Below are 55457 nucleotides of genomic sequence, written 5' to 3'. Positions count from 1 at the left end.
GCAGGCCCGAGATTTCCTCGCCGTTCAGCAAAACCTTGCCGTCGCTTGGCGTATAAAAACCCGAGATCATGTTGAAGGTTGTGGTTTTGCCCGCACCGTTCGGTCCGATCAGACCATGAATGTGGCCCTTTTCAACCTTGAAGTTCAGGCCGTCGACGGCCGTCAGGCCGCCAAACCGCATGGTGAGGTTCTGCACTTCGAGAAGGGAGGTCATTTGGCTTCCTTTCGACGGGTAAATTTCTGCACGATGCTCTCCAACCCGTTCGGCATGAACAGGATCGAAAGGATCAGGATCAGACCGTAAATCAGCGGCCGCGTCTGTTCGAGGCCAAGCTCGCGCAGCACGATTTCGTTCAGGATGGTCAGGACGATACATCCCAGGATCGGGCCGTAGAATGTGCCGGTGCCGCCAACAATGGCCCAGGTCAGAACGAAGACCATCACCTCGACATCAAAGCTGTTGGGGTTGATCGTGCCGATGTAATGCGCAAGAAGTGCGCCGGCGATCCCTGCAAACCCGCTGGCGATCACAAAGGCCAGCGTGCGGTAGCTGCGCAGGTTCACGCCGGATGCCTGTGCAAGTTTGTCCTGCCAATGAACGGCGTGAAAGGTAAGGCCGACCGGCGATTTCTCGATCCGCCACAGGATCCACAGGCACAGCGCGACCACGACAGCGGAGAAGTAGAAGTAGCTGACCGGCTCGAAGAAATCGAACTGGTAGATGCCAATGGAAAAGTCCGGCATGGGATCAATACCCTTGATCCCTTTGGCACCGCCGAACGGATCACGAAAGCGTTTCCACAAGAGGCGGATGATTTCACCCGCTGCGAAACTGCCGATCAAAAAGTAGAAGCCTTTCATGCGGAACAGCGGATAGCTGAGCAGAAAGGCGATGAATGCCGCCGAAGCGCCGCCCACCAGAATGCCCAACGGCACCCAAAGGCCCAATTCCTTTGTCACCAGCGCCGAGGCATAAGCACCAACGCCCATGATGACGACATGGCCAAGCGACCATTCACCGGTCAGCGTCAGCAACCGGTAAGAGGCCACGACAAGAATATTGATCGTCAGAAATACCAGCACTTCCTGCTGCGAAAAGCTGACCAGATTGGGCAGGATGATCAATGCGACGGCTACGACGGCCCAGATAAGGAAATTACGCACGATCTGCACTCCCGAACAGGCCGGTGGGTTTGACGATCAGCACGATCAGCATCAGGGAAAGCCCGGTGATATCCGCCAAAACGCCGTCATAGAAGGTTGTCACGAAGGTGTGCACGAAAGCATAGACGACCGAAGCCACTACCGCCCCTTCCAGAGATCCGACACCGCCCACGATGATGACGATGAACGCCGTGACGATGATCGTGTGCCCCATATGCGGGTTTACCGACACCAGCGGCGCGGTCAGCGCCCCGGCCAGCCCGGCAAATCCCGCCCCGATGAACATTGCAATCATCGCTGTTTGCGTGACCGAAATACCCTGCAATGCGGCAGCTTCGGGATCTTGGGCCGAGGCACGCAGCGCCCAGCCAAAGCGGGTGCGTTTCAGGAAATACCACAGCGCCGAAAGCATGACGACGGCGGCAATGATCACATACAGGCGCGCGACAGGGATACTGATCTTGTCAGCGAAAACGATGACATCCTGGGTGAGGGGCGGAACATATTCCATCCGCACACCGAAACCCAGCACTGCGAGGGCTTGCAGGATCAGCAGAAAGCCGATCGAGGCCACAAGTCCGCCCAACGGATTGTCGCGCAAGGGCCGAAACAGCGCGCGCTCCATGATGAGACCGAGAATACCGACAAATATCAGACCTGCCACCACGGCCACAAAAAAGGGAACCATTCTATCGGCATAAAGGGCGACAACAACGTAAGAGCCGGCCATGAAAAGCTCGCCATGCGCAAAGTTGATCACGCCCATGACACCAAAGATCAGGACCAGCCCGACGGCCACAAGCGAGATATAGGACGCAGCATAGGCGGCGTTCAGGCCGGTCTGGGCCAGAAGTTCAAACATCACGAATACTCATTTTTTGCAGGGTTCCCGCAGCGCGATCAGCACCGACGCTGCGGGTATCCGGGAAAGAGGCTCAGCTGCGCTGATTCCACATCTGATCATAGGCAGACATATGCTTGATCAGCAGATCGCCGTGCTGGTCGTACCAGTCGGGGATCGATTTGAACCCCTTGATGACCGCTTTGCCATCTTCGATCACGACAACCGGCCAGTCACCGACCAGCGCGTTGTTGATGCCGAACATCTCTGCGCCCCACCAGTCGGCGTCGCCGAAGGCGTGCTTGCCCTTGCCGCCTTCTTTCATGGCGGCCAGCACGGAGTCGGGTTCTACCGACCCGGCCTTTTCCGCCGCGTCTTTCCACAGCTCCATGATTGCCGCATATTCCCAGCTTACAGCGCCCCACTGACCGGGGAACCGCTTGTTGTATTCAGCATAGAACCCGTTGGCATCCTTGAAGTTGATGTTGTCGGCATTCAGGGCCGGATCGTCGAAATCCGGGAACTGGAAGATGAACCCTTCCATGAACTCCTTGGACGTCTTGGCAATCATCTGGTCGTAGAAATCCGCCGTTGCCGAAATGATCTGGCCTTTATAGCCCTGCTGGAACAGTTGTTCGCAGATCGGATGCACATAGTCGGAATAGCAGGTGTCAAGGCAGACAATGTCGGGGCTGGTTGACAGCAGTCGCGTGACGATCGGCGCAAAATCAGTGGTCGCCGGATCAAAGAGAAGTGGCTCATCCTGCATCTCGATGCCTGCGGCCTCGAATGCGGCAAGATAGGTTGCTACCGAAGGTAGGCCAAGCGCATCGTCCTGCGCGCACATCACGGCCGTTTTCAGTTCCGGCTTGTTTTCTGCCAGCCATTGCACACCCGTCACCAGATAGATCGGATGGACCTCGGTCGGGGCAAGAAGCGTTTCGGTATCGGGCGAGAGATCAGACGGAAGCAGCGTCGAGAAAAGCATGCCGGTCCGGTCCGCGACGGGCTGAACGCCCGGCCATGTGTCACCGCCCAGCATCATCACGAACTTCACGCCGTCTTCGCGGATGAGTTTGGTGGCGCCTGTGCGGGCTTTAGCCGGGTCGTATTCGTTGTCATAGGCGACAAATTCGATGTTGTGGCTGCTATCGCCGATTTTGATGCCACCTGCGGCGTTGACTTTCTCGGCCCAGATTTCACACCCGCTCAGGCCTGGCGCGCCCCATGCAGCGGTCGCCCCAGTCAAAGGCGCAAGAAAGCCGATCTTGACCGTTTCGCCGGCAGCGAGCGCCATGGACGGCAGGCCCGCGCTGAACGCTGTTGCAGCGGTAGACTTAAGAAAGGTGCGGCGCGAAAAGCCGTTTTTCAATCCCTTGGGAAACATCAATCTCTCCTGTTGGTTGCCGCAATCAGATGCGGTTTGCAAAGAAACCAATTTCAGGCCAATTTCCGGATGCTCCCCGGCCCACTCTTGACGGTGGTACGCCCAATTTTCTTCATGGTTCTCGCAAAAAAGCTAACAGGATAGCATTTTTCACACAAGAATATTATTTTAACAATTAACGGATTGGCTTTCTGAAAGTTGTGGGTGGCTCTAAAGTGGTATAATATTATTGAAGGAATCCGACACTCAAGTGAACCAAAATAGACTGTTTTGAACCGATTACTTGCTGGTATGCGACGTCACGCGCCGATACCTTCTGCACCCAAGCCGCCCGACCGGCCTGCTATGTGAAGTCTTCTGGCGGTGCCCCGCCCAGTACCAGGAATCGAAATTTTGTCCCGCGCCAGATGCTGGGGCCGCACCGGAAACAGAACCAATGAACGACAACCCTCCGACGATAACCTCGCAAATCATCGCCAGCCATTCGGTCGGTGCGACGGTGCAGGTCGTGCTCGACCGATTGTTCGCCCAGATCAAAAACGAGGAATATCCGTTGGGCACGCGGCTACCCTCGGAAAGGGCGCTGGCCGCAGAGCTTGGCGTTGCGCGCAATACGGTGCGCGAAGCGCTGGATGTTCTTGAGGCCCGCGACGTCATCAATCGCCGTCCCGGCAGCGGCAGTTTCGTGACCTACCAATCCGAGGCAGAGACCGAGAGTCCGGAAATTGCGGTGGCCTTTGAAACAAGCCCGCTGGATCATCTGGTCGTCCGCGGCATTCTGGAGCCCGAGATGGTGCGCCTTGCGGTCATCAACATGACACCGCGTGACATCAGTGATCTGGAACGGTTGATGTCCGAAATCGAAGGCGTGCGCACGGATGTGCTGGAATTCATCAAATGCGAAGAGAACTTCTACCGCAAGATCGCGACCGGAACGCGCAATCCGCTATTGGCGTCGTGCTACAATCTGGCGATCGAATCTTGCCGGACGTCATTCCGCACTACACTTTTGCGTCGCCACCTGACACCAAAACGGATTCTGGATTATCAGCAGCGCTACAATGTCCTGTTCAACGCCATCGCTTCGCGCGATGTGGAGCGTGCTGTCGAACTGATCAAATTACATTTGATCGAAGAGCAGAAGCTGCTGTTGCAGAATCTGTGATCAGACCGACGGCGTTTCGCAGATAAAGCCGGGACGCGGGGCATCGGTGACCAGACGTTGATCCCAAAGCTGCCCCAAATCCGACATTTCCTGCTTCAGCGTTTCGCCGTGACGCGCCAACCAGTCGGGAATGGAGCCGAAGGCAACGACACATGCCTTGCCATCGCGGATTGTGACCACCGGCCAATCCCCGACAAGAGCGTTGTCTATGCCGAACATGTCCTCCCCCCACCAATGCGCTGGACCGAATGCGTGCGAGACGTGGCCAAGCTGTTTCATCGCGGCCAGCACCGAGACCGAATTGACGCTGTTGCATTTTTCGACAGCCGAATGCCAGATGTCGAGAATGGCGGCATATTCCCAACTGACCGCGCTCCAACTGTCGGGAAAGCGGCGGTTATATTCCTCGAAAAACACATGCGGCTGATTGAAGAAAAATGTCTTCTCGCGCAGCAAGGGGTCATCGAAATCGGGAAACTGGAAGATCGTACCTTCCATGAAGTCGACGGACGTGCGCGCCACTAGCCGTTCATAATGATCCAGCGTGCAGGACATGATCTGGCCTTTGAACCCATGTGCATGGGCGTATTCGGTCATCGCGTGAACCATCGGCGTATAGCTTGTGCACCAGCAAAGGATGTCCGGGTCGGCGTCCAGCATCGGCTGCACGATTGATCTGACATCCGTCGATTCCGCCGAATACTGCACTTCCTTCGTCAGCGTCATGCCGGCACACCCGAAAGCCGCGCGATAGGTCGCCAGAGAGGGAAGGCCAAGCGCATCTTGCTGGCTGCAAAGTGCGACGGTCTTCAGTTCCGGCCGGTTGGCGGAGAGCCATTCAACCCCGGTGACGTTGTAGATCGGGTGCAGCTCGCTGGGGGCAATCAAGAAAGGCGTGTCCGGTGAAAGGTCGCTGGGCAGCAATGTCGATGTCAGGATCTTCCGTCCGCTCAGATAATCCAGAATCGGGGTGACCGTATCGCCGCCGAGCATCAACAGCAGCTTTACGTTCTCTTCTTCGACCAGATGGCGCGCGCCATTTTGTGCGCGGTCGGCATTGTAACCGCAGTCATACGCCCGGAGTTCGACCGGATAGCGCCGCCCGCTGATCATCACGCCTCCGGATCGGTTCAACGAGTCGACCCATATCTGGCAACCGTTCAGGCCAGGCAGGCCCCAAGATTCAACCGGACCGCTCAACGGGGCGAGAAATCCGATCTTCACAGGCTCGTTCATGCCCACCGACAAACGGGGAAAGGCCGAAGAAACCGCAAGTTGATGAGCAAAACTGGTAGGCATCATGTTTCCGGGTTAGCAGGAAAAACGGGCGATTTCATCATCTTTCGGCCCAAATTGGAATAATGTTGACATTTTGGTATAATGAATTGCACCATTTGCGGAACCAAAAGAACCACAAATTACTATTTGGTCCATACCACAGGAGAATGACATATGACTGCCAAGCGTGTTGCCATCATCGGAGCCGGCCCTTCGGGCATGGCCCAGATGCGAGCCTTCCAGTCTGCACATCAGAACGGCGAAGAGATCCCTGAAATCGTTTGCTTCGAAAAGCAGAGCAACTGGGGTGGCCTTTGGAACTACACATGGCGTACCGGGCTGGACGAGCACGGAGAGCCTGTACACTGCTCCATGTACCGTTACCTTTGGTCAAACGGACCGAAAGAAGGTCTTGAGTTTGCAGACTATTCCTTTGAAGAACACTTCGGCAAGCAAATCGCGTCCTATCCTCCTCGCGCGGTTCTTTTCGACTATATTGTGGGTCGGGTTGAAAAGGCGGGCATCCGCGACTGGATCCGCTTCAACTCACCGATCCGCTGGGTGCGCTACAACGAAGCCGAAGAGAATTTCACCATCACGGTGCATGACCAGATCAAGGACACAACCTACGAAGAGGATTTTGACTACGTCATCTGCGCCTCGGGTCACTTCTCAACACCGAACGTCCCGGAATATGACGGATTCGAATCATTCAACGGGCGAATCCTTCATGCTCACGATTTCCGCGACGCGCGCGAATTCGAAGGCAAGGACATCCTTGTTGTCGGAGCATCGTATTCGGCAGAGGATATCGGGTCGCAATGCTGGAAATACGGTGCAAAATCAGTTACTTCGTCGTATCGCACCGCGCCGATGGGCTTTGAATGGCCTGACAATTGGGACGAAGTTCCGGCCCTTGAGCGCGTTGACGAGAAGACCGCATATTTCAAGGACGGCACGTCGCGCGATGTCGATGCGATCATCCTCTGCACCGGCTACAAGCACTTCTTCAACTATCTCCCAGACGATCTGCGCCTGAAAACGGCCAACCGGCTGGCGTCGTCCGATCTCTACAAGGGCGTGGTTTTCGTAAAGAACACGAAGATGTTCTACATCGGCATGCAGGACCAATGGTTCACCTTCAACATGTTCGACGCACAGGCATGGTGGGTCCGCGATGCGATCATGGGCAAACTGGAAGTGCCGACTGACATGAAAACCCTCACGGACGACGTGAAGGAACGCATGGAGCGCGAAGAAGCCAGCGATGACGTGAAATATGCAATCCAGTATCAAGGCGATTACATCAAGGAACTGATTGCCGAAACGGACTATCCCAGTTTTGATGTGGATGGTGCCTGCGCCGCGTTCTTTGCGTGGAAGCAGCACAAGATGGATAACATCATGGCGTTTCGGGATAACTCCTACCGGTCTGTCATCACAAATACGATGGCCCCGGTTCACCACACGCCCTGGAAAGATGCACTGGACGATTCGCTCGAAGTCTACTTGCAGAACTGATCTCTCTGAGATTGTGTCCGGTCGATTGTCTCGGCTGGACATCTTGGACCTTCCAGCAAGGCGACGTATATCTGTTGGCTATTCGTCAATACGCCTCTGGTGAATGTCCCAACGTCCTGCGCAGCGGCAACTGCGTTTTGCGTATCCCGATGAGCAGGGACTGTTCAACCAGAGTGCGATGTGGCGATCACCCGGCTCAACGCGCCGAGATCCCGATCGAAAAGCTCCGTCTTGCCCCCGCAGGTGGGGGCGGGCAGGACCGAACCCGTCGCACAAGATCAAGGGCCGCCCGGTCAAGTCGTGCGTTCCCAGATGCGCCCGCCAGCGCGACATTTGTAATGCCCCCATTGTTCGCGACGCTGAACGATACACGCGTGGTTCCGCGTCCACGCACGTTTGGGCGACCGGACCGAGACACACAAGACATGATGACTCCAGGATAGTTGCTCGCTGCCGCATTGCCACTGGCGTTGGGCTTTTTCCCGCCCGACCCGCTGGATCTGGACGTCGCAGTGCGTGTCCCGGTTGCGGCACCTGCACGGGCGTTTCTCTGGGAATTGCCGCGTGGCTGTTCGGTTTGCTTGGGCTTGGTGGCCTTTTCGGCTTTGGCCTGTCGTTGCGCCATTTCTTCGACTTCGCGACTACGGGCCATGGGGCGCAGGGACCGCGCTACTGCCGTTGCGCTTGTCGCTTCGGCTTTGATCATCTCTTGTGATGTGGGCGCAGATGACGGCGGCGGTGCTGCGGTTTGGCGCGTGGCTTGAATGGTGCTACTGGGCGCGAGAGGCGCAACGGGAGCCGTCAAGGGAGACGGGGGCGCTGGTTGCACGGCTTTGGTGATCGCATCCGGATTGGGCAACGTCGTTTCCGAAGGCGCGGCCTTGGTCACCTTCAGGCGTTCGCTAAGGGATGGTTTTGCTTGGTCAGGCCGTAGCGGGCGCGCGGCGCTGTCAGGCTGAATCGCCTTCTCGACGCTTTCGTTTGTCATCGTCCCCGCAGCCATATCCGCAAAGGACGATCCCAGTTGTACATCCGCGCTGCCGGGCGCGCCCTCTGTTCTGACCGGATCATTGGTCATCAAAGCCAGTGCCAAAGCGGCATGGGCGCTTGCTGCCAACAGCACACATGCCAGTTTCACGGTGCGGGAGGTCGAAATCATTCCAGCCCCCTCTCGGTCACGATGACGACAGATTCTGCGCCAGCACTGCGCAGGTCTCGACCCAAGGCCACCAACGCGCTGGCGGGCAGGGCTTGATCGGGGACGACCCGAACCCGCTTGCGGGCGTCCTCGTCCAGTTCTGCGAAATATGACGCCGCGTCGCTGACGTCCATGCCGCGCACGGACAAACGGCCATCCGGATGTACCACAAGCGCATCTGCCGGAGCATGCCGGTCAAGGTCTTTCGTGCGGACCAGCTTCAGGTTCTTGTCCAGCGATGGCGCAAGCGTTCCGGCAACAAGAAAGAAGATCAACATCAGGAAAACGATGTTGATAAGCGCAGTGGTCGGTTCGCGTTCGGAATTGGATTTCAGGCGCCGCATCAGGATCTCTCCAGAACGGTGACTTTCGCGCCCGGAACGGCCCGAAGAGCAACCAGAAGGTCGGTCAGGCGTTGCGCCGTCACGGACGGCACCATCGAGACCAACACCACAGGGGCGGCATCTTCGCCGAACCCGTCGGCCAAGCTGGCGAAAGCAATATCACGCCCGTTGAGGTCAAGGCTGTCGGTGCCCAAGCGCAGGAAGAAGGGACGGATGTCAGACCCAGTTGCGGTGCCCGCTGCACCCCCGGCGGCCAGCTCGACTTCGGAAAACCGGGTGAATGTTGAACTGAGCATGAAAAACAGCAGCAGCAAGAAGATGACATCGATCAGCGATGTCATCGACAAACGTCTGCGGCGGGTATGTCTACGCATGAATGGCGGCACCAGCGGCCACATCTTGCAGTTCGGCGGTGCGGCCCGTGGGGGCAAGGATGGTGCGCAGGGCTTTGCCCGCCAGCACTCTTTCAGCGTCCATCCGGGCCTCGAACCAGCTTAGGATCAAAGCTGTGGGCATGGCGACAGCCAACCCGACTGCGGTGGTCAGCAGCGCCACCCATATGCCGCCCGCCAGAATGGAGGGGTCGACCTGCGCGCCCGCGTCCTGAAGCGCCTGAAACGCCGAAATCATGCCAAGGACCGTGCCAAACAGTCCCAAAAGCGGCGCAAGCTGCGCCACAGAGTCTAGCAGGCGGAAGCCGCGCTCCAGCTTGGCAAAGCGAATCTCGGCTTCGGCTTCCAGGCGTTCGCCATCGCGTTGCCCGGACATGGCCATGTCCACAACCGGGCACAGATAGCTGCGCGACCGGTTCAGGTAACTGCGCGCACCTGCACGGTCGCCTGCGTCCCACGCGGCCACCGCATCGCGAAGCGCCTTGTGACGCCCGACCCCTGCGGTGGTAAATTGCCAGAACTTGTACAGAACCACTGTCGTTACGACGATGGACAATGCACAAAGCAAGAGCACAACAGGCCCGCCCAGATCGGCGATCCGCTGAATGGCCTCGACCAGCGATTGCATCATCCGACCACCTCGATCTCAATCCGGGACTTCAGATCCAGCTGCTTCGTGCAGAGGTCCTTGCGCGCCACATCCGTTTCGCAGGTCTGCGCACCGTTTATCAAAACCCGCGCCAGTTGGTCACACGCAAGCTGTGGCACAACGAATTGGCGCACCCGTGGACGACTTGCAGGCAGGGCACCGAAATCGAATAGCGTCAGGCGATCAACACGGCCGTCGATGTCAAAAAGCACCGCCTCGAACACAGCGGATTTGATATCGTCGTCATGGCCATTCAGTATGACAAAACTCATGCGGCAATTGTCTTGCTCGGGCTCGACCGAGTTCAGCTCGATGGTCAGCTTGCCTGCCGCGTCTTCCTGCGCCGCGAGCGGCGACGCGCAAAGGCAGGCAAGGGCGAGAGTTGATGCGCGCAAAGCCATGGCACCCTCCAGTCAGAATTTTCATGCGATGCTGGCTGGCGCTTGTTTCGGCTGCGCACTGGCTGGACAGTCTGATCGTTTATCAGCCGAGTTAGATGGGTCAAGCTAAAAGTTGATAGAAACAGTCGGAAAGGCGGTCCGATCATGCGCCTTATGGCCATCAATTAGCAGACCGGATCAGTCTTGGGGTGAAATCTCTGGCTTTCAGGCCAAGGCACCAACCTTTTGCGCCCGTTCGAAGCCAAGCTTGATGAAAACGTGGCTGGCAATCCGAGGCAAGAAGAAGCGAGATCGGTGGTGGCAATTGACGCCACATATTACCATAACTCCTATTATCGGTACATTTTTATCGCTGGGGAGCGCGCTACCCTGAAGTGCGACTCCTATTAGAAAACAATGAGTTATCTAATAGGAGATCATGGCATGGGAATGGTTTACACGCAACTATCACTGCGAGAACGCCGCAAGATCGAGACCTGGTGGCACGCAAAGGTGCCTGTCAGAGAGATGGCGCGTGTTCTCAAGCGCCCCAGATCGACAGGGCGCGGCACGATCAGGGTTTCGATGGCGTTTACGCCTTCGGCGTCCCTTGGACGGGGTCGGGGCATGGCGCATAGCTCAGTTCAGGGGTCCATCGACGTGACATCCATCATGTGCTCATCCTTTCAGAAAATGCGGGTTTGATTGCGGCGGTCAAAACCTCAGGCCAGCTTGCCCGCAATCTCGACCACACGCCGCGCTTGATGGCCGATGGCGGTTTTGGCCTCGTCCGAGAAATCCTCGCCCGCATTGTGGCTGTAGCCATAGGGGTTGCCGCCGGTCTTGTAGATCACCTCGTCGGTATAGCCGGGTGCCACGACGATCCCGCCCCAATGCATGACCGTGGCATAAAAAGACATCAGCGTCGTTTCCTGCCCGCCATGCGCGTTCTGCGCGGATGTCATCGCCGAGACCGGCTTGTTCGCCAAACCGCCCTTGCTCCAGATGCCGCCCAGCGTGTCGATGAAGGCGCGCATCTGACTGGCCATGACGCCAAATCGGGTGGGGGCGGAGATGAGATAGGCATTCGCCCATTCCATGTCTTCGACGGTTGCCTGAGGGATATCTGCTGTCTTTTCGGCCTGTGCTTTCCAAGCGTCCTGCCCGGCGACAACGTCTTTGGGTGCGGTTTCCGGCGCTTTCAGCAGGCGCACCTCCGCGCCTGCGGCCTTTGCTGCTTCGGCCGCGATGGAGGCCATCTGATGATTGGTGCCGTAGGTGGAATAGTAGATTATGGCAAGTTTGACAGACATTATCGTTCTCCTCTTGGGTCAAGGTGGCGACGGGTTGGGTGTTGGAGACAAACGCCAGTGCGCCCCTTGATGTTCCGCAGCGCGTCAGCTCCGCCTTCAAACTAGCTGGGCATCTATCCTGTGCCTCCGGGGTCTTCGTGTTTGCCTACGTCCGATATGGAGTGTCGATTTGTTGCGGTGAAGGACGATACTGTTGCAGCCAGTATTGCATGTAATGCCACCAAACCTCATGGGCGCACGGTTCACTACCGCCGCCCGGCCGCGCGTGAAGAAAAGGCGACAGATCCAGACCACCGACGTTGCCAACGCAAACTGCCGCCAGCCAAAAAACCGAGCGGCCCATCCAGTCGCCAAACGGAATGCCGATTTGCGTGCTCATCATGTCCGCCGCCGGTCATGGTTGCCTCTCGCGCTGACGCTCCCGCTGTTGGCTGTTGCTTCTTATTGCCGCTGAATCAGGAGCGCCCACAAAAGGCGCCTGATTCCTGCTACGCTTGTCGGAGATTCGGTGTACCGTAGCAGCGTGAGGAGATATGACCATGACCGACGACGCCAAAAAACCCACCACGACCGATGCGGGCATTCCGGTCGCTAGTGACGAACATTCGCTCACCATCGGTGCCGATGGCCCGATCGTTTTGCACGACCACTACCTGATCGAGCAGATGGCGCAGTTCAACCGCGAGCGTATCCCCGAACGCCAGCCACATGCCAAGGGGGCAGGCGCGTTCGGCCATTTCGAAGTGACGCAGGATGTCAGCAAATATACCAAGGCCGCCTTGTTTCAGCCTGGCACGAAGACCGATACGTTGATCCGGTTTTCAACCGTCGCCGGCGAACAGGGCAGCCCCGACACCTGGCGAGATCCGCGCGGCTTTTCGCTGAAATTCTACACCAGCGAGGGCAATTACGACATGGTCGGCAACAACACGCCGATCTTTTTCCTGCGCGATCCGATGAAATTCCAGCACTTCATCCGTTCGCAGAAGCGCCGCGCCGACTCGGGCCTGCGCGACCACGACATGCAGTGGGATTTCTGGACGCTCTCGCCGGAATCGGCGCATCAGGTCACCTGGCTGATGGGCGATCGCGGCATTCCCAAGACCTGGCGGCACATGGACGGCTTTTCCAGCCATACCTACATGTGGGTGAATGCCGAGGGCGAGAAGTTCTGGGTGAAATACCACTTCAAGACCGACCAGGGCAACGATTTCTTGACCCAGGAAGAGGCCGACCGCCTGGCCGGCACCGACGGCGATTACCATCGCCGCGACCTGTTCAATTCGATCCGCGACGGGGATTATCCCAGCTGGACCCTGAAGATGCAGATCATGCCTTTCGAGGATGCGCGGACCTATCGCTTCAACCCGTTCGACCTGACCAAGGTCTGGCCCCATGCCGATTACCCGCTGATCGAGGTGGGCAAGCTGGTGCTGGACCGCAACCCGACCGATTTCCACACCGAAATCGAGCAGGCGGCGTTCGAGCCCAGCAACCTGGTGCGCGGCATCGGCCTGAGCCCCGACAAGATGCTGCTGGGGCGCGGCTTTTCCTATTCGGACGCGCATCGCGCGCGGTTGGGCGCGAATTACAAGCAGATCCCGGTCAACCGGCCCAAATCGCCCGTCCACAGCTATAGCAAGGATGGCGCGATGCGGGTCGAGAACGTCTCGGATCCGGTTTATGCGCCCAATTCCTACGGCGGACCGGCCGCTGATCCCTCGCTCACCGACGATGCCGGACTGTGGTATGCCGATGGCGACATGGTTCGCCAAGCCTATACCCTGCGCGAGGATGACGACGATTGGGGGCAGGCCGGCACCCTGGTGCGCGATGTGCTGGATGATGCAGCCCGCGACCGGCTGGTCAGCAATATCGTCGGCCACCTCAAGGGCGGCGTATCCGAAAAGGTGCTGAAACGCGCGTTCGATTATTGGCGCAATGTCGACGAGACGCTGGGCGAAAGGATCGAAAAAGGGGTCGCAGAAGGCTGAGGGCGGCGCTACCACCCTACGGGACGGAACAATTCCCCGCAGGCGATGTCCCGTAGGGCTTGTCGCGAAATTCGGAAAATGGTTCGGCTCAATGCGCCTGCATCGGCCTGGTGCCGACCGCCCGTCTTTCATCGCCGCGACAAGACCGGGCCTCGGTTTCGGCACCTTTCAAATTGCAGCCAGTTCGTCCGTCTGATCCTGGCCGTTAATCGTGGCTATGGGTATGACCATCGTCATGCGCGTGATGGTGCGGGGCCATCGGGCCGGGATCGACTGGTATGTGGCCGCCGCCCGCATAGGTCTTGTGCATCTCGCGTACCCAATCGCATAGTTTTTCCACCGTATCGGGATGTTTCCGCGACAGCGCAAGGACCGGCCCACCGTCACGGGCCTTTTCGGCGTCGGCGACCATCTGTTCGACATCCACATCCACATGCGGCCCCAGATCGATCTTGTTGATGACCAGCAGATCGGCACCGCTGATCCCCGGACCACCCTTGCGTGCAACGTCACCGCCACCGGCCACGTCCAGCACGAAGAGCTGCGCATCCACCAGCGCGGGCGAGAATGTCGCGGTCAGGTTATCACCGCCGCTTTCCACGAGAACGATGTCGAGCGACGCGAAATCGCGTTCCATATCCTCGACTGCCATCAGGTTCATCGTCACATCGTCGCGGATCGCGGTATGCGGACACGAACCGGTCTCAACGGCGCGGATGCGCTCTTCGGGCAGCACGCCTTCGGATTTCAGGAACCGGGCGTCCTCGTCGGTATAGATGTCGTTGGTGATGACCCCGAGGGCGAAGTCGTCACGCAGATGTCGGCAGATCGTCGCGATCACCGAGCTTTTGCCGGTGCCCACGGGACCGGCAACGCCAAGGCGCAGGGCACGGGTTTGCGGGGCTGTTGGGGTCTCGTCATGCATGGGTTGGTCTCCTTCAGGTGGCCCAGGGGGGGGCGAGTTCATTCACACCGCGGATCAGCAGGCGACGCAACGACAGGCTGTCGGGTGCGACCGCGCCGATGGCGACGCCCGGCCCGGCCAGCGGTGTCAGCGCGGCGGTCTCGTCATACGGCAATGCCGCAGGCACTGCGTCGGTCCAGTCGGGATCGACCGCGATCACCGAGCCGACCGCGCGGTTCTGTCCCAGCACGGCCGCGCCGCCCCAACCATCGCTCGCGGGCCCGAAATCAATCTGCTGGTCGTAAAGGGCAGCCCCGCCCCGCGTGATGCGCAGCCGACTTGCGAAATCGCCGGCTGCTTCGCCATGCCGGCCCAAAAGCATCTCCTCGCGCAGGAACATCCGGGCATCGGGGGCAAGGGCGATCCGCACATCGTGACGGTGGTTGCAGCGATGCGCCGCGATGATCGGCTCGGCCAGCCAGACGAAGGTTGCGCCCGCCTCCACGGTCACGCTGATTGCCATATGCGACCCCGCGCCCCCCAGTCCTGGCAGCACCAGCATGGCCGAGACCTCTTGCAGCACCAGTGTGCTGCCGGCCCCAACCAGAATGTCGAGCGCATAATCGTCCCCGCCCAGTGGTCCCGCCGTTCCTGCCGCGAGCGCGACGCGGGCAACGTCGGGCCGCCGCCGGGCCAGCGGTTCGGGCCCCTTGGGATTGCTCTTGCGAAGGACCAAAGACCCGTCGGATCGCAGCGTGCCGATACGGCTGCTGCCTTTCGGGCCAAGCTCGCTGGACAGCACCGCGCGCGCGGACATCGCACCGATGGGGCCGTGGGCCGGGTTATGACGCGAAGAGTCGTACATCCCGCCTCCTGTGATGCTCGGCGGCAATGTCGGACAGGGGTGCGCCGGGCGACGGCAGATCACCGGGCGCGCCTTCCGCAGCCACCGCAGCCTGCCCCGCCAGCGCATCCAGCCGTGTTGTCATCCGGGCAAGGATGGCATGCACATCGAACGGATCGACGCGCATCAGCTTGGCCGCCGACGCCGCCGCGCCGGAATTGTTCTCATGCAGGATCGCGAGCGCGGCATCGCGCGGGCCAAGACCCAGAACCGCCGCCGCGACACCCATCACGATGGGCTGATGCGGCGCGTCTCCCAGAGCAGCAAAAAGCGGATGCGGATGGATACTGCTCATGGCGCGGCGCAATTGCCGCCCCAGATCGCGCGAGACCTTGCGCAATTCGGGCGATGGCGTACGCGCGTCAAGCTCCACCGCCAGTGTTTCCAGATCGCTGAGATCATCGGCGGCCGCCCGCGCGCAAGCCGCCGCCGCAAAAGCGGACGCAATCAACCCGGCCGTTTCAGCGCGGCCAATCAGGAATTTCTCAAGCCCCGCCATATCGGCGACGCGCCCCGCCGTGACGGCGGGTTCCAGCCCGCCGGAATGAGCATAGCCGCCTGCTGGCAGACGACCATCCGCCAGCAAGAGCAGGGCTGCTTGCCTTTCCATACCGGCGATTTCCATCTCAGAACAGGAAGTAACGCTGTGCCATCGGCACTTCGCTGGCCGGTTCGTGATCGGCGATCTCGCCGTCGATTTTCACCGAATAGGTGTCGGGATCGACCTCGATCTTCGGCAGGGCGGTGTTTTCCGGCATGTCCTCCTTGCCGCGTCCGCGCGTGCTTTGAATGGCGACGAATTTGCGGTTGGTGTTGATCCGGTCGGCGATGCCGTCGTCGATTGCGGCCTGCGACACGAATGCCAGCGAGGTCGCGCCAGAGGCGGGGCTGTTCACGTTATACCCGGTCCGCTCCATCACCGGCTGCGGTGTCGGGATAGACGCGTTTGGATCGCCCAATGCCGCCGTCGCTACCATGCCGCCGGTAAACACCGTATGCGGGCGCACCCCGAACAGCGCCGGCTGCCACATCACGATATCGGCTTTTTTGCCGACCTCGATGGAGCCGATTTCGCGTTCCATCCCATGCGCCACGGCGGGGCAGATCGTATATTTGGCCACATAGCGCCGCGCGCGGTGATTGTCGGCACGGTCGTCGCCGGCGGCGGAGCCGCGCAGCTTCTTCATCTGGTGCGCGGTCTGCCATGTGCGCATGACCGTTTCACCGATCCGGCCCATCGCCTGCGCGTCCGATGACATGATCGAAATCGCACCCATGTCCTGAAGAATATCCTCGGCGGCGATGGTGCCCGCGCGCACCCGGCTTTCGGCAAAGGCCAGATCGTTGGGCACCTGCGGGTTCAGATGATGGGCCACCATCACCATGTCCAGATGCTCTGCCACGGTGTTTTTCGTGAAGGGCCGCGTCGGGTTGGTCGAGGCGGGCAGCACGTTGCGTTCACCCGCGATGGAGATGATATCGGGCGCGTGTCCGCCCCCTGCCCCTTCGGTATGGAAGGCGTGGAAGGTGCGGCCTGCGACGGCCTTCAGCAGATCCTCCTTGAACCCCGCCTCGTTCAGCGTGTCCGAGTGGATCGCCACCTGAACGCCGGATTCTTCGGCCACGGACAGGCAGGCGTCGATGGCGGCGGGGGTTGCGCCCCAATCCTCATGCACTTTGAAGCCGCCGACGCCGCCGCGCAGCTGCTCCCACATCGCCTCTTTGGACATGGTGTTGCCGCGGCCCAGGAACAGCACGTTGACCGGCCAGGGGTCGAAGCCTTCCAGCATCCGCTCCATCCACCACGCACCGGGCGTGGCCAGCGTGGCCTTGGAGCCTTCGGTCGGGCCGGTGCCGCCGCCGGTGACGGTGGTGACGCCCGATGCCAGCGCCAGTTGCAGCATCTGGGGCCCGACGAAATGCACATGGGTGTCGATGGCACCCGCCGTGGCGATCAGCCCGTTACCGGCCATCACTTCGGTCGAGGGGCCGATGACCAGCGCCGGGTCGATGCCGTCCATCGTGTCGGGGTTGCCGGATTTGCCGATGCCCACGATGCGCCCGTCGCGAATGCCGATATCGGCCTTGATGATCCCCCAATGGTCCAGAATGACCGCACCGGTAATCACAAGATCGGGCGTGCCTTCGGCGCGGGTATGCGAGGATTGGCCCATGGATTCGCGGATCGACTTGCCGCCGCCGAAAACGGATTCGTCGCCGCCGCCGGATCGGTCCTCTTCAACCTCGATGGTCAGGCATGTGTCGGCCAGTCGGATGCGGTCGCCTGTGGTCGGCCCGTAAGAGGCCACATATTCGCGGCGATCAACCTTTTGCATTGTCGAGTTCCCCCTTGCACAAACCGCGCAGACCCAGAACGATGCGCTTGCCCCCAATGGGTACCAGATTCACCTCGGCCACGGCACCGGGTTCAAATCGCTCGGCCCCGCCGGACAGCACCGCCAGGCGTTTGCCCCAGGCGGCCTCGCGGTCAAATTCAAGTGCCGCGTTCACCTCGGCGAAATGATAATGCGATCCGATCTGGATCGGCCTGTCAGAGGTGTTGGCGACCCGGATCGTCGTTACCTCCAGCCCCTCGTTGATCACGACATCGCCCTCGCCATACAGGATCTCGCCGGGCACCAGCGGATCGCGCGCCTCATCCAGCACATCCTCGGACTGCCGCCGGGGTGCCTGACGCGTGCCGCCACCAGGGCGGCGCGGTGTGCTGGGCGCGCTGACACCCGAGGATTTCGTCTGCTCCGGCGCGTCGGAACTGGTCTGGTCGTAGTCACGCCCCGGATCGTCGGACACATGTTTCGCCCGGACGGCATCCTTGTTGTCAGACACAAGCTGGGCGAAGGGATTGAGTTTGAGGGTCATCGGATCGGCTCCATCACTGTGACAAGTTTGGTGCCGTCGGGGAACGTCGCCTCGACCTGGATCTGCGCGATCATTTCCGGCACGCCTTCCATCACATCCTCGCGGCTCAGGACGTTGCGCCCTGACTCCATGAGGTCCGTGACCGTGTTTCCGTCGCGTGCCCCTTCCAGAAGATAGGAGGTCAGCAGCGCGGTCGCCTCGGGCAGGTTCAGCTTCAGGCCTCGCTCCTTGCGTTCCAGCGCAAGCTTGCCGGCCGTGTAGACCATAAGCCGTTCCTGCTCATGCATGCTCAGTAACATCGACGCCCTCCCGATTTTTCATCCACAGCCTCGTCATGCTGGCCGAAGACGTGCGTGATGTCACCTGAAAATAATGCTCAGACAATTCCAACACCGTCGCAAATCGGCCGCCCGGTAACAGACCTCTTGTTGCCTTTACTTAACTTAAGTTAACCTTCGTTCAAATTATTCGAAGGAGAATTGCCGTGCCGTATTTCGGAAAATATGAAACACCGGACGCGCTGTTGCGCGACGATACGGTGAGCCGCGAAGAAAAGATCACGATGCTCGAACAATGGCGGGACGACAAGAAAAGCTACATGCGCGCCACCGATGAGGGTATGGAAGGTGAGGATCGGGCGGAAATGCTCAAGCAGATCAAGAAGGCGCTTGCCGAACTTCAGTAAGCCCCACCGGGTGGGGACAACCTGTCAGTTCCCTACCGCGCAGCGCAGACGCAAATAGCGCGCCGAAGGCTCCGACCAGCAGGAACAACGACGCGACACTGGTCGTAAGAAGGATGTTGTCCAGCAGGACGGAATATCCCGATTGTACGGATCGCGAACATCAATCGACGCGGAAGCGTTCCGGTCCGGCACCATGGGCGCAGAGGGGCCGCAGCCAAGCAGTGCCTGGCCCTGTTCCAAGAAGTGGCGGAAAAGTCACAGCCGCCCCGAGCAGGCTTGAAAATGCGCTGGACGCACACCAGATGTAGAGCATGACGAAGTTCAGCTTCCATATGAGGTTCCCGCCGAATGCGGGAAAACTACTGAACCGCCGGTAACCCCGGGCGGGCCAGCCATTGTGCTGTCTGCGCCTCGGGGTTTCGTGATCTCTCTTCGACACATGAACAGGACGATGGCTTCCGAAAGCGGGGGTTGGACCTTTGCGTTCCACATCCAAGGCGCGGCTGCCGTCGTCGCGGCAACAGTAGTTTTGAATTGGAGGATGGCATGTCCGCATATATCACCCGTGAAATGGTCCGGCAGGCAGCGCATGAATGGCCGTACGAAAATGCCACCGGCGCACTGGGCCGGCTGGTCCGCACGATGAAAAGATCGTGGAAACGGCGCGAAACGGAGAACCAACTCCACGCCCTGTCCGATCGGGAGTTGCGGGATATCGGCCTCTATCGCGGGGACATCCCGCGCGTCGTGCGCCAGATCGACGATGGTGCTCCGATCTGAATTCACCCCTTGCGTGCCACACATAGAGCGCAGGGGTGCGGCAACGCCGTTCCGGCCTGACCGGAAACCCACCAGCCGCCCCACGCAGACCCGCGTAAGGTGATCGAGCCTCGATACAGCCCCGGCCAAGGCCGGGGCTTTTGCATGACCAACTGACACATCCTGGATTCGCGCTATACAGGTGGCAGGTTCCGACTCTCTTGATGGGACAACAAAATCGGGATGGACACCATGGCCCAGAACATACGCGAAACGCTGGCTTCGGTAAGGTCGCTTCTTGGCGGAACGGCAGCGTTCGTGGCGGGCAACAGTCTGCTCGGTGTGGTGCTCCCGCTCCGCATGGAAGCTGCTGACTATCCTGTCGCGCTGATCGGTGCGATCATGGCCGCTTACTATCTGGGGCTGGCTCTTGGCGGGTTCCGGTCGAAAATTGTCATCCTGCGGATCGGCCATATTCGCGCGTTTTCGGTCTTTGCCGCGGTAACGGCCGCAACCTGTCTGGCCTATGACACCTTCTTTGGCCCGACCGCCTGGGTGATCCTGCGGGTCATCAACGGGTTTTGCATTGCCGGGATGACGACCTCGGTCGAGAGTTGGCTGAACGAGCGCAGCAGTAACGAGGCCCGCGGGCGTGTTCTCGGGTTTTACATGCTGGCTTTCTATCTTGCGATGGCACTGGGTCAGTCATTGGTGAACGTCGCCCCGGTTGGTGATGGCGACCTGTTGGATCTGTCTGCGGTGCTGATCGGTCTGTCCCTCATTCCCATTGCGATGACGCGTTTGGGCAAACCGGATCTTCGCGATATCCGGGTTCTGGGGGTGAGACAGATTTTCGCGGCCTCCAAGGTCGGCGTGGTCGGTGCCGGCGTTGCCGGTATCCTGATCGGATCGTTCTACGGGCTGGCCATCGTCTTTGCGCGCCAGATCGGCCTCAGCGTATCCGAAGCGGCCATGTTCATGTCGGTCGTGGTCTTGGGGGGCCTCACCTTCCAGGTTCCCATCGGGATGCTGGCGGACAGGTTTGACCGGCGCATCGTCATGTCCGGCATCCTGATCGCCGTGGGCGCATCATGGGGCCTTCTGTCGATCTCGATCGCGAACGGGGTCTCGTTGATCGTGCTGATGGTCATGGCACTGGCCTTTGGCGGTGCGATCAGCAGCGTTTATCCGCTTTGCGTCGCCCAGACCTTCGACCGGCTGGATCGCAAATATTATGTGGCGGCGTCGGGACGCTTGCTGATGGTCTATTCTACCGGCGCGACCATCGGCCCACTGCTTACCTCGGGACTGATGGCAGCTTTTGGACCTTCATCGTTCTTTGTCTTCGAATCCGTGGTCGCAATAGCCTACGCGCTTTTCGTCTTGTCCAGTGTTCGGTCGGTGCCCCAATTGCCAGAGGCTGAGCGCGAGAAATTCGTGCCGCTTCCTGACAGCTCTCCCACGGCATTGGTGCTTGACCCGCGCATCGAGCCAGATCCCGAAACTCCTGCGTCCGAGCCTGACGGGCAAAGCTGAAGCGATTGCGGATCAGAAACCGAGGATCGCCGAGGCGCTGGTAAAATAGATCAGCAAGCCCGTGGCGTTCGAGATCATGGTAACGAGCGGGCCGCTTGCCGTTGCCGGATCAAGGTGCAAGCGGCCGAGCAGAAAAGGCAGGGATATGCCCACCATGCTACGGGAACAGGGGCTGGAACTGCCACGAACCTGCGCCGGGTTATTGCCCCCGAATTAGCCGGGTTTTGATTTCAGGCCGTTCCAGCACGGCGCGCATTAGCGCCTCAGCCTTGTCGTCGGACATGCGGAGACTCATCGGTGGACGTGTCAAACCGCAGTCGACGCCCCGCAGGCGGAGGGCCGCCTTCATGCCCGGCAGCACACTGGTGTCCAGAAGCGCTTCGACAAGGATCTGGGAAGCATCTTGCAATTCTCAAGCGCGCACCCGATCACCAGCACGCATCGCGGCATCCAGCGCAACGTAAAGTTTACCGAGGATATTGTAGGTCGTGCCGGTCCCGCCATCCGCGCCGAGGATGCCGCCGGTAAGGTAGATTTCGTCGAAACCGAAGAAATAGCTGCTGTCGGGTCGGCGACGGCGCAACATCGAGAACTTGAACAGGTCGGTTGAGGTGAACTTGACCCCCGCGACATTGGGCAAATCAAGAATACGCTCGAGCGAGTCCAAGGGGAGTGGCTAGCTCAGTATTTTCAGGCGGCGGCTTATCAAGCTCGGGCGCAAGTCGAATTGGCACTCATCGACGGCACAGTTTATTCTGACACTCAGAATGACGGATTCGATCGACATTTTCATATCTTACAAACGTGAGGAGCGGGAGACTGCGGCTTCTCTGGCGGAGCGTCTCGAAGATATTGGTTATCGGGTCTACTACGATGTGCGGCTCGAGGTTGGAGGTGATTTTGCCAACGAACTGGACAGCAAACTGCGCATTGCACGACTCGCCGTCGTTCTGTGGTCAACTGCCGCAGCAGGTTCGGAATGGGTCCGCAACGAAGCCCGTTTTGCAAAAGATTTAGGCATATACCATCCGGTTATCCTGGGAACACCAGACCTGCCGCTTGATCTGCGGGGGGCTCACGCCATTGTCTTGGTCGATGGGTACAGGCCAAAGCCGATCATCGACAGTGTTTTCGAGCGTTTGGGCGATCCCAGCGGCATGGGCAGGTCCGCTCTGGCACGAGATTTCCTGAGCTTACGACGACAGATGGCCAATGAGCGCGGTACATCCGGCAGCGATAAGATCGTGGACACCATGCAAGACATGGCCGCAATGATGTTTCCTGAAGAGGTGGTGCCGTCGCGCCCCATAAAGGAGTCAGAGATCCTAAATTTGGCTGACCGAGGGGACGCTGATAATGCGAAGCTGGCCAAGTTTGGCGAGTACACATACCTTCGCCGGATTGTCCTGAGCCGTACGACGGTGTCAGATATCTCACCGCTTCAGCAGATGTCAGCCTTGCTGGAATTGTTTCTGGACGAGACCCCAGTTGCCGCGATTGCGGCATTGAAGGACAAGAGCCATCTTGTAGGCTTACATCTGGGCGGTACGCGCGTAACAGATATTTCACCGCTCTCCCGTTGCAGAAGTCTCGAATGGCTTAATCTCCGAGATACGTCTGTTACCGATCTTCTTCCGCTAATCGGAATGCGCAAGCTGGGAGGCTTGATGCTGCCTGACAAGACCGAGATCGGTTCTATGATCTATTCTGAGGCAGCAGAAAACATCGCGGAAGTTCAAGCGTTTCTCAGGGATGTCCGTTAGCGTTCGGCTGTGACCGCCTGCATCGCAACCTTGTCCGGGCTACGGTCAATGATCTTATAGGCGATGCCGCGCAGGTCCGGTCCGATCGGCGGCCAGGGCTGACAGCACGGCCCCCGAATGAATTGTCAGCATGACGTTTTCCGGCATCCCGATTTCGCGGGTCAGCGCCACGTCGCAGGTGCGGCGTGGCTTATTCCGGCTTTCGGGGTACCCGTGACAGCCGCAAGCAGCATAGCTCGGTCAACGCGCGACCCGCTTGCGCCGCGGGGCCGACGTGTCCGCCTGACCCTCTCGGTGGAAGATGTAGATGCCAGAGCCCAGAATGATTGCGATCCCAAGCCAGGTGAACATATCGGGGAAGTCACCGAACACCAAGAAGCCAAGCGTCGTCGCGGTAACGATCTCAAGATACTGGAACGGCGCAAGCGCTGTCGCGTCCGCCGTGCGATATGCCTCGGCGATCAGAACAAAACTGGTCGCGGCGACAGCGCCGGCGCAAAGGATCAGAACCCAGGCCCATAGCTGGCCAGCGGGCGGCACCATGTTTCCGACGACCTGCATCGACAGCCCGCCAACCAGAACCAGCATCCCTATCGCGGCATAGATTGTTGCACCGCACTGGACCGTCAACGCCGAGCGTGTGACCGAGGCCCGCTTCAATACGATCATGTTGAGCGCATAGGCAAAGGCCGACAGCAGTGGCAAAGCGGTGGCCCAGCCAAAGGTTGATAGTCCGGGACGGATCACGATCAGCGCACCCATCAACCCGACGCCGACGGCAATCAGGCGGCGCGGCCCGGCCCGCTCACGCAGCAGCAACCCGGCAAGAACGGTGAGGATCAGCGGCTCGACAAAGAAGATGGCGATGGCTGTGGCGATCGGCATCACGGAGAACGAGGCGATCAGGCTTGATAGCGAAATCACCAGCAATCCGCCCGACAACGCAACGATCGGCGAGAACATGGCACCGCGCAGGCGTTTGCGCAGCAAAAACGCGACCGGGATCAGAAAAACGGCCTGCGCCAGAATCCGCCACATCGCCACTGCAACCGGATGCATCGTGCCGGTCAGCAATTTTGCAAACGTATCCCCGACCGGCAACAACAGCATCGCCACGATCATTAGCAGCGTGCCGACAGTTGCATCCGACATCGGCAGCGAACCAATTTTGCGCAGAACGAAATTCTGGATCATCACGACACCTCATCACAACAGAACCGCATCTGAGGGACGCGGGCATATTCCGGGCGTTCAGGAGGAAAAGGACTAAAGGCACCCACCGCGACGCCATCGCGGTCCACCTTTCATGTCGAGATAGAAACATCCCGGCGTCCGGTCAATCCGGTCAGTGGCATGTCAGGTATGCGCCAAAGGCATATCCGCGTAACGCTTCTTGCCTGTCGGGGTCGCCTGCCAGGTTCCTCTCCTATCGGCCAGGACCACCGGGAGGCCAAGACCATTCCATTTCCGGGCCTTGCGCTTGCCGTTGTGCCCCTTGGTTCAGGGCAGTATTCAATGTTACGATGCGCGTGTCCACGAATCTCTGCATGAATGACGCAAGCGACCGCCCGGATACATCGCGGCAAGCGGACTAGCCCGGTTGGTCATCGATCCGTGGCAGGAACCACGCCAACAGTCCGGCAAGCGGCAGGATCGAGCAGAACCGGTACACCGCCTCAACTCCGTAGCTGTCCGCCAGCCCGCCCAGGAACGCGGCGGCCACGCCTCCCAGTCCGAAGTTCAGCCCATAGAACAAGCCTCCGATCAGTCCGATCCGGTCAGGCAGCAGATCTATCGCGTAGATCAGAATCGACGCGAAGGCGCTGGCCATGATGAGGTTTATCATCACCGTCAGAACGCCGGTCCAGAACAAGTCCACATATGGCAGCATCAAGGTCAGCGGCAGCGGCCCCAACATCGAGAACCAGATGATCCGATACCGCCCGATCCGGTCGCCGACCATGCCGCCGATCAGCACGCCGACCGCCGCAGCCATCAGAAACACGAACAGCATCATCTGCGAGGCCGGAATCGACAGATCGAACCGTTCGATCAGGTAGAACGTGTAGAATGACCGGAAACTCTCGTTATAGGCATTCTTGGTGAACATCAGCAGCGTCAGCACCACAAGTCCGATGCCTATTGTCAGGGGCGCATGGCGGGCCGCCACCTGATTGGCCTTGCTGCGCGCCCGCAAGGCCGCGAATTCCGCACTGATCTGGCGTTGCTTGCTTCCGATCCATGTCAACAGCATCATCGCCATCAGCGCGATGACCGCGAACCAGGCCAGGCTGGGCTGTCCCCAGGGCACCACGATCAAGGCGGCGAATACCGGCCCAAGCGCCCCGCCGGCCTGTCCACCCACCTGGAACATCCCCTGCGCCAAACCCTGACGGCCGCCTGCGGCGTATCGCGCCATCCGCGTTGCTTCGGGGTGAAAGATCGACGACCCGATCCCGATCAGCGCCACCGACACCAGAATCATCGCGTAGCTCAGCGCAAAGGCGAGGCAGACCAGCCCCGAAAGTGTGAACATCATGCCGACCACCGGCGAATACGGCGCGGGGTGTTTGTCCGTGATCATGCCGACCACCGGCTGCAGCATGGCCCCGGCAATCTGAAAGGTCAGTGTGATCATGCCGATCTGGACGAAATCCAGCGCATAGGCCTCTTTGAGGATCGGATAGGCCGCCGGGATCAGCGATTGCATCAGATCGTTCAGCAGATGTGTCACACCCAGAACCGCAAGAACGGTCAGATGGGTACCGGATCGGGTGACGATGGTCATGGGGTTGTCTTACCGGCTATAGTGTCTTGGATAGGTTCGGGCCCAATTGCGCATAGAGTATGGGTAGCTGCAAGCGCCACATTGGCGCTTAAGCGGGGCGGTCGGCACGATTGTCATGGAACAAATGCCTTTGCGCCCTGAAACATGCGCAGCTTCTGGGGACAGAAGCTGCGTTACACCTTCAACAATGCCTCCAGCGCGCTGCGCGAACGCGTTACCTCGGCAAGGGTATAGCGATCAAGGGTGGCGAAAAACGCCTCTTGCGCTTCGGCCAAAGGATCGCGCAACCCGCAGGCAGGCAGGATGAGGCAAGATTTGTTGGGTCCGAAACATTCCACGACCGGATCATCGCGCTTCATCGCCCGAATGACCGCGCCGACACTGATCTGGTCTGCTGGCCGCGCCAGGGTCAGCCCGCCATTGCGTCCCCTTTCCGACGCGACAAAGCCTTCGCGGGACAGTTGGGTGGCGACCTTGGACAGATGGTGATCCGACAGGTCGTACAGCGCGGCAATCTCTGACGTAGGCACGCGCGCCGGTGCGCGCACCGCCAGGGTCATCAGCACCCGCAGGGCGTAATCGGTAAATTTATCCAGCTGCATGACATATATTTAGCATTTACAATGCGCATTTAAAAGCGTTATATATTGCGCACCAGAAATACCGATTAAGGATCAAGTTGATGACATTGTCCGAACTATTCCTTTGGCCGGGAACCAAGGCCTGCGAACGTCTCGGTGTCGACCCGGAGGGAGAAGCCGCGCTCATCCGCTGGATGGTCAACACGCTTGTCTACCTCGTGGCAAGCCTGCTTGTCGTCTGGGTGATCGTGGCGTGACCATGCCGCCGCGTATTCCCGTCACAGAAGACCAGATCGACCGGGTCGTATCCGAGTTCTATGCCCGCGTCCGAGCGCATCCGGCCTTGGGTCCGGTGTTCGGGGCGCATATCGACGACTGGCCGACCCACGAAGAAAAGATCGGTCGGTTTTGGCGCAACGCCCTTCTGCTTCAGCGCTGCTATGACGGCAACCCGATGCAGGTGCACAGGGCCGCCGGCAACGTAAAAGCGCAGCATTTTCCGGTCTGGCTGTCATTGTTCGACGCCGTTCTCGATCAGGAGTTGCCGCAACCGCTGGCGCAGGCCTGGTCCGCGCTTGCGCACCGGATCGGGCGCGGGCTGAGTTATGGTCTGCCGTCTGAACAAGGCGCGCCCAAGCTGCCTTATCTGGGTGAGGCCTGGGTCAAGAAAAGTCCGCTACCGGCAACGGGCGATCGTTGATGGCTGCCGTGGCGCTATCAAAGCCGACCGCACCGACGGTCCTTCTTACAGGTTGACACCCATGCCGGCACGAACAATGACAAGAATGCGCCGCTGGACCGGCCCCGCAATTCTGTCCTACGGGTTCCGCCCCTTCTTTCTTGGGGCATCCGTTTGGGCCGTTTGCGCGATGGTGCTTTGGGTTTTTATGCTGTCTGGACGGCTTAACCTGCCAACGCGGTTCGATCCGGTATCGTGGCACGCGCATGAATTTCTTTTCGGAACACTGGGCGCTATCATCGCCGGCTTTCTTTTGACAGCGGTGCCGAACTGGACCGGTCGCCTACCAGTCACCGGCTGGCGTCTTGGGGTGCTTGCCTTGGTCTGGCTCGCCGGACGCGTGGCGGTGGCGGTCTCAGGCTTTCTGCCCCTGAGCTTTGCCGCCGTGGTCGATCTGGCGTTTCCATCTCTGCTGGGTGCCGTGATCCTGCGCGAAATTATCGCAGGTCGGAACTGGCGCAATCTTGCGGTACTGGCCGTTCTAAGCATTTTCGTGTTGGCCGATGCGCTCTTTTTTCTGGACGTGACCAACGGGCGTGTTGCGGCGCAGGGCATCGGCCTGCGTCTTGGCACCGCCGCGATCGTCATGTTCATCGCGTTGATTGGCGGTCGGATCATCCCCAGCTTCACCCGCAACTGGCTGGTCAAAGCCAACGACGCGGCGCGCCCTGCCCCACCGATGCAACGATTTGACCGGATCGCGCTTGTGCTCACGGCCGGGACGTTGGTGATGTGGACGCTTTGGCCGGTGGCGAAACCGACCGGCATCGCGTTGTTGGGTATTGGTTTTCTGCACGCACTGCGTTTGGCGCGCTGGCAGGGTTTGCGCACCGTATCGGAACCTCTGTTGCTGGTCCTGCACGCGGGATACGGGTTTGTGCCGCTTGGCGCGGTTGCGATTGGTTGCGCGACGCTGTGGCCGGGCAGTATTGCGTCGGATGCGGCACAGCACCTGTGGATGGCGGGTGCCGCCGGGCTGATGACGCTTGCCGTGATGACGCGCGCGACCTTGGGACATACCGGGCAGACGCTGACAGCCGGTCGGGGCACGGTTGCGCTTTATGGTTTGATGGGCCTGTCCGTTCTGGCCCGCGTCGGCGCGTCGATCTGGCCCGATCTGCCATTCCTGACCAGTGCGGCTGTGCTCTGGATCTGCGCCTATGGAGGTTTCGCCGTATTGTACGGACCATCGCTGCTGCGGCCGACACCGGGTAAGAGCTGATGGGCTGGGCAAATTATCTCGCGGCTTTTGCAACCTTCTTCATCTTGCACAGCTTGCCATTGCGGCCTGCGATCAAGGGGCGGCTTGTAAACATACTCGGCAGACGAGGGTTCAGCACCGCGTATTCCATGATCTCGCTTGTCGCGCTGGCCTGGCTGATCGTGGCAGCGGCGCAGACGCCTTTTGTCGAGCTATGGACTCGCGCCAATTGGCAGGCATGGGCGCCCTTGATCGCGATGGCGGCGGTCTGCATTCTGGTCTGTTTCGGGGCGGCCCGGCCCAACCCGTTTTCATTTGGCGGGGCGCGTAACAACACCTTCGATCCGGCGCATCCCGGACTTATCCGCTGGCTGCGCCATCCGTTGCTGGCCGCGTTGGCGCTGTGGGCGCTGGCGCATCTCGTGCCCAACGGCGATTTGGCCCATGTGATCCTTTTTGGCGTGTTCGGCGCGTTCGCATTGCTGGGAATGAAGCTGGTAGACCGGCGCCGAAAGCGCGAGATGGGGCCGGATCAATGGGCAGAATTGCGCGAGCGTGTCACCAGAAGCCCCATGATCCCCAGCCCGGCCTCCTGGCGCGGAACTGTCATTCGGGGGATCCTGTCCGCAGGCCTATACGCGATGTTGATCGCCGCACATCCGGTCGTATTGGGGGTGTCGCCGCTGCCTTAGCCCGGCAATAAGACAACCGGCACTCACTCGCATCGCTCGGTTGTCCGCAGAGCGCGCCTGCTGCATCCCTTCCGGCGGGGAACACGTTTCAGACCGGCCCATGCAATGAAAAAGGCCGCGCCCCAAGGCGCGACCAGTCGGGGAGCTGTCTTTGCAGCGGTCAGAGGTCTTCGCGGCCCACGGCGCTGCCCTGCGCTTCAGCTTCGGTCAGGCGCTCGAATTGACCCTGGCCCAGATAAACCCAGCTCTTGCCTTCCGAACTTGCAAGATACGCGTCAGAATATCCGCTTTCGATTTCCTGTTGCGGATGCGCGTGAAGCACCAATACCTTCATCAGCACCACATACAGAACCAGCCCAAGCGGAAAGCCGATGACAAAGGCATATTGCGAAAAATATGCAGCGATCCCGCCAGCGACGATCCAGGCGATCAATCCGGCCGGATTGAACCCGCCCGCATAGCGGAACTGTCCGTCAAGCTTGAACAGATCCGGCACATTGATCCGGCGTTTGCGCAACAGATAGTAATCCGCGACCATGATGCCGCCGATGGCTGACAGGAATGCGCCATAATAACCAAGAAAGACAAACAGATTGTTCAGGATCTGCCAAGGAAAACACAATGTGCCCACGATCCCGGCAAGGACAACCGACATCCTGTAGTTGATGACTCTGGGTGCAAGGTTGATGAAGGTCAGCGCCGACGGGATCAGGTTGGCAGAGTTGTTCGTCGACCATTGTGCCAGCACCACAAGCGCCAGCAACAGTACCAGCGACAGCCCCTGCCCTTCGCCCTGAATCACCTCGATCGGGTTCCAGTTACCAGTGGCAATGAACGACACCGCACCCAGCCCGGCAATGAAGGCTTGCGTGACCGGAAGCGCCAGAAGCTGTGCAAGAAACACGTTACGATTGCGCTTGAAGAAGGCTCGCTCGCCAGACGGCACCTTGACGAAACGTGTGAGGTTCGGAACGTCGATAGCCATTGTCGACCAGAAGCTCATATTGGCGATGAACAGGACCAACAAGGACATTTCGCCCGTGGCCTGAAAGGTCCAGATATTGATACCCTGCGTTTCGGCCACGCCTTCAAGCGTGAAATACATCCAGATGGAAATGCCGATGATCGCGGGTGCCGCCAAAGAGGCCAGCCGCTCCACCGACTTGATCCCCGACGCCGTGTTGATGATCTGGACAAGCGCGAAAACAACATACCATAGCGCCCAGCTGTCAAAGCCCAGGAAATACTGCCCGATCCCGTTCAACGCCAGCGCGCCAAGGTAGGTCTGAATGCCAAACCACATTGCCGCCACCACGCCGCGCGACATGGCGGGAAGATGCGTACCATGCACACCGAATGGCGCGCGCAGATAGACAGCGAAGGTCAGGCCGTGCTCGGTGCCAATATCCGCCGTCAGCATCATGAAGGCGCCGATTGCCAGATTGGCCAGCGCGATGGTGATGATGACGGTGGACAGGGGCACACCGCCGCCGACGCCCGCCGCGCCCAGCGAATAGGTTGCGATGATGACGGCAATGCCCACCCAGATCCAGGCATAGCCCAGCATCCCGATGGGTCTTTGGCCTTGTAACGTTGGAAGTATGGATTCCTCTACAAGCGCACTGCGTTCGTGTTCTGCATCTCGTACCCGGTCTACGACGGTCATGTGTGATCCCCTGTTGTCGGTTTCTATTTGGTTTTCGACGAAAAACCCCGGTGCGCGATGCACCGGGGCTGTGTTCAGTTCTGGCGCTGCATCTTCTCGCGCAGCTTGTTTGTTGCCTCGATGTCGACGGTCTCTTCCTCCAGATCGATCACCACGCCGTAAGCGTCATGGGCATGTTTCACCGTGCAGAACCCGTCAAGCACATCCTCCAGCACCTTCTTGGCCGGACGGTTGAGCGGATTGCCAAAACCACCCCCGTTGGGGCTGTAATAGGCCATCACGTCATCCGCCTTGACCTCCAGCCCGGAAAACTTGGAGTGCATTTCGGTCACGTCATCCGGCGATGCATAGTTGTAAAGCAGGCACTTGCCTACCGCGCCCTCATGGCCGCCAAAGATGCCCCAAGGTGCTTCGGTGTGGCGTTCGCTTTCATGTGTGATGAAGCCCGGCGTCAGGACGCGCTGCGATTTGACCACGCCGATACCGCCCCGGAACTCCCCTGCGCCCGGCGGCACGTCATCGCGCAGCTCGTATCGGTCGCAGATCATCGGGATATGCATCGCCAGATCTTCCAGCGGGTTGTTGCGGGTATTGGCCATCAGGTTGTCGATGGCATCCGGCCCGTCCGACCGGGGCCGCCCGCCATAGGCACCTTCGTTCACTTCGAGGAATACCCAGTAGTCCCCTGACGGCCGCACGCCCGAATAGGCCGCGAAAGAGATCGAGGCCGAAGACCCCGCAATGACCGTTTCCGGCAAGACCGGCGCAAGCGCGCGGATGATCAGGTCGATCATGCGGTTGCACTGAGTAAACCGCGCCTCGGCCGAAGCCGGGAATTTCGGATTGAAGATCGACCCCAGCGGCGCGGTGACCTTGATCGGGCGGAACGATCCTTCATTCGAGGGCACGCGCATCTCGGAGGTGGCGGTATCAAGCAGCAGCTTGCGGAACGCCGCAAAGGCCGCGACTTTGGTTGAACCCTCGAATGGCACGTTATAGGCGGTCGGCGTCTGGTCAGCCGATCCCGACAGATCCACCTCGACCGCATCGCCACGCACCTTGACCGTTACCTTGACCTTCAGTGGCTGGCCCCGGTTGCGCCCGTCATCGTCCAGAAAGCCCTCGGCTTCATAATCGCCGTCTGGGATTTCCGACAGGCGTTGGCGGGTCATACGTTCGGAATAATCCATCAGCTGATTGGCCGCGCCAAAGACGACATCCTCGCCGTATTTCTCGATCAGTTCGACGAACCGCTTCGCCCCCAGACGGGCCGAGGCGACCTGTGCCTCGATATCGCTGATAAGCTGCTGTGCGGCCCGGCTGTTCATGCGGATATAGTTCCACATCCCGGTATTGGCCTTGCCCTTGCGATAAAGCTTTACACCCGCCAGCAACATCCCTTCGGCAAACACGTCCGGCACGTCGATGATCAGACCGGGCGTCGCTGCGCCGATATCGACATGGTGCGCGGTGTTGCCTGCAAACCCGACCAGACGGCCCTTGTAAAACACCGGCACAACGATGGCGAGGTCAGGCGTATGCGATGCGCCGTGATAGGGGTGGTTGTGGACGACCACATCGCCCTCGAACCACTCGCCATCTTCAAGCGTTTCCTCGATCCCGCGCAGGTATCCGGGGATCGATCCGATATGCATCGGCGTCGATTCACTTTCACACAAGGTGTTGTAATCCGTATCGAACAACCCCGCGCCCAGGTCCTGGCTTTCACGGATGATCGAGGAAAAGGACATGCGATAAAGCACATGGCCCATTTCCTCTGCAATGGTCTCGAACGCGCCGCGGATGACCTGAAGAGAAATCGGGTCCACCTCGGTTGTTGCGGGTTTGGTCATGACGTTCATGTCTGTCTCTCCCTTTCTCAAGCCGCGCCGACAAGGCGGATGCGGGTGTTGCCATGCGCCAGCGTTTCGGCGGCGTATCCCGGCGGAACGAGCGTGGTCGAATTGTGCTGGATGAGGATCGCCGGGCCGTTCACGACGTCACCGGCATATAGTTTGGACCGGTCATAGCGCGGTGTTTCCAGCGTCTGACCGTTGTCGAACGTGGTGGTGCGCACGAACATCAAGGCGCGGTCCACACTCGATCCATCCGTTTTTTGCACATTCGGGATCTCGATCTTGCGGGCAGAGGCCGATCCGATGGCGCGCAGGGTGATCAGTTCCACCTCCGCATCGCGGTAGCTGTAGCCATAATCAAGCTGGTGCTGGTCGTGGAAGCTGTCGGTGATGGTGCGATAGGTCTCTGCTGTCACCGGCCCGTCAGGCATGGAGGCGCGCAGTTCGAAGCCCTGTCCATGATACCGGCATTCGGCAATGACCTCGATCTTTTGCGCCTCTTGCGGAATGTCGTCCGCGGCAAGCTCTGCCGCCACCTTTTCACGCAACGACGCCACCGCTTCGTTGATCCGCGCATATTCCGCGTCTTTGGCCGCGTTCAATTCGATGACCAGCGCTTCGGTGTGTTCGTATTGCAGATCGGTCTTGAGCAGACCCACCGCAGCGGTGATCCCCGGCGCGACCGGCACGATCACGTCCTTGGCAGATGTCGCTTCGGCCAGGGCCACGCCGTGCAGCGGACCGGCACCGCCGAAAGGCATGATCGAGAACTCGCGGGGATCGACCCCACGCGCAACCGAATTGGACCGGATCGCCAGCGCCATGTTGTTGTTGATGATCTTGATGATCCCAAGCGCAGCATCGGTAACGCTCATGCCAAGCGGCTTGGCGATATATTCCTCCACCGCCTTGCAGGACAGGTCTGCGTCCAGTTGCAGGTCGCCCCCCAGCGCCATGTCGGGGTCCAGTCGGCCCAGCACGATCTGCGCGTCGGTCACGGTCGGTTCCGTCCCGCCACGCCCGTAGCAGGCCGGTCCCGGCTCTGACCCGGCAGAACGCGGCCCCACATTGAAGCCACCCGCCTCGTCGATATAAGCGATAGAGCCGCCCCCAGCCCCGATGGTGACAAGGTCAATCATCGGTGTCAGCACCGGATGGCCTGAGACATAGGTGTCACGCGGGTTCATGATCTTGATCTGATGTTCGGGGATGGTGCTGATATCCGCAGAGGTGCCACCAATATCGACGGTGATGATATTGCCGGTCCCGACCATTTCCCCTTCGGATGCGCCGCCGATGACACCGCCCGCCGGGCCGGACATCAGAATACGCACCGGACGCTTGGCGCAGGCCTCGACAGTGGACACACCGCCGTTCGACTGGATGATCCGCAACTTGGATCCCACACCCGCCTCGCGCAGCTTGGCCTCCAGATCACGCAGGTAGAACGCCGTCTTTGGCCCGACATAGGAATTCATTGCAGCGGTCGAAAACCGTTCGTATTCGCGCATCACATTGGCCACTTCGGAAGACAACGTGACATAGGCCTCGGGGATTTCTTCCAGCACGATATCGCGCGCGCGGCGCTCGTGGGCATTGTTGAGGAAGGCGAACATGAAGCCAATCACGACGGAGTCGATGCCGCGCTTCTTGAACAGTTTGCAAGCATCGCGCACGGCATCCTCGTCAAGCGGGGTCAGCACTTCGCCGGTCGGCGGCACGATGCGTTCGGCCACCGAAATCCGGTTGCGGCGTTTGACCAGCGGCTGGCTTTGCCATGGCACGTCGAAATGCAAAGAGAAGTTATGCGGCCGCTTGTGCCGACCGATATGCAGGATATCACGGAACCCTTCCGAGGTGATCATCCCGCATTCCGAGCCGTTATGCTCAATCGTGATATTGGTTGCGGTCGTCGTACCATGGACAATGGTTTCAACCTCGGACGGCTCGATCCCGGCCATCTTGCAGATGCTCTGCACACCCTCGACCACGCCGATGGACTGGTTTTTCAAGGTCGTGGGAACCTTGTGGTAAAATACTCCTGCGCCGGTTTCGAGCACAAGATCGGTGTTCGTGCCCCCGACATCTACGCCAATTCGAGCCATTTCATCCTCCTGTTTGTTTGTTCATCTTGTTGCATTCATTTCAGCCAAATGTGTCCGGCAACCACAGTGCGATTTGCGGAAAAACCAGCATCAGGGCAATCATCGCTATCAGTGCGAACAAAAAAGGCAGCGCACCGATGATGACGTCATTCATTGACCCGCGCCCGCGTACCCCCTGGATCACATACAGGTTGACCCCGATGGGCGGCGTGATCAGCGCGGTTTCCAGCATCAGCATCATCAGGATGCCGAACCAGATCAGGTCAAAGCCAAGCCCCGCAACGATCGGCGCGAGAAGCGGCGTCGCGATCAGAAGCAGCGAGAACGCCTCCATGAAACAGCCCAGAAACATGAAGGCCACGACGATCACGATCATCGTCTGCATCGGGCTGAGGCCCAGACCGTTGATGAAAGCGCTCAGCAGATCGGTCAGTCCGACCACCGCGAGCACGAAATTCAGAAAGATCGCGGCAAAGACGATCAACATCACCATCGCCGTGGTGCGCATCGTGGATTCCAGCGCAAGCCGCAGCATCGTGATATTGAGCGTTCCGGTCCAAGCCGCCAGCCCGAGGGACGCGACCACGCCCAAGGATGCAGCCTCTGTCGGGGTGGCGATCCCGGCATAGATAGAGCCGACGACGACCAGAAAGATCCCAAGCGGAGGCAACAGGTCGGGCAGGCAGGCGATGCGCGCACGCCAGCTGGATTTTTCCGGCCGTCCGCCCCAAGCGGGCCGGATGATGCAGGCCACGGCGACGGTGAGCATGAACAACAGCGCCAGCAGAAATCCGGGCAGAAATCCGGCAAGGTAGAGCTTTGGCACCGAAGTGTCGGTCAACAGCGCATAGACGATCATGTTGATGGAGGGCGGGATGAGGATGCCCAGCGTGCCGCCTGCGGCCAGCGTGCCCATGAACAGGCGCGGGTTGTAGCCTTTCTTTTCGATCTGCGGCATCGCCACCGTGCCGACCGTGGCAGCCGTCGCGATTGACGAACCGGAGGTCGCGGCAAACAGGGTGCTGGCGCCGATATTCGAATGCATCAGCCCGCCGGGCAGCCATGAAATCCAATGTGTCAGCGCGTTATACATCCGCTCGGCAATGCCTGCCCGCAGCAGGACTTCGCCCATCAGGATGAACAACGGCACCGCGATCAGGATGAATTCGATGCTGTTGGTCCAGAAGATGTCACCCGCCGCCAGATAGAGCGGCATGGGCGAATAAAGCCAGGCCAGCACGAAGGCAAGAATGCCCACCACAGCGGCAATCGGCACGCTTAGCGCGATCAGCCCGAAGAGTATTCCTGAAGCGGAACCAAGCATGCGTTATCCTCCTGCCGAAAGCGGGCGCGTGTCCGGCTCAGTTTCTGGGTATTGGGGCACAACGCCTTTTGTTTCATCGTCAATTTCTTCTTCCATTGACAAGGCACCGCCCAGATTTTGCACCCCCGCCCAGTCCCGGCGGAACCACGCGGCGACAAGGCCGCCCAGCAGAAACACCAAGGTCAGACAGAACAGACACCAACCCAGCACCCAGATGCCTTGCGGCAGGATCAACGGTGTGTGCAGTGGCGTGATCGAGTGGGAGTCGTTTTTCCAGGTGACCGTCACCATCGCCAATGCACGCCAAGTCACAATGCCCGCAAAACCGGTCAACAACGCCAGCCCGAAGATGTCCAACGCGCCCCGGATCGCGACGGGCAGCCGCATGTAAATGACATCAATCCGCACATTGGCGCGATGCATCACGGCGTAGGGAAAGGCAAAGGCCGTGGCGATCGCAAAAAGGTAGCCGGAAATCTCGTCGGAACCACCCAAGGTCACGCCAAGGATCTTGCGTGCAAGAACATCCACCGACACCATCACCGCCGCCAGCACCATCATGGAGCCGCCAATCCAGACTGCAAAAAGCGACAGTCGGAAAACGTATGATAATGCCGTTTGATACATGTTCTCTCCGTGGTTGTGAGGCGGATGGGAAGCCCGGACCGCGTTATGCCAAGCGGTCCGGCCAGATGTGCCGGATCAGCCGCCCGGTGCCGGGGCGACTAGTCCCGAGGCCTGTCCGGCAGTCGCGTTCCACGCGTTCACGCAATCTGCGCCACACCGTTCGGCCCAGCGGGCCAGAACGAAATCGTCAAGGATCGCCTGACGGGCGGCCGTGTCGTCCTCGCTTGGCCGGTGGAGCACGGCGTCTCCCGGCGTTCCAAGGGTGCATTCGTCGACCGTGCCAGTCAGGCATCCGACACCCATCTCCTGTTCGGATTCGGCCAGCGTCCAGCCGTCATTCACCATATCATCAAAGGCCGCCTGCATTGTCTCTCTGGTCTCTGCGTCCAGCCCGTCCCACAGCTTTGCGTTCACGGCCGTGAACGTGATCGAGTACCCGACGGGCAGCGCGAACACATGATTGATGACCTCGTGCCAGCTTGCCTTGAATGCCGAAACCGGATCGGTAATTGCGCAATCGGCAACACCTTTTTCAAGCGCCGGGACAACCTCGGCGAATGGCAGCGTTACGGTTACGCCCCCCGCGCCCTCGACGAAATCGCCAAGCGTCGCGGAATGGACGCGCACCTTGCGCCCCTCCAGATCGGAGATACCGGAAATCTCATCCCGGCAGTAAATCATTGACGCAGGCCAAGGGTGCAGCGCCACGATTGTCGCGCCATAGGTATTGCGGAAAAGCTCGTCCATTGTCGGGCGGTATGCATCGACGATGGCGTGCATGGTGGTAAAATCGGTCGCAATGCTGGAAAGGTCAGCCCCTTCGATTGCCGGGTTTTCAGACGCGACGTAGCTGCCCAGACCGTGCGCAACCTCGAACACCCCGAGGCTAAGAAGGCGCATGACCTCGGTGCCTTTCAGCCCTGCTTCGGTGATCGGAATGGCATCGCCCCCGATCTTGCCGTTTGTCGCTGCGGGCAAACTGTCGGCCCAGAAAGGGTGTTCGACATTCTGCCAAGAGGAAAGGTTGCCCCACGTCCCGACGACCTTGAAGGTTTTCTCGGCACCATCGCTTGCAAAGGTGGTCCCGGCTGCAAAGCACAACGCCGCAGTGGTCGCGAAAACTGTCTGGATCTGCATGTTCTTTTCCCCTGTTGAGAATGTAAAAAGGCGCTGCCTTTCCGACAGCGCCTTCCGTTTCTTATTCGGCAGCGGCGGCCACGCCGCCAAGACTGTCGATATAGGCGACACACTCATCCACCGACTTGACGTCACCGAACTTCGCGTCGATGTCGAACAGGTTCCAGGCAACGGCACCGGGCACCCGGTCGCCGATGGCTTCACGAACGGCGATGGGGCGGAACCCGTCTGCAATGCCGTCGCAGATCGTCTGGCGCACACAGGCACATGCGGTCACCCCGGTCACCAGGATCGTGTCCACATTGTTGGCCCGCAAAATGCCCGCCAGCTCAGTACCGTGGAAGGACGAAGCGCGCTTTTTCAGCAAGGTGTATTCGCCATCAACCGGTGCGATGCGGCTATCGATGGCCCACAGATCCTTGTCCGCCAGATCAACGACATCCACAGGGATCTTGTCATGCCACAGACCCATATCCGTGAACGGCGCGTTGCGGTCGGTGATTTCATACGCCGTCGTCACATGAACAACCGGAAGTTGCTGCGCACGGAACGCCTTGAGAAGTTTCTGCATCCCCGGAATGATCTCGTTATCCATCTTCTCCTGATCGCAGGTGAAGGGATTGCCCGGACGGGTCCATGCATTCGCCAAATCCACGCTGATCAGCGCGGGGCGCTTGCCAAAGCCGACGCGACGCTGAAAGCCGCGCTCTTGATATAGCTTTGATGATGCATCAAATGCAGCCTGAAGCATTTGATCCAATTCTTTGTTGTCGATGTCGCTCATGTGTCCTCCATGCCCAAAACGGGGAGTTTGCTGATACTTGACCGTCTCAGAAGCACTTTATCGCGCCCTTTGACCGAACATGACCAAGGGTGAGCCTTTGAGAAACGAAACTGAATTGACGAAACAACATTTATTAATGCATGATATGCATCAACCATTTTTTTCCACAATCGGAAGCCGTTAGATGTCAACGCTGCCTGATTTTTCTCTGCTGCAATCTTTTGTGACGGTGGCACAGGAGCTGAATTTCAGACGCAGCGCGGAACGTTTGGCACTGGACCAGTCAGCGCTGAGTCGCCGCATTCAGAGACTTGAGGCGCAACTGGGCTATCCGCTTCTGGAACGCACCACCCGCGAAGTCCTGCTGACCCAAGCGGGCCAGAATTTCTATAATTCCGCGCTACAACTGCTGGATGACTATGTGCAGTCGATCAACGATTCGCGGCGCATCGCGGAAGGCCGCTCCGGTCACGTTCGTGTCGGTTACATGGCCTTTGCCGCCACGGAACTGATGCCGCACGCGGTGGCACGTTTTGAACAGCAACACCCCGACATCTCGCTTGCGCTGCGATACATGCGCACCCAAGGTCAGAAAATCGCCATCGCCAATGACGAAATCGACGTCGGATTCATGATCGGTCCGTATGACAACAGTGATTGCCACAGCCTGCTTCTCAGCAGTGAACTGCTGTATGTCGTCACCCCCCGGTCGCACCCTCTTTTACGCAAAAGCCACATAGAACCGGAAGATTTGCAAAACGTACCTTTGATCCTGGGCGACATGGCGGAATGGGGCGAGTTTCGCTATCGGCTCGCTGACCTATTCAGCCGTTCGGGCATTGATCTTACGCCAACACTCGAAGCGTCCAACACGCTGGCGCTGATAGGTCTGGTTTCAGCAGGTCTGGGCGTGACCATCTACCCCGAGAGTCTGGTCGGCTTCCTGGGCCGTACCGTTGAGACACGGCCCATCATCCATCCCGACTACCGCAGCCGCACCGTTTTGGTCTGGAAACGAAACAACCGATCGCGTGCTGTGCTACATTTCGTTGAAACGACGAAGAAGCAGGGCACACGAAGATAACCAAAGGGGCGCGCGACGCGGACCCCGACACGCCGATCAAGCATCTGAAGCGTTATCCGACCTCCGGCATGGCTGGCGATCAGCGCAAGACATCAACCTGAACGCGCTTGCGTAACTGGCCGGCGTGCATGGCCCCACCGGCCTTGACGAGCCCGTGCGCATTATCCGCCGGATCGGCGGTCGGAATTTGGCGACCGAGGTCACTTCAGCCCATTTTGTGATCTGAAAAGCGTGCCGCGGACCGGGTCACGCTCGGTGATCGTCGTCATGCATGCGCCTTTGGCATCGTGCAGGCGCTTCGGCATATGTCAGCCGAAGCGCCCGGATGGGTGTCAATATCCGCTGCCGGATTCAGGTTTTTCAGCAGTCTTGCCGCGCGCGGTCGCAATTTCGGCGCGGGCGGCTTTGGACAAAAGGGGGGGCGTCGTTGCTGGGTGTGACAAGGTTGAGCCTTGTTTGGCGCGCATGGCAGTGGCCTCTCCGGAAGAGCGGAAAACGCCAATCTCCTTTCCAGCAACACGGCAACAATCGACAATACGCTCAATCGCGCCCTGCACGATCTGTTCAGTGGATTCAGCATTCGGCTGCACCCCAAGCGCGAGACACAGCTCGTTTGGCCCCACATAGATGCCGTCAAGCCCCGCGCGTCACCGCACCCGACCTGCACGCAGACTCATTGCCTGAGCGGCTCAACAGAAAGTCACTCCGCTATCGGCGCAAGGCAACCTTGGCGCGCATCGGGTGAACTCGCGCATTATTCCGAACGAAGGTCGGGCGGTCGAACCTTCGATAGCGTTTCATCCGACTGCGAGATTACCTCTATACGACGGTGAGGGGCGATCGAACCGGCCCGCCGCAATGCGTCGTCCACCCGAGCGAACACCTCGTCGCGACAGTCTATGTCGCGGTCGAACCGGGATAGCCAATAGCGCAGGGCATAGGTAATCCCTGCTTCTTCATAGGCCAGAACACGCACATCCGGCGCAGGATCCTTCTGGATCAGGTCCGCCGCTTGAAGCGCCTCCAGCATCACCTCGCGCGCCTGAGAAATCGGCATGCTATGATCCAGCGTAATACTGACCTGCGCGCGGTATTCCGGTTTTGGCGCGGAATAGTTGGTGATGCGCTGGCGCGCGATTTGGCTGTTGGGCAGGATCATATAGGTCCGGTCACGGGTCAGCAGACGCGTGGTGCGCCAGCCGATCTCGATCACCTTGCCACGGGCCAACCCGTCTATATCGACCCAATCCCCGATGCGGAACGGACCCTCCACCCCAAGCGCGATGCCCGACAGGGTGTCGGCGACGACATTTCGGACCGCGAAACCCAGCAGCGCCAGTATCAGGCCGGACCCTGCCAGCGCCCCGAACGCGCCCTTGCCCATGTAAAGCGATGTCGTCGCGACGAACGCCATCAGGAACAGCAGTGCCGCCACCATATCTTTAAGCAGACGTGGATAGGGCTTGCGCCGCGTCGCCGCCTGATCCAGCGCCATCGCCGCGATCCGGCTGACAAGCCAGGCCGCCGCAAAATAGGCCAGCGCCGTGACAGCGAGCGGCAGCATTTCGCCATCCCCGAAAAGCCCGGCCAGTTGCGATGGAAACAGGACCAGCCCAAGGCTGGTAAATGTCAAGACCGTCGGCCATAGAAGCCGACGAAGATGTTGCTTTGCGCTCATAGCCGATCTCCCTTCGTTTGACGCGACTGTGGGCGGCGCAGTTGCCCGCCCTGTACGGGCAGACAACTGGCCGAGGCAGCCCTCAATCCATGACTGTTGATGCTTCGCACCGGATCCGATGCAACGGTATTACGATGACATTTCCGCAGGTCGCGCGGCTTCGGATGCAAATCAGATCGCGGATCGCGAATAATGGGTTGCATCCGTCATCCCGAAGCGCGCACGACGACATGCTTACGCCGTCGCGGTTTCGTCAGGGGCGCTGTCATCCCCCTTGTCACGGGAATCGTGGGGCTGCTCAAGATCGTCGTCGGACGACTCTTCGACCCGGATCACCGTCAGCATCCGACGCTGGTTTGCCCGCGTGTCCCAATGAAAAACGGCCCCCTCGGCCAATCCCAGCAGAGCGACACCGATCGGCGTCACAATCGACACGCGCTGACGCGCGATGTCGGCATCTTCGGGGAATACCAGTGTCACGGTCTTGTCCAACCCGGTGCTTTCGTCCCTGTAGGTTACAGAGCGACCGATCGACACGACGTTTGCTGGCATCTTGGACGGCGCAACGATCCGCGCGCGCGCGATCTCATCCAACAGGCGATCGGCGAGCGTTGGATTGCGCTGCATCGCGCCTTCTGCCAGCGCTTCGATATGTGCAAGATCATCGGAATTGATGACAATTTTCGGTGTCCGGGTACGGCGTTTCTTAACGGTTTCGTTCATATCGGCTAACATCGGTCGGCCTCCTTCCAGGTATGGGATAAAAGAGCGAATGGCATGGCCCACCCGCTTCTCGGTCGTAATTAACTTTTCAGTTCGGCGTCAGTTCGGCGGCATAACGTCGAGGACCGATACCGACATGATTGACCCGTCCTCGCACAGAAGCGGCGCGCGTTGTCCGGCCCGCATGCCAATCAACGTGGCCCCCAACAAAGACGCCACCGGTATCACACCACTGCCCGCCCCCGATCTCGCACGATGGGCCAAGAGCCCCGTCTGGGTTTCTGCATTGTTGACGCAATAGGTTACACGACACCCACCGGTCACAAGATCGCGTTCATGCAGCTTGCTGACAGGATCGGTCATCAGGATCTTGTCGCGCAACACATATGCAAGCAACCTCCATGCCGGGTGCTGCGTGCCTTCGCACTGATCCAGATGCCGCTGAAGCTGCGCGTGATCGGCCTCGGGCAATACCAGATGCCTGCGCTGCCCTTCTCTCGGGCCATGTTGGTTCCGGATGTCGTATGAAAGACTGTCACAAATATTGGTCATGGTTTCCCCTCGGGCGACCTTGTCGCCACTTGTTCATTTTTGGACTATGAGGAGGCCCCGGAAGGTTCAGGAAACGCGAACGCGTCTACACCGCCCGGGGAAACGGGCGGTTCAGCAGGAGAAATCGAAAATGATCTGCATGTACCAACATGACAATAAGATAGGTACGCAAGGCCCCTGCGTCAATCTCATGCGCGATTGAGAACGCTAAAATAGCAGTGATTGAGCGGTTTCCGGCCAAGATGTCGCGGCCCCGGCCGGCGACCTTGAAAACTTTGGTCGGACGGGCCAGATATAGATCATGTTGATGGTCATGTTTCATATGAGGTTCCCGCCTAGCGCGGGAAATCTGCTGAACCGCGGGTAGCCCCGAGCGGGGCCGGGTATTGTGCCGGCTCGCGCCTCGGGGCGGACAGTGATCTTACATCGATCAAATCGAAAGACGAAGACGCTTCTTCCATTGCCGATTGGCTCAATTACGGGAAACCGTGGGCTATTCGGCAGGTAAGGCGTTGATCGTCGTGGTTTCAACACTCTCGACATGGAAAATGACATGCAAACTTTCTTGACGCCGGGAAACTTCCTTTCTCCAGCTTTGTCTCGGTCAACTGCACCGCGCGACCCTGCCAAGACCGCCGGCCGCACGTTGCGCCGATGGGCGCGGGCCGCAATTCGTCGATGGCAACGCAACAAGTTGATCGCAACGCTTGAAGCCATGGATGATTGGGTTCTGCACGATATCGGGATCTATCGCGATGACATCCGTGACGTCGTCAACACCTTTGACGACCGTGAACTCGGCATGGAGTTTTTTGCCGCGCCAATCGGATCCCACAGGGGGGAATAAAAGCGCGCTTAGCAAAATGACGTGATCCCGCCGCTTCATACGCGCGCATCACTGGCCCCGGTGACGCGAGCACGACACCCGTTTCGATCAGAGAGGACCGAAAAGATGATGATTTGCAAAGCCGATTTCGAAGAGTTGTTCCCCGACCTGTTCAAACCCGAACCCCAACCCGCCGCTGCCGCGCGCCAAACTGCCGATCCAGCAACTTTGGTCACCTCACCCCGCACTGGTTGCACTGCCAGCGGGGAAGATGACGCTGGCCGGGAAGTGTCTGCCAAACTGCGACGCCGGGCTGTATCGAGTTCCAGACCGCAATATGCGGGGGTTTCTCGCCCTGGACCGTTAGACTTCGCGCTGCCCGTCACCGCGGCCTATGCGGCAGCATGGGCCACGCTATCTGATTAAGGGCAGCCAGAAACCGACCGGCGCGTTTTGGTCACCGGCTCATAGCGACGACTGCGTTGATATGAAAAGATGTCACTCGTACATGGCTCTCGTACATGGCTCATGTGCGAGTGACGCGGCCACACCGCAACCGTATCGTCCATGAAAAACGCGGCCGCCGGAACCTGATGACCCCAAGATGCAGGACGGGCGTTGACTATTTACGGCCCTGAACGCGCATCAATCTCCTGTTTCTTTTACCGGCAAGGCTATGCCATAGCTACGGACGGAATGCGCGGCACCTGCAATGCCCGCCGCGCTTTCTTTTCGCCCAGCATCAGCATGGCGGGGGTGACGATCAGGGTCAGCACTGTCGCAATCACAAGACCCCCGGCGATTGCCGACGAAAGTTCGGTCCACCACTGGGTAGAGGGTGCACCATAGACGATTTCGCGGGTGAAAAAATTCAGCTTCACGCCGATCACCATCGGCATCAGGCCAAGCGCCGTCGTGACCGAGGTCAGCACCACCGGTCGAAGACGTTGTGCCCCCATGCGCAATGCGGCTTCCAGCGGTGACATCCCGGTTTTCTTCAGCGCATTATAGGTGTCGATCAGAACGATATTGTTGTTCACCACGATCCCGCCCATGACCACACCAAACGGGCGGCCCGTGACGATCAGACCGAACAGGACACCCGCGATAGAGAACACGATGGCGCTCATCACGACAAAGGCCTGATAGAAGTTGTCGAACTGAAGTACGAGGATCACGGCGGCGATGACATTTGCCTCCAGATCGCTCAGCATGGTTTTCACCTGCTCGCTTTGGTCCTGCATATAGTCAATGTGGGCCCTGTCGGGCCACTCTGCCTGCGCGCTTTCGATATAAACCGGGCGGCGTTATACATTAGGCAGCCCGGACCCAGGCCCATGCCGCAGCATCCTCTGACCCGTCGAATATCCGCATCTCGAAAGGCAGCATGCCAGCGACCGTGCCCGCCATGGCACCCATCCATGTCGGCGCGCCCACAACGGCATAGCGTCTTAGATGCGTGATGGCTTTCATCTTGGTGCCCATCAGTGATCCGTTGGTCAGGATCGCCGGATCAAAACCGTCGAAATCCTTGAACCGGACAAGCAGATTGATCTTTTCGTCGCCTTTCATATGCGCTTCGAGCGGGGTCAGTACATTGTCTACATCCTCTACGGTGATCCGTCCGTCGATCTCGAAGGCGATGACACTGACCGCGCCGTCAGACAAAAGCTTTACGCCCGCCCCCGCAGCCGCGGCTTCCTTCAGGGGCAAGTCAAAGACGAACGCCTCGGCCGCCGCGACATCCGCAGAACCGAACGCTTTCATATCGATCATCGGCAGGATCGGGTCCATCCACTTCAGCAGCGCGGCGATGGCCTGAAGATCGGTGACCACCGCCATCTTCGCGATTTTCGACCACTGGGCCAGCATCCCGAATTCGAACTTCGCGTCCTCGGCCATCGCATCGGCGGTGATGTCTTTCCATTCCTCTGCACGCACGATCAACCCAAGCGGTCCATCGCCTTGCAGCGCGGGTGTCAATTCACGCTCCATCCGCTGTATGTCGTCTTTTTCAAGGACACCAGTCAGCGTCAGTTCCCAGACCTTCGGCTTCAGTTCCTTCAGTTTCAGCATGAGTTTTCCTTTTCTGTTCAAAAAGAGCGGACGCGGCCCCGATCAATGTCTCAATCGTTCACAATCGCGCGAAGCATGAGGCGATACTCCGTCGGATTGGAGAGCAGGACGCTACCACGAGGCAGGCCAAGTACCCGGTCGATCAGGGCGGCCTCGGCCACCATCCGGCGATCAAGACATTCAGTTGCCCGGTCCAGATCACCTTGTTCGGCGGCGTCGAAAGCCTCTTTCAGCACCGTGCGGCGCCCCCGCGACAACCCCATGATCGTCTCACCGACGAGATCAATATCGGGAATGTCAAAGATGCCTTCATCGACGCCCTGACCAATCATTTCCAGCAAGACAGGCATTGCGGCGGCATTTGCCGCTGTCGTGATCCTGTCGAACAAAATGTCGTTGCCGGGGCGCAGCATGACCTCGATGAAGAATTTCATCTTCCGCCCCTGCTCTGCCTTCCAGCGGCTGGATTCAGCAAGAAACGCATTGAAGCGTTGCAGCGCATTGCCGGATGTCGCGTCCCTTGCGGTTTGCGCTGCCGTCAATGCCTGGATCGTGAACCGCTCGACCACCCCATCAAGCAGATCCTCCTTGGCCGAAAAATGATGATAAAAACCACCCTTCGAAATCTTCGCCGCGGACAGAACTTCGGCGATTGTAACGTCATCCCAACCTCGGGCAAAAAACAGTTTTTGCGCCGCATCAAGGATGTGCCCGCGACGTTCATCGGGTGCCATGCGGACACGCTTTGGCGTTTTGTCATTCTCTGTTTTGCTACTGGCACCCACGTCTTCAACCCTACAGACCGATGGTCGGTATGTAGAGTTGGCAATCAAGGCGTCAAGAATAGCCCCCTGTTTATTGAGTTGGCTCACGCTGACGGGCAACAATCATATCGACGAAAACAATTGCTTCACACCGGCGCGGAAACGACGGATTTTCGAAGCTGACCTCCACATGCACAGGTGTCATATTTTCTTTAAATTATTGATTTATAATAATATAATTCGAATACCTTGGGGTTTCGTCGATTTGCAAATCCATCTTTGCGACAACTATTGCGCTCATGCACATCTTGCTACCATACTAGAGTGCATAACCAGCTTCAGAGTATCGTTTTTCAATCTTGGGAGGATAATATGAAAAACTTTGCAAGCGCAGCCATTGGTTGCGGCATGTTTGCCTTGTCTGCGGTTCCGGGTTTTGCCACGGAATTGGTCGGCGCTGTTCAGTTCAACGAAGACCACGCCTTCACCAAGGCCTTGCGCGAATTCGAGCGTTCGGCAGGTGAATGTTCGGGCGGATCTCTGACCTTTGAACTGCATTTGAATTCGGAACTCGGGCTGGAGAAAGACTATTTCGAGAATATGAGCCAGGGCATCGCTGTCGATTACGCGATCGTCAGCCCATCTCATATGTCGACCTTCTCTCAGAAGGCGCCGCTTATGGATATGCCATTCCTGTTCCGCGATCTTGATCACTGGAACGCGGTGATGGAACAGGACGCGCTTGCCCCGCTGGCGCAGGACGTGCTTGAAAAGGCCGATGTCCGCCTGATCGGTTATGCGGGTGGCGGCACGCGGCAACTGATCGTCAATCGACCGATCACCAATATGGACGAGCTTGAAGGCCTGCCGATGCGCGTCATGGGCGCGCCGATCCAGACCCGCATCTTCGAGGCCATTAATGCCGCGCCCTCGGTCATCGCCTATGCCGAGGTGTATAACGCCATCCAGACCGGCGTGATCGAAGCTGCTGAAAACGAGGCCGCGGGCATCGAACAGATGAAGTTCTACGAGGTCGGGCCGCATATCGCATTGACGGCGCATGCCATCACCGTGCGCCCGATTGCCTTTTCCAATGCAACATTCGAACGTCTGACCCCGGAAGAACAGGAATGCGTTCTGGCTGCGGGTGCAGCCGGTGGCAAACTGGGTCGCGAGATCGAAAGCAGTCAGGACAGTGAAAAGCTTGCCGCAATGGAAGAGGCCGGTCTGCTGACCACCCATGCCTTTGAGGAGCGCGACAAGCTGCTGGAACTGGCGGCCCCGGTCAAGAAAGCCTACGCCGAAGAGCTTGGCGCAACCGATGTGTTGATGGCAATCGAAGCAGTCAAGTAACCAAGCCACCAGCGGCCTGCGAAACCATCGCGGGTCGCATCTTCACCCGATGTGATTGAGAGGCGCCATGCGCGTAGTGCTGGAAAGCTATTATCGCTTCCTGAAGCTTTTGCTGACCATATTGATGACTTTGCTGATCATCCCGGTCTCAATGCAAATCCTAAGCCGATATACCGGGATCATCCCACGCTTTATCTGGACGGAAGAGATTGCGCGGTTCTGTTTCGTCTGGATCATCATGATCGGCGCAATGATCGCGGTGCGCGACGGCACGCATTTCGATGTGGATGTCCTGCCGCGCAGCGCCTCGAAATATATAGAGTTCGCATCGCGGATGTTTGTCCATCTGGCAATCCTCTGCATGGCGCTGTCCTTCGTGTATTGGGGCTATGATTTCGGCATTCTGGGATCGCGCCAGAGATCGGAAATTTCCGGCCTGCCAATGCTGTCTATCTATATCGGCTGGCCGATTGCCGGGGCGACATGGACAGTCTTCACCGTTGAAAAGATATGGGACGAAGTCAAAAACCTCAAAGGAGAACATAATGGGGCCAGGTGAAGTCGCGGCGATCCTGTTCGGGACCTTCGCCGTCCTGGTATTCCTGCGCGTGCCCGTCGCCTTCGCGCTTGGGCTGGCGGTCGTGCCGGTGTTCTTTATCGACGAGCGCCTGACACCCGTGCTGCTGATGCGCGAGATGTTCAAAAGCTATAATGCGTTCATCCTGCTTGCGGTGCCGTTCTTCCTGTTGGCGGCAAACCTGATGAATTCCTCGGGCATCACCGACCGGCTGATCCGTCTGGCGCGGGCGATGGTCGGGCATCTTCCCGGCGGGCTGGGCCATGTCAACGTCGTCGTGTCGATGCTGTTTGCCGGGATTTCCGGCAGCTCGACAGCGGATGCGGCGGGCATCGGGTCGCTGCTCATCCCGCAAATGGAAAAAGAGGGCTACGACAAGTCATTCGCGGTCGCCATCACCGCCAGTTCCAGCGTCATGGGCGTGATCATTCCGCCGTCGATCCTGATGGTTGTCTGGGGCGGGCTGATGTCGGTATCTATCGGAGGCTTGTTTCTTGCGGGCGTCCTGCCGGGCATATTGATTGCGGCATCGCAAATGATCACCGTCTATATCTACGCCAAAAGACGCGGGTATCCGGTGCATGACCGATCAAGCCTGATAGAGCTTGCCAAGGCAGCCGCAGGCGCTTCGCTGGCGCTGATGACACCGCTGATCATCGTTGGCGGCATTGTCGGCGGGTTCTTCACCCCGACCGAGGCATCGGTGGTTGCGGTGATCTATTCGCTGATCCTCGGCCTTTTCGTCTACCGCTCGATCACGCTGCCCAAACTGCCGGGCATTCTTTATGACAGCGCCCGGTTCGCCTCGATCACGCTGTTCTGCATCGGCACCGCGTCGGCATTCGGCTGGTGTCTTGCCTATTTCAAGATCCCGGCGGCCCTGGTGGATCAGATCGCCGCCATGGGCCTTGGCGTTATCGGAACCGGCATCATGGTGGCGCTGGCGTTTCTTCTGATCGGCATGTTCATCGACGCCATTCCGGCCATCATCATCCTTGGAACGGTGCTGCTTCCGGTGACAGAGCATGTGGGCATGCATCCGCTCCATTTCGCCATCATCGGCGTCATAAGCCTGTCTTTCGGCCTGGTCACGCCGCCCTACGGGCTGTGCTTGCTGATCGCAGCCGCAATCGGGCGCATCCGCGTCGTCGATGCCTTGCGGGATGTTGGTGTCATCCTGTTGCCGATGGTCGGAATCCTGCTGTTGATCATACTCCTGCCAGAGTTGATCTTGGCACTGCCACGCTGGATCATGCCGACATTCGTGCAGTAAAGGGCGGTGACCGGACCGGGCGGCACCCATTGTCCAGTTAGAAGTGGTTCCATTTTTTGCGGACAGGTGTGCGGCGTTTGCCAAAGCCTATCCGGTTGGGGCTTCAAGCTGCGTGGCGTTGCTTCAGGCCCGTGTGTTCCCGGTATCCAACAGTATTGGAAACCAGTCTTCGCGCAGCTGTTGACCGGCTTTCATATCGTGGCCGGGAAAGGGAGGCGATGTTGGGCCGGGCCTCTCCACATAACGCGCATCATCGCCCAGCAACCGCAGCGAAAACGCGCGCCTGCGTGTGCCGCTGTCATTGCCACGCGCCCCGTGCAGGGTTTTGTAGTTGAACGCCACGGCGTCGCCCGGTTCCATCTCGTACTCGCGGATGTCCATGCCTTCCGCATCAGGATCAGGCACCTGCATGTAATCATCGTCATCGGGGTAGAAATTGGTCTCGGCCAACCAACGCGTGGGCAGCACGGGCTTTTCCCAGAGATGCGACCCGGCCACACAGCGCAAGGACGCGTCGCGCACCGGATCAAGCGGCGACCAGAAGCTGACCGTTTTCTGCCCTTCGACGAAATAATACGGGCTGTCCTGATGCCAAGGCGTCGGCTTGGACGTGCCGGGTTCCTTGACCAACACATGATCGTGGAACATCTGGACGGTCTTTGATCCCATCAACTCTGCTGCAACGGCTGCCGCCGGCGACGTGTGAATCACGTCCTGAAATTCGGGGATACGAGTCCAATTGCAATAATCGTCGAAAAAACGCCCCCCTTCCCCGGCTTTCAGATTCTCGGCCGCATATGGGCCTGGTTCGGCCATGTTCCGTTCCACACCCGCGCGCAGTTGCTCCACCTGATCCTTGAACAGTCCTTTCACAAGAACGACGCCGTCGCGTTGGTAAGCGTCAATATGATCTTGGGTCAGAAGAGGATGCGTCATGTTCGGTTACCTTGTCAGTTAGAAGACATGTTGTCTTTTCGGTCTCGAAGAAGAAGCTGTCGGTCGGTTTGCCATTTGTCTGAGGGTCCGCCTGTCCGAATCCCCGGCACGTTTACAACGACCTATATGTTCTGCACGTTTCGAAAATACCATGTCAACGTCGGCACCGGGATTGCGATGGCTCTTGATTTCAGCAGGCCCGTGAATTTAGGCGAACATCTACTCTTCCGGTTGAAAACCTCCACCAAGGCTGTAGAACGGCTTGCACATCCAGACCGTCTCCGCAGCCCGTGTTCCGGGTGTATACACTCATCCCCCAAAACGACCGGAATTTTCCTTATGATCCGTCACTTCGTTTTCTTCACCGCCCAGCATGACGGCAATATCGAGCCTATCAGGAAGGGATTGCAGATCCTGAAACGGATCCCCCACGCTCAGCGACTGGAAATCGCGCTGAACCGCAAATCAGAGCCGACAAGCCGTGAAGTGGACGTGGTTGTTTACGGTGAATTTGCGGATGATGCTGCACTGACCGCCTATAAGGCGCATGAGTTTTATGCAGAATCTGTCCGGCGCGTGAAACCGCTGCGTGAAATGCGGTGGGCCGCGGATTACGATGTGGCGCAAGCCGTCAATACCCCCGATGACGACGCCTGATACGCCCTCCGGCGACAGTCTGGCCGGGCCGGGCGAACCAACTGTCTTGTTGCGCGACGACATCGCGGGGCAGGAGTTGTGCTTCACTGCCCCCACGGGGATGATCCGCGCCGACAGGGCCGGGGACGTCCCCGCAGCACTGGCAAAGATGGAAAGCGCCCGCGCCAATGGCAAATGGTGCGCGGGCTATCTGTCCTACGAGGCCGGATTTGCGCTGGACCCAAAGCTGCACGGCCAGATGCCCGAAGCCCGCGGCGTGCCTTTGGTGCTGATGGGGGTCTTCGACGCGCCGGAGGCACGACCGGTCAGCCAAGGCCATGATGGCACGGCTGGATTGTCAAACTTTCGGCCCATGTGGTCCTTCGAGGACTATGCCCCCCGGTTCAACCGCGTGCATGAACACCTGCGCCAAGGCGATTGCTATCAGGCGAACCTGACTTTCCCGATCACCGCCGACTGGCAAGGCTCCGCCGCCGCGCTTTTCAACGAGATGACAGAACGTCAGCCGGTTCGATACGCCGCGCTGGTCGATCTTGGTGGGCCGGTCATTCTGTCGCGCTCGCCCGAACTGTTTTTCAAGGTGGATGACGACCGCTGGATCGAAACGCACCCGATGAAGGGCACCATGCGGCGCGGTGCTACCCCCGAGGAAGACGCGGCCCTTGCCGAGGCGCTGCGACAGGACGTCAAGAACCGCGCCGAAAACCTGATGATCGTCGACCTGCTGCGCAACGACATTTCCCGCATCTGCGAACTTGGCTCGCTGCATGTGCCGGAACTGTTTCGGATCGAAAGCTATCCGACGGTGCATCAACTGGTCAGCCGCGTCCGGGCGCGCCTTAACCAGGACGTGACGATTGCCGACATCGTCACGGCGCTCTTTCCCTGCGGTTCGATCACCGGCGCGCCGAAATTGCGCGCAATGCAAATTCTGCGCGGGCTGGAAGACCAACCGCGCGATATTTATTGCGGCGCGATCGGATATGCCTCGCCTACGGGCCGGATGCGGTTCAACGTGGCGATCCGTACGCTCACATTGCACGACAGCGGCGAGGCAGTGTTCAATGTCGGCGGCGGCATTGTCTACGATTCCGAAGTGCGGGCCGAATATGAAGAATGTCTGCTGAAGGCACGCTTTGCGACCGGCAAGGCGTTGACTGTGCCCGATCTTGACGAGGATGCCGCAGACTAGGCGCGAATTGGCCCTCTGGCACCATGTGATCGGCCCTTCCCGCCGCCTTACCCCACGGGAGTTTCCGCCATTTCAACACCGGTTCAGCTTGAAATATTTCGGTCGGGATATACGGTGAACGCCAATATAAACCGGGAGGAACCAATGAAACTGACGAAGTATTTTGCTGTCGCGGCCCTTGTGGCCGCCACGCCGGCCATGGCGCAGATGCAGCTTTCCATCGCCACCGGCGGCACCGGCGGGGTCTACTACCCGATGGGCGGCGGGTTGGCCGAGGTCATCAACAACAACGTCGAAGGCTACAGCGCCACGGCCGAAGTCACCGGCGCGTCGGTTGAAAACATGGGGCTTATCGCGACGGGCGATGCCGATCTTGCCATTGGGCTGGCCGACACGGTGCAACAGGCCTATTCCGGCACCGGGCGTTTTGAGGGCCAGGAATTGCCGATGATCCGCGCCGTAGGCTCGCTTTACGCCAACATGGTCCAGATCGTGACCCTTGCCGACAGCGACGTCGAGACGATCGACGACCTGAAGGGCAAGCGCGTGTCGGTTGGTGCGCCGGGATCGGGTACAGAGGTGAACGCAAAGACCCTGCTGGAGGCGAACGGCATCTCCTTTGACGATTTCAACGCGCAGCGGCTGAACTTCAATGAAACCGCAGACGCGCTCAACAACGGCGATATTGATGCCGGGTTCTGGAGCGTCGGCGCGCCCACCTCGTCAATCCTCAACCTTGCGACAACAAACGGTATCCGCATGATCGGGCTGAGCGATGAACAGGTCGAGGCGGCCAAAGCGGCGGACCCGGTCTTTGCCTCGCTCAGCCTTGCCGGTGGCGTCTATGACGGCGTCGATGAAGCGGTGCCGACGCTCGGCGTTCCCAACGTGTTGGTGGTCTCGTCCGAGATGGACGAAGACACCGTCTACATGATCACCAAGGCCATGTATGAAAACATCGCCGACATGCAGGCCGTTCACCCGGCCGCGAACGAGACCACGGTCGAGTTCTCGATGAACGCGACACCAGTGCCGCTGCACCCCGGCGCGCTGCGCTACTACGAAGAGGCAGGCGCCACGATCCCGGACAAACTCCGCCCGTGATCCGTACTTTTGGAAGAGGGCTGCTGGCTCTCTTCCTGACCGCCCTGCCCGCCTTGGCCGAAAACCTGACCGCAACCTTGCCTGACGGGACAGAGATTGCCCGGCTGACCGTGGCTGACGGGTCGGGCTGGTGCATCCTGTGGCACCATTCGGTGCAGGGTTTCGAAGTTCAGGACTGCTATCGCAACCAATCGGGCCGCATGGTGCTGGAGCGTTCGCACCAGCCCGATTTCGCCGCCGGTCTTGGCCACCTTCCGGGACGGGGAAAACAGACCTCGGACGGCGCGGGTGGCTACTGGATCGAGAATATCGGCGAGCCGGTGCCCGGCAATGCCTATGTGCTGCGGCCCGGCAGCGTGGCCGTAAACCACAGGATCGTGACCGCGAAGGACGATATATCGCTTTCGGCTTTGGCACCCCGCGCCCGCGTTCTCATCGCATTGCAACCGGAGAAAACCGAATGACCGACACACATGACGTGCAGGCTCCGGGGGTGGGGAAACAGCCGCGCTTCATCTTGCGAATGATCGCCGCGGTCGGAATCGCACTATCGCTGTTTCAGCTTTACGCCGCCGGCATTCAGCCGCTTGGCCTGTTCTTTCAGCGCCCCATCCATCTGGGTTTCATCCTTGTCCTTTGCTTCCTGATGTATCCCGTGACCGGCGACCGCCCGCGCGGCCTATTGGGCTGGGCCATCGACGGCACGTTGATCGGATGCGGTGTACTGGTGGGGTATTGGGTGCCTGCCAATATCGACGCCATCGCCAATGCCATCATCCCGCGCAACATCGACGTGACCGTGGGAATCATCACAACGCTGGTCGTGCTGGAAGCTGCACGGCGCGCCATCGGCCTTGGCATGACGATCATCGGCGCGGTTTTCATCCTCTACGCTTTTGCCGGCAACCGCGGAGAGCTGCCGTTTCTGTCCGATTTCCTGCCCGGCATCCTGAACCATCGCGGCTATACGCTGGAACGTCTGTCAAGCCAGATGACGCTGGGGGCCGAAGGCATCTTCGGCCTGCCGCTGGGGGTCGCGGCCACGTTCATCTTCGTCTTCGTGCTGTTCGGCGCATTTCTGGAAGTGACTGGCGCGGGCAAGTTCTTCATCGATCTCGCTTATGCCGCCACCGGACGCCAACGCGGCGGCCCGGCCAAAGCGGCGGTGATCGCCAGCGCGGGTATGGGCTCGATCTCTGGGTCGGCCATCGCCAATGTGGTCACGACCGGGGCATTCACCATCCCGCTGATGAAACGGCTGGGCTATCGCCCGGCACAGGCCGGGGGGATCGAGGCCGCCGCCTCGACCGGGGGGCAGATCATGCCGCCGCTGATGGGGGCTGGTGCCTTCCTGATGAGCGAGTTCACCCGCGTGCCCTATATCGAGATCGTGCTGGTCTCGATCTTCCCGGCGTTTCTCTATTTCGGGGCGGTCTATCTGCTGGTCCATATCGCGGCCGTCAAACAGGGGATGACGGGCATCCCGTCCGATGAATTGCCCAAGGTGCGCGACGTGCTGGCCGAGGGCTGGCATTTCCTGTTGCCGCTGGTCGCGCTTGTCTGGCTGTTGGTCGTGGGCTATTCGCCGATGCGCGTGGGGTTCTATGCCATCGTCGCGGTCATCGGCGCGGCGATCTTGCGTGGCCTGATGCAATATATCGCCGCCGGTCCCACGATCCCTGCGCTGCTCGCACTGGTCAAAGCCGGTGCCGCCCGCACATTGGAGGCGCTGGAACTGGGTGCCCGCAACGCCGTCGCGGTGTCGATGGCCTGTGCGGTTGCGGGGATTGTCGTGGGTGTCGTGGGCCTGACCGGGCTGGGGTTGAAATTCTCGGCGATGATGCTGGCTTTCTCCAACGGCAATCTGCTGTTGGCCCTGCTGCTGGTCGTGCTTGCCAGCCTGATCCTTGGCATGGGATTACCCGTGACGGCAGCCTATATCGTGCTGATCATCCTTGTCGGCCCGGCGCTGACCGAACAATTCGGAATACCGCTTCTGGTTGCCCATCTGGTCGTCTTCTGGTGGAGTCAGGATTCAAACGTCACCCCGCCCGTCGCTTTGGCAGGGTTTGCGGGCGCGGCAATTGCCAACGCCTCGCCGATGG

At 59.5% G+C, this 55457-nt stretch carries 58 protein-coding genes and 2 pseudogenes (2 of these 60 cut by a window edge); 22 read left to right on the top strand and 38 right to left on the bottom strand.

Annotated elements, in window-relative coordinates; translation table 11 throughout:
* The 4 genes from DMZ65_RS11900 to DMZ65_RS11885 form a co-directional block, all read right to left on the bottom strand.
* A protein-coding gene (locus tag DMZ65_RS11900; protein WP_116599100.1) for an ABC transporter ATP-binding protein crosses the window boundary here: on the bottom strand, nucleotides 1–214 show its start. 554 nt of this gene lie to the left of the window's left edge; the window shows 214 of its 768 coding nt (coding positions 1–214); its start codon is at nucleotides 212–214; its stop codon lies beyond the left edge, outside the window.
* Complete coding sequence (locus DMZ65_RS11895) at nucleotides 211–1164, bottom strand: branched-chain amino acid ABC transporter permease (RefSeq protein WP_232824982.1); 954 nt, start codon at nucleotides 1162–1164, stop codon at nucleotides 211–213. The genes DMZ65_RS11900 and DMZ65_RS11895 overlap by 4 nt, the downstream gene beginning before the upstream one ends.
* The gene (locus DMZ65_RS11890; protein WP_084354860.1) at nucleotides 1157–2026 is read right to left on the bottom strand and encodes a branched-chain amino acid ABC transporter permease; all 870 of its coding nucleotides are present in this window, start codon (nucleotides 2024–2026) and stop codon (nucleotides 1157–1159) included. Before DMZ65_RS11890 ends, DMZ65_RS11895 begins: the two co-directional genes overlap by 8 nt.
* A gap of 73 nt (nucleotides 2027–2099) precedes the next feature.
* Nucleotides 2100–3392, bottom strand: coding sequence for an ABC transporter substrate-binding protein (locus DMZ65_RS11885; RefSeq protein ID WP_116599098.1), 1293 nt, complete (start codon nucleotides 3390–3392; stop codon nucleotides 2100–2102).
* 436 nt (nucleotides 3393–3828) lie between these two features.
* On the opposite strand from DMZ65_RS11885, the gene DMZ65_RS11880 reads away from it, so the two are divergent.
* Nucleotides 3829–4557 (top strand): FadR/GntR family transcriptional regulator, encoded by a 729-nt coding sequence (locus DMZ65_RS11880; protein ID WP_116599097.1) that lies wholly within the window; start codon nucleotides 3829–3831, stop codon nucleotides 4555–4557.
* Here the strand turns inward: DMZ65_RS11880 and DMZ65_RS11875 are convergent, their stop codons facing one another.
* Nucleotides 4558–5859 carry an ABC transporter substrate-binding protein gene (locus tag DMZ65_RS11875; protein ID WP_116599096.1) on the bottom strand — a complete coding sequence of 434 codons (1302 nt, stop codon included), beginning with the start codon at nucleotides 5857–5859 and terminating at the stop codon, nucleotides 4558–4560. It lies immediately after the preceding gene.
* Nucleotides 5860–6009: 150 nt separating this feature from the next.
* Here DMZ65_RS11875 and DMZ65_RS11870 point away from each other — a divergent pair, with 150 nt between their 5' ends.
* Complete coding sequence (locus DMZ65_RS11870) at nucleotides 6010–7356, top strand: trimethylamine monooxygenase (RefSeq protein WP_116599095.1); 1347 nt, start codon at nucleotides 6010–6012, stop codon at nucleotides 7354–7356.
* A 196-nt stretch (nucleotides 7357–7552) separates the two neighbouring features.
* On the opposite strand, the gene tolA is transcribed toward DMZ65_RS11870, so the two are convergent.
* From tolA to DMZ65_RS11845, 5 genes are read right to left on the bottom strand one after another with little or no spacing between them, the layout of a single operon-like run.
* A complete protein-coding gene (gene tolA / locus DMZ65_RS11865) occupies nucleotides 7553–8515 on the bottom strand; it encodes a cell envelope integrity protein TolA (RefSeq protein ID WP_116599094.1) in 963 nt (320 codons plus the stop codon).
* Nucleotides 8512–8898: an ExbD/TolR family protein gene (locus tag DMZ65_RS11860; RefSeq protein WP_116599093.1), complete on the bottom strand. Its 387-nt coding sequence runs from the start codon at nucleotides 8896–8898 to the stop codon at nucleotides 8512–8514. Before DMZ65_RS11860 ends, tolA begins: the two co-directional genes overlap by 4 nt.
* On the bottom strand, nucleotides 8898–9272 hold the full coding sequence (locus DMZ65_RS11855; RefSeq protein WP_269801559.1) for a biopolymer transporter ExbD: 375 nt from the start codon (nucleotides 9270–9272) through the stop codon (nucleotides 8898–8900). The genes DMZ65_RS11860 and DMZ65_RS11855 overlap by 1 nt, the downstream gene beginning before the upstream one ends.
* A complete protein-coding gene (locus DMZ65_RS11850; protein WP_116599091.1) occupies nucleotides 9265–9921 on the bottom strand; it encodes a MotA/TolQ/ExbB proton channel family protein in 657 nt (218 codons plus the stop codon). Before DMZ65_RS11850 ends, DMZ65_RS11855 begins: the two co-directional genes overlap by 8 nt.
* The gene (locus DMZ65_RS11845; RefSeq protein ID WP_116599090.1) at nucleotides 9918–10340 is read right to left on the bottom strand and encodes a hypothetical protein; all 423 of its coding nucleotides are present in this window, start codon (nucleotides 10338–10340) and stop codon (nucleotides 9918–9920) included. The genes DMZ65_RS11850 and DMZ65_RS11845 overlap by 4 nt, the downstream gene beginning before the upstream one ends.
* A 423-nt stretch (nucleotides 10341–10763) precedes the next feature.
* On the opposite strand from DMZ65_RS11845, the pseudogene DMZ65_RS20195 reads away from it, so the two are divergent.
* Nucleotides 10764–10880 (top strand): annotated as a pseudogene (locus tag DMZ65_RS20195) (helix-turn-helix domain-containing protein); the annotation flags it as partial.
* A gap of 161 nt (nucleotides 10881–11041) precedes the next feature.
* Here the strand turns inward: DMZ65_RS20195 and wrbA are convergent.
* Together wrbA and DMZ65_RS19475 are read right to left on the bottom strand one after the other, a co-directional pair.
* Nucleotides 11042–11632 carry an NAD(P)H:quinone oxidoreductase gene (gene wrbA, locus DMZ65_RS11835; RefSeq protein WP_116599088.1) on the bottom strand — a complete coding sequence of 197 codons (591 nt, stop codon included), beginning with the start codon at nucleotides 11630–11632 and terminating at the stop codon, nucleotides 11042–11044.
* 145 nt (nucleotides 11633–11777) lie between these two features.
* A complete protein-coding gene (locus DMZ65_RS19475) occupies nucleotides 11778–12011 on the bottom strand; it encodes a hypothetical protein (RefSeq protein ID WP_157960617.1) in 234 nt (77 codons plus the stop codon).
* 160 nt (nucleotides 12012–12171) lie between these two features.
* Here DMZ65_RS19475 and DMZ65_RS11830 point away from each other — a divergent pair, with 160 nt between their 5' ends.
* Complete coding sequence (locus DMZ65_RS11830; protein ID WP_116599132.1) at nucleotides 12172–13626, top strand: catalase; 1455 nt, start codon at nucleotides 12172–12174, stop codon at nucleotides 13624–13626.
* Nucleotides 13627–13831: 205 nt separating this feature from the next.
* Here the strand turns inward: DMZ65_RS11830 and ureG are convergent, their stop codons facing one another.
* The 6 genes from ureG to DMZ65_RS11800 all read right to left on the bottom strand — a co-directional run bounded on the left by ureG (nucleotide 13832) and on the right by DMZ65_RS11800 (nucleotide 18613).
* Nucleotides 13832–14551 carry an urease accessory protein UreG gene (ureG, locus tag DMZ65_RS11825; protein WP_116599087.1) on the bottom strand — a complete coding sequence of 240 codons (720 nt, stop codon included), beginning with the start codon at nucleotides 14549–14551 and terminating at the stop codon, nucleotides 13832–13834.
* 13 nt (nucleotides 14552–14564) lie between these two features.
* Nucleotides 14565–15395 carry an urease accessory protein UreD gene (locus tag DMZ65_RS11820; protein ID WP_116599086.1) on the bottom strand — a complete coding sequence of 277 codons (831 nt, stop codon included), beginning with the start codon at nucleotides 15393–15395 and terminating at the stop codon, nucleotides 14565–14567.
* A complete protein-coding gene (locus tag DMZ65_RS11815) occupies nucleotides 15373–16044 on the bottom strand; it encodes an urease accessory protein UreF (protein WP_116599131.1) in 672 nt (223 codons plus the stop codon). Before DMZ65_RS11815 ends, DMZ65_RS11820 begins: the two co-directional genes overlap by 23 nt.
* 16 nt (nucleotides 16045–16060) lie before the next feature.
* Nucleotides 16061–17770: an urease subunit alpha gene (locus tag DMZ65_RS11810; RefSeq protein WP_116599085.1), complete on the bottom strand. Its 1710-nt coding sequence runs from the start codon at nucleotides 17768–17770 to the stop codon at nucleotides 16061–16063.
* Nucleotides 17757–18077, bottom strand: a complete 321-nt coding sequence (locus DMZ65_RS19695) for an urease subunit beta (RefSeq protein WP_198662684.1) — start codon at nucleotides 18075–18077, stop codon at nucleotides 17757–17759. Before DMZ65_RS19695 ends, DMZ65_RS11810 begins: the two co-directional genes overlap by 14 nt.
* A gap of 233 nt (nucleotides 18078–18310) precedes the next feature.
* Nucleotides 18311–18613, bottom strand: a complete 303-nt coding sequence (locus tag DMZ65_RS11800; RefSeq protein ID WP_084354950.1) for an urease subunit gamma — start codon at nucleotides 18611–18613, stop codon at nucleotides 18311–18313.
* 185 nt (nucleotides 18614–18798) lie between these two features.
* On the opposite strand from DMZ65_RS11800, the gene DMZ65_RS11795 reads away from it, so the two are divergent.
* From DMZ65_RS11795 to DMZ65_RS11785, 3 genes are all read left to right on the top strand, one after another.
* Nucleotides 18799–18999 (top strand): hypothetical protein, encoded by a 201-nt coding sequence (locus tag DMZ65_RS11795; RefSeq protein ID WP_116599083.1) that lies wholly within the window; start codon nucleotides 18799–18801, stop codon nucleotides 18997–18999.
* Between the two features lie 546 nt (nucleotides 19000–19545).
* Nucleotides 19546–19779 (top strand): DUF1127 domain-containing protein, encoded by a 234-nt coding sequence (locus DMZ65_RS11790; RefSeq protein ID WP_232824981.1) that lies wholly within the window; start codon nucleotides 19546–19548, stop codon nucleotides 19777–19779.
* 231 nt (nucleotides 19780–20010) lie between these two features.
* Entirely contained in the window at nucleotides 20011–21294 is a 1284-nt protein-coding gene (locus tag DMZ65_RS11785) for an MFS transporter (protein ID WP_116599129.1), read from the top strand.
* Nucleotides 21295–21306: 12 nt separating this feature from the next.
* On the opposite strand, the gene DMZ65_RS11780 is transcribed toward DMZ65_RS11785, so the two are convergent.
* The gene (locus DMZ65_RS11780) at nucleotides 21307–21450 is read right to left on the bottom strand and encodes a magnesium transporter (RefSeq protein ID WP_116599082.1); all 144 of its coding nucleotides are present in this window, start codon (nucleotides 21448–21450) and stop codon (nucleotides 21307–21309) included.
* Nucleotides 21451–21706: 256 nt separating this feature from the next.
* Entirely contained in the window at nucleotides 21707–21961 is a 255-nt protein-coding gene (locus tag DMZ65_RS19690; protein ID WP_198662681.1) for a dihydrodipicolinate synthase family protein, read from the bottom strand.
* Nucleotides 21962–22061: 100 nt separating this feature from the next.
* On the opposite strand from DMZ65_RS19690, the gene DMZ65_RS11770 reads away from it, so the two are divergent.
* Complete coding sequence (locus DMZ65_RS11770) at nucleotides 22062–23057, top strand: toll/interleukin-1 receptor domain-containing protein (RefSeq protein WP_116599081.1); 996 nt, start codon at nucleotides 22062–22064, stop codon at nucleotides 23055–23057.
* Between the two features lie 240 nt (nucleotides 23058–23297).
* Here the strand turns inward: DMZ65_RS11770 and DMZ65_RS11765 are convergent, their stop codons facing one another.
* The 3 genes from DMZ65_RS11765 to DMZ65_RS11755 all read right to left on the bottom strand — a co-directional run bounded on the left by DMZ65_RS11765 (nucleotide 23298) and on the right by DMZ65_RS11755 (nucleotide 26447).
* Complete coding sequence (locus DMZ65_RS11765; protein WP_232824980.1) at nucleotides 23298–24251, bottom strand: DMT family transporter; 954 nt, start codon at nucleotides 24249–24251, stop codon at nucleotides 23298–23300.
* A gap of 397 nt (nucleotides 24252–24648) precedes the next feature.
* Nucleotides 24649–25845: an MFS transporter gene (locus tag DMZ65_RS11760; protein WP_116599080.1), complete on the bottom strand. Its 1197-nt coding sequence runs from the start codon at nucleotides 25843–25845 to the stop codon at nucleotides 24649–24651.
* Between the two features lie 173 nt (nucleotides 25846–26018).
* The gene (locus DMZ65_RS11755; RefSeq protein WP_116599079.1) at nucleotides 26019–26447 is read right to left on the bottom strand and encodes an RrF2 family transcriptional regulator; all 429 of its coding nucleotides are present in this window, start codon (nucleotides 26445–26447) and stop codon (nucleotides 26019–26021) included.
* An 80-nt stretch (nucleotides 26448–26527) separates the two neighbouring features.
* Between DMZ65_RS11755 and DMZ65_RS19685 the strand changes: the two genes are divergently transcribed.
* From DMZ65_RS19685 to DMZ65_RS11740, 4 genes are all read left to right on the top strand, one after another.
* Nucleotides 26528–26683, top strand: a complete 156-nt coding sequence (locus tag DMZ65_RS19685) for a hypothetical protein (protein ID WP_179141555.1) — start codon at nucleotides 26528–26530, stop codon at nucleotides 26681–26683.
* A 2-nt stretch (nucleotides 26684–26685) separates the two neighbouring features.
* On the top strand, nucleotides 26686–27126 hold the full coding sequence (locus DMZ65_RS11750; protein ID WP_116599078.1) for a group III truncated hemoglobin: 441 nt from the start codon (nucleotides 26686–26688) through the stop codon (nucleotides 27124–27126).
* A gap of 61 nt (nucleotides 27127–27187) precedes the next feature.
* On the top strand, nucleotides 27188–28387 hold the full coding sequence (locus tag DMZ65_RS11745; RefSeq protein ID WP_116599077.1) for an NnrS family protein: 1200 nt from the start codon (nucleotides 27188–27190) through the stop codon (nucleotides 28385–28387).
* Nucleotides 28387–29058: an NnrU family protein gene (locus DMZ65_RS11740; protein WP_116599076.1), complete on the top strand. Its 672-nt coding sequence runs from the start codon at nucleotides 28387–28389 to the stop codon at nucleotides 29056–29058. Before DMZ65_RS11745 ends, DMZ65_RS11740 begins: the two co-directional genes overlap by 1 nt.
* A 160-nt stretch (nucleotides 29059–29218) precedes the next feature.
* On the opposite strand, the gene DMZ65_RS11735 is transcribed toward DMZ65_RS11740, so the two are convergent.
* The 7 genes from DMZ65_RS11735 to DMZ65_RS11705 form a co-directional block, all read right to left on the bottom strand.
* Nucleotides 29219–30724, bottom strand: coding sequence for an NCS1 family transporter (locus DMZ65_RS11735; RefSeq protein ID WP_116599127.1), 1506 nt, complete (start codon nucleotides 30722–30724; stop codon nucleotides 29219–29221).
* Between the two features lie 74 nt (nucleotides 30725–30798).
* The gene (locus tag DMZ65_RS11730; protein WP_116599075.1) at nucleotides 30799–32586 is read right to left on the bottom strand and encodes a hydantoinase B/oxoprolinase family protein; all 1788 of its coding nucleotides are present in this window, start codon (nucleotides 32584–32586) and stop codon (nucleotides 30799–30801) included.
* 17 nt (nucleotides 32587–32603) lie between these two features.
* A complete protein-coding gene (locus DMZ65_RS11725) occupies nucleotides 32604–34685 on the bottom strand; it encodes a hydantoinase/oxoprolinase family protein (protein WP_116599074.1) in 2082 nt (693 codons plus the stop codon).
* Between the two features lie 40 nt (nucleotides 34686–34725).
* The gene (locus tag DMZ65_RS11720) at nucleotides 34726–36009 is read right to left on the bottom strand and encodes a TRAP transporter large permease (protein WP_116599073.1); all 1284 of its coding nucleotides are present in this window, start codon (nucleotides 36007–36009) and stop codon (nucleotides 34726–34728) included.
* A 3-nt stretch (nucleotides 36010–36012) separates the two neighbouring features.
* On the bottom strand, nucleotides 36013–36636 hold the full coding sequence (locus DMZ65_RS11715) for a TRAP transporter small permease subunit (protein ID WP_116599072.1): 624 nt from the start codon (nucleotides 36634–36636) through the stop codon (nucleotides 36013–36015).
* A 75-nt stretch (nucleotides 36637–36711) separates the two neighbouring features.
* Nucleotides 36712–37773, bottom strand: coding sequence for a TRAP transporter substrate-binding protein (locus DMZ65_RS11710; protein WP_116599126.1), 1062 nt, complete (start codon nucleotides 37771–37773; stop codon nucleotides 36712–36714).
* A gap of 61 nt (nucleotides 37774–37834) precedes the next feature.
* Entirely contained in the window at nucleotides 37835–38557 is a 723-nt protein-coding gene (locus DMZ65_RS11705) for an isochorismatase family protein (RefSeq protein WP_084354965.1), read from the bottom strand.
* Nucleotides 38558–38741: 184 nt separating this feature from the next.
* Between DMZ65_RS11705 and DMZ65_RS11700 the strand changes: the two genes are divergently transcribed.
* The gene (locus DMZ65_RS11700; RefSeq protein WP_116599071.1) at nucleotides 38742–39641 is read left to right on the top strand and encodes a LysR family transcriptional regulator; all 900 of its coding nucleotides are present in this window, start codon (nucleotides 38742–38744) and stop codon (nucleotides 39639–39641) included.
* Nucleotides 39642–40395: 754 nt separating this feature from the next.
* Here the strand turns inward: DMZ65_RS11700 and DMZ65_RS11690 are convergent.
* The 4 genes from DMZ65_RS11690 to DMZ65_RS11675 form a co-directional block, all read right to left on the bottom strand.
* Complete coding sequence (locus DMZ65_RS11690) at nucleotides 40396–41319, bottom strand: mechanosensitive ion channel family protein (RefSeq protein WP_116599069.1); 924 nt, start codon at nucleotides 41317–41319, stop codon at nucleotides 40396–40398.
* A gap of 234 nt (nucleotides 41320–41553) precedes the next feature.
* Nucleotides 41554–42054, bottom strand: coding sequence for a nucleoside diphosphate kinase regulator (gene rnk / locus DMZ65_RS11685; protein ID WP_232824979.1), 501 nt, complete (start codon nucleotides 42052–42054; stop codon nucleotides 41554–41556).
* 87 nt (nucleotides 42055–42141) lie between these two features.
* Nucleotides 42142–42594 (bottom strand): GreA/GreB family elongation factor, encoded by a 453-nt coding sequence (locus tag DMZ65_RS11680; protein WP_116599068.1) that lies wholly within the window; start codon nucleotides 42592–42594, stop codon nucleotides 42142–42144.
* An 85-nt stretch (nucleotides 42595–42679) separates the two neighbouring features.
* Nucleotides 42680–42916, bottom strand: coding sequence for a hypothetical protein (locus tag DMZ65_RS11675; RefSeq protein WP_116599067.1), 237 nt, complete (start codon nucleotides 42914–42916; stop codon nucleotides 42680–42682).
* A gap of 219 nt (nucleotides 42917–43135) precedes the next feature.
* Between DMZ65_RS11675 and DMZ65_RS11670 the strand changes: the two genes are divergently transcribed.
* The gene (locus DMZ65_RS11670; RefSeq protein WP_116599066.1) at nucleotides 43136–43441 is read left to right on the top strand and encodes a DUF1127 domain-containing protein; all 306 of its coding nucleotides are present in this window, start codon (nucleotides 43136–43138) and stop codon (nucleotides 43439–43441) included.
* Between the two features lie 653 nt (nucleotides 43442–44094).
* On the opposite strand, the pseudogene DMZ65_RS11665 reads toward DMZ65_RS11670, so the two are convergent.
* The 3 genes and pseudogenes from DMZ65_RS11665 to DMZ65_RS11655 all read right to left on the bottom strand — a co-directional run.
* Nucleotides 44095–44661: pseudogene (locus tag DMZ65_RS11665) on the bottom strand (efflux RND transporter permease subunit); the annotation flags it as partial.
* Nucleotides 44662–44734: 73 nt separating this feature from the next.
* The gene (locus DMZ65_RS11660) at nucleotides 44735–45496 is read right to left on the bottom strand and encodes a SpoIIAA family protein (protein WP_116599065.1); all 762 of its coding nucleotides are present in this window, start codon (nucleotides 45494–45496) and stop codon (nucleotides 44735–44737) included.
* A gap of 50 nt (nucleotides 45497–45546) precedes the next feature.
* Complete coding sequence (locus tag DMZ65_RS11655) at nucleotides 45547–46230, bottom strand: TetR/AcrR family transcriptional regulator (protein WP_116599064.1); 684 nt, start codon at nucleotides 46228–46230, stop codon at nucleotides 45547–45549.
* Nucleotides 46231–46632: 402 nt separating this feature from the next.
* Here DMZ65_RS11655 and DMZ65_RS11650 point away from each other — a divergent pair, with 402 nt between their 5' ends.
* The 3 genes from DMZ65_RS11650 to DMZ65_RS11640 all read left to right on the top strand — a co-directional run bounded on the left by DMZ65_RS11650 (nucleotide 46633) and on the right by DMZ65_RS11640 (nucleotide 49463).
* Nucleotides 46633–47613, top strand: a complete 981-nt coding sequence (locus tag DMZ65_RS11650) for a TRAP transporter substrate-binding protein (RefSeq protein ID WP_232824978.1) — start codon at nucleotides 46633–46635, stop codon at nucleotides 47611–47613.
* Nucleotides 47614–47680: 67 nt separating this feature from the next.
* Nucleotides 47681–48172 (top strand): TRAP transporter small permease, encoded by a 492-nt coding sequence (locus DMZ65_RS11645; protein ID WP_116599063.1) that lies wholly within the window; start codon nucleotides 47681–47683, stop codon nucleotides 48170–48172.
* Complete coding sequence (locus DMZ65_RS11640) at nucleotides 48159–49463, top strand: TRAP transporter large permease (RefSeq protein ID WP_116599062.1); 1305 nt, start codon at nucleotides 48159–48161, stop codon at nucleotides 49461–49463. The genes DMZ65_RS11645 and DMZ65_RS11640 overlap by 14 nt, the downstream gene beginning before the upstream one ends.
* 123 nt (nucleotides 49464–49586) lie before the next feature.
* Here DMZ65_RS11640 and DMZ65_RS11635 read toward each other — a convergent pair whose 3' ends face one another.
* On the bottom strand, nucleotides 49587–50399 hold the full coding sequence (locus DMZ65_RS11635; RefSeq protein WP_116599061.1) for a phytanoyl-CoA dioxygenase family protein: 813 nt from the start codon (nucleotides 50397–50399) through the stop codon (nucleotides 49587–49589).
* Nucleotides 50400–50738: 339 nt separating this feature from the next.
* Here DMZ65_RS11635 and DMZ65_RS11630 point away from each other — a divergent pair, with 339 nt between their 5' ends.
* The 5 genes from DMZ65_RS11630 to DMZ65_RS11610 form a co-directional block, all read left to right on the top strand.
* Entirely contained in the window at nucleotides 50739–51056 is a 318-nt protein-coding gene (locus DMZ65_RS11630) for a Dabb family protein (protein ID WP_116599060.1), read from the top strand.
* Nucleotides 51043–52248: an aminodeoxychorismate synthase component I gene (locus DMZ65_RS11625; protein WP_198662680.1), complete on the top strand. Its 1206-nt coding sequence runs from the start codon at nucleotides 51043–51045 to the stop codon at nucleotides 52246–52248. The genes DMZ65_RS11630 and DMZ65_RS11625 overlap by 14 nt, the downstream gene beginning before the upstream one ends.
* A gap of 144 nt (nucleotides 52249–52392) precedes the next feature.
* Nucleotides 52393–53352: a TAXI family TRAP transporter solute-binding subunit gene (locus DMZ65_RS11620; protein WP_116599122.1), complete on the top strand. Its 960-nt coding sequence runs from the start codon at nucleotides 52393–52395 to the stop codon at nucleotides 53350–53352.
* Complete coding sequence (locus tag DMZ65_RS11615; protein WP_232824977.1) at nucleotides 53349–53816, top strand: DUF1850 domain-containing protein; 468 nt, start codon at nucleotides 53349–53351, stop codon at nucleotides 53814–53816. Before DMZ65_RS11620 ends, DMZ65_RS11615 begins: the two co-directional genes overlap by 4 nt.
* On the top strand, nucleotides 53813–55457 hold the 5' portion of the coding sequence (locus DMZ65_RS11610) for a TRAP transporter permease (RefSeq protein WP_116599059.1). The gene runs 338 nt beyond the window's last position; only the first 1645 of its 1983 coding nucleotides appear in the window; it begins with the start codon at nucleotides 53813–53815; its stop codon lies beyond the right edge, outside the window. Before DMZ65_RS11615 ends, DMZ65_RS11610 begins: the two co-directional genes overlap by 4 nt.

Source organism: Primorskyibacter marinus (assembly GCF_003313245.1).
Classification (GTDB): Bacteria; Pseudomonadota; Alphaproteobacteria; order Rhodobacterales; family Rhodobacteraceae; genus Primorskyibacter; species Primorskyibacter marinus.
The sequence above is the reverse complement of the archived record's forward strand: the minus strand, read 5'-3'. Positions and strand labels throughout refer to the sequence as shown.

Coding starts and splice junctions, on each gene's coding strand:
- DMZ65_RS11630 (WP_116599060.1), top strand. CDS start 50,739: ATGATCCGTCACTTCGTTTTCTTCACCGCCCAGCATGACGGCAATATC.
- DMZ65_RS11765 (WP_232824980.1), bottom strand. CDS start 24,251: ATGATCCAGAATTTCGTTCTGCGCAAAATTGGTTCGCTGCCGATGTCG.
- DMZ65_RS11850 (WP_116599091.1), bottom strand. CDS start 9,921: ATGATGCAATCGCTGGTCGAGGCCATTCAGCGGATCGCCGATCTGGGC.
- DMZ65_RS11890 (WP_084354860.1), bottom strand. CDS start 2,026: ATGTTTGAACTTCTGGCCCAGACCGGCCTGAACGCCGCCTATGCTGCG.
- DMZ65_RS11820 (WP_116599086.1), bottom strand. CDS start 15,395: ATGTACGACTCTTCGCGTCATAACCCGGCCCACGGCCCCATCGGTGCG.
- DMZ65_RS11830 (WP_116599132.1), top strand. CDS start 12,172: ATGACCGACGACGCCAAAAAACCCACCACGACCGATGCGGGCATTCCG.
- rnk (WP_232824979.1), bottom strand. CDS start 42,054: ATGTTAGCCGATATGAACGAAACCGTTAAGAAACGCCGTACCCGGACA.
- DMZ65_RS11745 (WP_116599077.1), top strand. CDS start 27,188: ATGCCGGCACGAACAATGACAAGAATGCGCCGCTGGACCGGCCCCGCA.
- DMZ65_RS11735 (WP_116599127.1), bottom strand. CDS start 30,724: ATGACCGTCGTAGACCGGGTACGAGATGCAGAACACGAACGCAGTGCG.
- DMZ65_RS11750 (WP_116599078.1), top strand. CDS start 26,686: ATGCCGCCGCGTATTCCCGTCACAGAAGACCAGATCGACCGGGTCGTA.
- DMZ65_RS11760 (WP_116599080.1), bottom strand. CDS start 25,845: ATGACCATCGTCACCCGATCCGGTACCCATCTGACCGTTCTTGCGGTT.
- DMZ65_RS11640 (WP_116599062.1), top strand. CDS start 48,159: ATGGGGCCAGGTGAAGTCGCGGCGATCCTGTTCGGGACCTTCGCCGTC.
- DMZ65_RS11740 (WP_116599076.1), top strand. CDS start 28,387: ATGGGCTGGGCAAATTATCTCGCGGCTTTTGCAACCTTCTTCATCTTG.
- DMZ65_RS11680 (WP_116599068.1), bottom strand. CDS start 42,594: ATGACCAATATTTGTGACAGTCTTTCATACGACATCCGGAACCAACAT.
- DMZ65_RS19475 (WP_157960617.1), bottom strand. CDS start 12,011: ATGAGCACGCAAATCGGCATTCCGTTTGGCGACTGGATGGGCCGCTCG.
- DMZ65_RS11815 (WP_116599131.1), bottom strand. CDS start 16,044: ATGGAAAGGCAAGCAGCCCTGCTCTTGCTGGCGGATGGTCGTCTGCCA.
- DMZ65_RS11780 (WP_116599082.1), bottom strand. CDS start 21,450: ATGGTGGGCATATCCCTGCCTTTTCTGCTCGGCCGCTTGCACCTTGAT.
- DMZ65_RS11700 (WP_116599071.1), top strand. CDS start 38,742: ATGTCAACGCTGCCTGATTTTTCTCTGCTGCAATCTTTTGTGACGGTG.
- DMZ65_RS11620 (WP_116599122.1), top strand. CDS start 52,393: ATGAAACTGACGAAGTATTTTGCTGTCGCGGCCCTTGTGGCCGCCACG.
- DMZ65_RS11845 (WP_116599090.1), bottom strand. CDS start 10,340: ATGGCTTTGCGCGCATCAACTCTCGCCCTTGCCTGCCTTTGCGCGTCG.
- DMZ65_RS11660 (WP_116599065.1), bottom strand. CDS start 45,496: ATGCTGAAACTGAAGGAACTGAAGCCGAAGGTCTGGGAACTGACGCTG.
- DMZ65_RS11650 (WP_232824978.1), top strand. CDS start 46,633: ATGAAAAACTTTGCAAGCGCAGCCATTGGTTGCGGCATGTTTGCCTTG.
- DMZ65_RS11625 (WP_198662680.1), top strand. CDS start 51,043: ATGACGACGCCTGATACGCCCTCCGGCGACAGTCTGGCCGGGCCGGGC.
- DMZ65_RS11800 (WP_084354950.1), bottom strand. CDS start 18,613: ATGTTACTGAGCATGCATGAGCAGGAACGGCTTATGGTCTACACGGCC.
- tolA (WP_116599094.1), bottom strand. CDS start 8,515: ATGATTTCGACCTCCCGCACCGTGAAACTGGCATGTGTGCTGTTGGCA.
- DMZ65_RS11885 (WP_116599098.1), bottom strand. CDS start 3,392: ATGTTTCCCAAGGGATTGAAAAACGGCTTTTCGCGCCGCACCTTTCTT.
- DMZ65_RS11635 (WP_116599061.1), bottom strand. CDS start 50,399: ATGACGCATCCTCTTCTGACCCAAGATCATATTGACGCTTACCAACGC.
- DMZ65_RS11755 (WP_116599079.1), bottom strand. CDS start 26,447: ATGCAGCTGGATAAATTTACCGATTACGCCCTGCGGGTGCTGATGACC.
- ureG (WP_116599087.1), bottom strand. CDS start 14,551: ATGCATGACGAGACCCCAACAGCCCCGCAAACCCGTGCCCTGCGCCTT.
- DMZ65_RS11855 (WP_269801559.1), bottom strand. CDS start 9,272: ATGCGTAGACATACCCGCCGCAGACGTTTGTCGATGACATCGCTGATC.
- DMZ65_RS11875 (WP_116599096.1), bottom strand. CDS start 5,859: ATGATGCCTACCAGTTTTGCTCATCAACTTGCGGTTTCTTCGGCCTTT.
- DMZ65_RS11705 (WP_084354965.1), bottom strand. CDS start 38,557: ATGAGCGACATCGACAACAAAGAATTGGATCAAATGCTTCAGGCTGCA.
- DMZ65_RS11655 (WP_116599064.1), bottom strand. CDS start 46,230: ATGGCACCCGATGAACGTCGCGGGCACATCCTTGATGCGGCGCAAAAA.
- DMZ65_RS11710 (WP_116599126.1), bottom strand. CDS start 37,773: ATGCAGATCCAGACAGTTTTCGCGACCACTGCGGCGTTGTGCTTTGCA.
- DMZ65_RS11785 (WP_116599129.1), top strand. CDS start 20,011: ATGGCCCAGAACATACGCGAAACGCTGGCTTCGGTAAGGTCGCTTCTT.
- DMZ65_RS11810 (WP_116599085.1), bottom strand. CDS start 17,770: ATGCAAAAGGTTGATCGCCGCGAATATGTGGCCTCTTACGGGCCGACC.
- DMZ65_RS11880 (WP_116599097.1), top strand. CDS start 3,829: ATGAACGACAACCCTCCGACGATAACCTCGCAAATCATCGCCAGCCAT.
- DMZ65_RS11770 (WP_116599081.1), top strand. CDS start 22,062: ATGACGGATTCGATCGACATTTTCATATCTTACAAACGTGAGGAGCGG.
- DMZ65_RS11675 (WP_116599067.1), bottom strand. CDS start 42,916: ATGAAACATGACCATCAACATGATCTATATCTGGCCCGTCCGACCAAA.
- DMZ65_RS11715 (WP_116599072.1), bottom strand. CDS start 36,636: ATGTATCAAACGGCATTATCATACGTTTTCCGACTGTCGCTTTTTGCA.
- DMZ65_RS11670 (WP_116599066.1), top strand. CDS start 43,136: ATGGAAAATGACATGCAAACTTTCTTGACGCCGGGAAACTTCCTTTCT.
- DMZ65_RS11690 (WP_116599069.1), bottom strand. CDS start 41,319: ATGAGCGCAAAGCAACATCTTCGTCGGCTTCTATGGCCGACGGTCTTG.
- DMZ65_RS11645 (WP_116599063.1), top strand. CDS start 47,681: ATGCGCGTAGTGCTGGAAAGCTATTATCGCTTCCTGAAGCTTTTGCTG.
- wrbA (WP_116599088.1), bottom strand. CDS start 11,632: ATGTCTGTCAAACTTGCCATAATCTACTATTCCACCTACGGCACCAAT.
- DMZ65_RS11730 (WP_116599075.1), bottom strand. CDS start 32,586: ATGAACGTCATGACCAAACCCGCAACAACCGAGGTGGACCCGATTTCT.
- DMZ65_RS11860 (WP_116599093.1), bottom strand. CDS start 8,898: ATGCGGCGCCTGAAATCCAATTCCGAACGCGAACCGACCACTGCGCTT.
- DMZ65_RS11720 (WP_116599073.1), bottom strand. CDS start 36,009: ATGCTTGGTTCCGCTTCAGGAATACTCTTCGGGCTGATCGCGCTAAGC.
- DMZ65_RS11790 (WP_232824981.1), top strand. CDS start 19,546: ATGTCCGCATATATCACCCGTGAAATGGTCCGGCAGGCAGCGCATGAA.
- DMZ65_RS11725 (WP_116599074.1), bottom strand. CDS start 34,685: ATGGCTCGAATTGGCGTAGATGTCGGGGGCACGAACACCGATCTTGTG.
- DMZ65_RS11870 (WP_116599095.1), top strand. CDS start 6,010: ATGACTGCCAAGCGTGTTGCCATCATCGGAGCCGGCCCTTCGGGCATG.
- DMZ65_RS19685 (WP_179141555.1), top strand. CDS start 26,528: ATGACATTGTCCGAACTATTCCTTTGGCCGGGAACCAAGGCCTGCGAA.